Annotated in this window: 52 protein-coding genes (1 of these 52 cut by a window edge); 24 read left to right on the top strand and 28 right to left on the bottom strand. The window is 65.8% G+C overall.

Going from position 1 to position 56,911, the window contains the following annotated elements; translation table 11 throughout:
* From RPC_RS07000 to mutL, 4 genes are all read left to right on the top strand, one after another.
* Positions 1-775: the 3' portion of a M16 family metallopeptidase gene (locus RPC_RS07000; protein WP_415914835.1), read on the top strand. The gene continues 590 nt to the left of window position 1, outside the view; only the last 775 of its 1,365 coding nucleotides appear in the window; its start codon lies off the left edge, out of view; its stop codon occupies positions 773-775.
* A gap of 2 nt (positions 776-777) precedes the next feature.
* Complete coding sequence (locus RPC_RS06995; RefSeq protein ID WP_041801481.1) at positions 778-2,142, top strand: M16 family metallopeptidase; 1,365 nt, start codon at positions 778-780, stop codon at positions 2,140-2,142.
* 321 nt (positions 2,143-2,463) lie between these two features.
* Positions 2,464-2,886, top strand: coding sequence for an alternative ribosome rescue aminoacyl-tRNA hydrolase ArfB (gene arfB, locus RPC_RS06990; RefSeq protein WP_011471857.1), 423 nt, complete (start codon positions 2,464-2,466; stop codon positions 2,884-2,886).
* Positions 2,887-3,273: 387 nt separating this feature from the next.
* Positions 3,274-5,073, top strand: coding sequence for a DNA mismatch repair endonuclease MutL (gene mutL, locus RPC_RS06980; RefSeq protein WP_011471856.1), 1,800 nt, complete (start codon positions 3,274-3,276; stop codon positions 5,071-5,073).
* 384 nt (positions 5,074-5,457) lie between these two features.
* Here the strand turns inward: mutL and RPC_RS06975 are convergent, their stop codons facing one another.
* Positions 5,458-6,570 (bottom strand): branched-chain amino acid aminotransferase, encoded by a 1,113-nt coding sequence (locus tag RPC_RS06975; protein WP_011471855.1) that lies wholly within the window; start codon positions 6,568-6,570, stop codon positions 5,458-5,460.
* 289 nt (positions 6,571-6,859) lie between these two features.
* Between RPC_RS06975 and RPC_RS06970 the strand changes: the two genes are divergently transcribed.
* The 3 genes from RPC_RS06970 to RPC_RS06960 are packed head-to-tail and all read left to right on the top strand — an operon-like array spanning position 6,860 to position 9,531.
* A complete protein-coding gene (locus RPC_RS06970) occupies positions 6,860-7,417 on the top strand; it encodes a MarR family winged helix-turn-helix transcriptional regulator (RefSeq protein ID WP_011471854.1) in 558 nt (185 codons plus the stop codon).
* Positions 7,414-8,139: a response regulator gene (locus RPC_RS06965; RefSeq protein ID WP_011471853.1), complete on the top strand. Its 726-nt coding sequence runs from the start codon at positions 7,414-7,416 to the stop codon at positions 8,137-8,139. The genes RPC_RS06970 and RPC_RS06965 overlap by 4 nt, the downstream gene beginning before the upstream one ends.
* Before the next feature lie 3 nt (positions 8,140-8,142).
* Complete coding sequence (locus RPC_RS06960; RefSeq protein WP_011471852.1) at positions 8,143-9,531, top strand: ATP-binding protein; 1,389 nt, start codon at positions 8,143-8,145, stop codon at positions 9,529-9,531.
* Positions 9,532-9,774: 243 nt separating this feature from the next.
* Here RPC_RS06960 and RPC_RS06955 read toward each other — a convergent pair whose 3' ends face one another.
* Both RPC_RS06955 and RPC_RS06950 read right to left on the bottom strand, forming a co-directional pair.
* Positions 9,775-10,293 carry a GNAT family N-acetyltransferase gene (locus tag RPC_RS06955; protein ID WP_041802540.1) on the bottom strand — a complete coding sequence of 173 codons (519 nt, stop codon included), beginning with the start codon at positions 10,291-10,293 and terminating at the stop codon, positions 9,775-9,777.
* Between the two features lie 98 nt (positions 10,294-10,391).
* A complete protein-coding gene (locus tag RPC_RS06950) occupies positions 10,392-10,886 on the bottom strand; it encodes an NUDIX domain-containing protein (RefSeq protein ID WP_208855635.1) in 495 nt (164 codons plus the stop codon).
* 101 nt (positions 10,887-10,987) lie between these two features.
* Between RPC_RS06950 and RPC_RS06945 the strand changes: the two genes are divergently transcribed.
* Positions 10,988-11,884 carry a metallophosphoesterase family protein gene (locus tag RPC_RS06945; protein ID WP_011471849.1) on the top strand — a complete coding sequence of 299 codons (897 nt, stop codon included), beginning with the start codon at positions 10,988-10,990 and terminating at the stop codon, positions 11,882-11,884.
* A gap of 227 nt (positions 11,885-12,111) precedes the next feature.
* On the opposite strand, the gene RPC_RS06940 is transcribed toward RPC_RS06945, so the two are convergent.
* From RPC_RS06940 to RPC_RS06930, 3 genes are all read right to left on the bottom strand, one after another.
* Positions 12,112-12,696 (bottom strand): hypothetical protein, encoded by a 585-nt coding sequence (locus RPC_RS06940; RefSeq protein ID WP_011471848.1) that lies wholly within the window; start codon positions 12,694-12,696, stop codon positions 12,112-12,114.
* Between the two features lie 403 nt (positions 12,697-13,099).
* Positions 13,100-13,309, bottom strand: a complete 210-nt coding sequence (locus RPC_RS06935) for a DUF4170 domain-containing protein (protein WP_011471847.1) — start codon at positions 13,307-13,309, stop codon at positions 13,100-13,102.
* Positions 13,310-13,327: 18 nt separating this feature from the next.
* Positions 13,328-14,965, bottom strand: coding sequence for an isocitrate lyase (locus tag RPC_RS06930; RefSeq protein ID WP_011471846.1), 1,638 nt, complete (start codon positions 14,963-14,965; stop codon positions 13,328-13,330).
* 202 nt (positions 14,966-15,167) lie between these two features.
* Between RPC_RS06930 and RPC_RS06925 the strand changes: the two genes are divergently transcribed.
* The 11 genes from RPC_RS06925 to RPC_RS06880 all read left to right on the top strand — a co-directional run bounded on the left by RPC_RS06925 (position 15,168) and on the right by RPC_RS06880 (position 25,967).
* A complete protein-coding gene (locus tag RPC_RS06925) occupies positions 15,168-16,610 on the top strand; it encodes a helix-turn-helix domain-containing protein (RefSeq protein WP_011471845.1) in 1,443 nt (480 codons plus the stop codon).
* 269 nt (positions 16,611-16,879) lie between these two features.
* Complete coding sequence (locus tag RPC_RS06920; RefSeq protein WP_080507320.1) at positions 16,880-17,269, top strand: type II toxin-antitoxin system RelB/DinJ family antitoxin; 390 nt, start codon at positions 16,880-16,882, stop codon at positions 17,267-17,269.
* Positions 17,270-17,278: 9 nt separating this feature from the next.
* Entirely contained in the window at positions 17,279-17,551 is a 273-nt protein-coding gene (locus tag RPC_RS25410) for a type II toxin-antitoxin system YafQ family toxin (RefSeq protein ID WP_011471843.1), read from the top strand.
* A gap of 24 nt (positions 17,552-17,575) precedes the next feature.
* A complete protein-coding gene (locus tag RPC_RS06915; RefSeq protein ID WP_011471842.1) occupies positions 17,576-18,814 on the top strand; it encodes a lytic murein transglycosylase in 1,239 nt (412 codons plus the stop codon).
* 116 nt (positions 18,815-18,930) lie between these two features.
* Positions 18,931-20,112: a substrate-binding domain-containing protein gene (locus RPC_RS06910; RefSeq protein WP_011471841.1), complete on the top strand. Its 1,182-nt coding sequence runs from the start codon at positions 18,931-18,933 to the stop codon at positions 20,110-20,112.
* Between the two features lie 184 nt (positions 20,113-20,296).
* A complete protein-coding gene (locus RPC_RS06905) occupies positions 20,297-21,061 on the top strand; it encodes an ABC transporter ATP-binding protein (RefSeq protein ID WP_011471840.1) in 765 nt (254 codons plus the stop codon).
* 175 nt (positions 21,062-21,236) lie between these two features.
* Positions 21,237-21,959, top strand: coding sequence for an ABC transporter ATP-binding protein (locus RPC_RS06900; protein ID WP_011471839.1), 723 nt, complete (start codon positions 21,237-21,239; stop codon positions 21,957-21,959).
* Complete coding sequence (locus tag RPC_RS06895) at positions 21,956-22,966, top strand: branched-chain amino acid ABC transporter permease (protein ID WP_011471838.1); 1,011 nt, start codon at positions 21,956-21,958, stop codon at positions 22,964-22,966. The genes RPC_RS06900 and RPC_RS06895 overlap by 4 nt, the downstream gene beginning before the upstream one ends.
* Before the next feature lie 10 nt (positions 22,967-22,976).
* A complete protein-coding gene (locus tag RPC_RS06890; RefSeq protein ID WP_011471837.1) occupies positions 22,977-24,053 on the top strand; it encodes a branched-chain amino acid ABC transporter permease in 1,077 nt (358 codons plus the stop codon).
* A gap of 110 nt (positions 24,054-24,163) precedes the next feature.
* Complete coding sequence (locus RPC_RS06885) at positions 24,164-24,667, top strand: DUF1993 domain-containing protein (RefSeq protein ID WP_011471836.1); 504 nt, start codon at positions 24,164-24,166, stop codon at positions 24,665-24,667.
* A 196-nt stretch (positions 24,668-24,863) separates the two neighbouring features.
* Positions 24,864-25,967 (top strand): alkene reductase, encoded by a 1,104-nt coding sequence (locus tag RPC_RS06880; protein ID WP_011471835.1) that lies wholly within the window; start codon positions 24,864-24,866, stop codon positions 25,965-25,967.
* 279 nt (positions 25,968-26,246) lie between these two features.
* Here the strand turns inward: RPC_RS06880 and RPC_RS06875 are convergent, their stop codons facing one another.
* The 14 genes from RPC_RS06875 to RPC_RS06810 all read right to left on the bottom strand — a co-directional run bounded on the left by RPC_RS06875 (position 26,247) and on the right by RPC_RS06810 (position 44,681).
* Positions 26,247-28,034 (bottom strand): ABC transporter substrate-binding protein, encoded by a 1,788-nt coding sequence (locus RPC_RS06875; protein ID WP_011471834.1) that lies wholly within the window; start codon positions 28,032-28,034, stop codon positions 26,247-26,249.
* A 63-nt stretch (positions 28,035-28,097) separates the two neighbouring features.
* Positions 28,098-28,427: a DUF2160 domain-containing protein gene (locus RPC_RS06870; protein ID WP_011471833.1), complete on the bottom strand. Its 330-nt coding sequence runs from the start codon at positions 28,425-28,427 to the stop codon at positions 28,098-28,100.
* A gap of 260 nt (positions 28,428-28,687) precedes the next feature.
* A complete protein-coding gene (locus RPC_RS06865; RefSeq protein WP_041802537.1) occupies positions 28,688-29,494 on the bottom strand; it encodes a carbohydrate ABC transporter permease in 807 nt (268 codons plus the stop codon).
* Positions 29,495-29,511: 17 nt separating this feature from the next.
* Positions 29,512-30,414: a carbohydrate ABC transporter permease gene (locus RPC_RS06860; protein ID WP_011471831.1), complete on the bottom strand. Its 903-nt coding sequence runs from the start codon at positions 30,412-30,414 to the stop codon at positions 29,512-29,514.
* Positions 30,414-31,517, bottom strand: coding sequence for an ABC transporter ATP-binding protein (locus tag RPC_RS06855; protein ID WP_011471830.1), 1,104 nt, complete (start codon positions 31,515-31,517; stop codon positions 30,414-30,416). Before RPC_RS06855 ends, RPC_RS06860 begins: the two co-directional genes overlap by 1 nt.
* A 9-nt stretch (positions 31,518-31,526) precedes the next feature.
* Positions 31,527-32,606: an ABC transporter ATP-binding protein gene (locus RPC_RS06850; RefSeq protein ID WP_011471829.1), complete on the bottom strand. Its 1,080-nt coding sequence runs from the start codon at positions 32,604-32,606 to the stop codon at positions 31,527-31,529.
* Positions 32,603-34,153 carry a glycerol-3-phosphate dehydrogenase gene (glpD, locus tag RPC_RS06845; protein ID WP_011471828.1) on the bottom strand — a complete coding sequence of 517 codons (1,551 nt, stop codon included), beginning with the start codon at positions 34,151-34,153 and terminating at the stop codon, positions 32,603-32,605. The genes RPC_RS06850 and glpD overlap by 4 nt, the downstream gene beginning before the upstream one ends.
* A gap of 141 nt (positions 34,154-34,294) precedes the next feature.
* The gene (locus RPC_RS06840) at positions 34,295-35,119 is read right to left on the bottom strand and encodes a DeoR/GlpR family DNA-binding transcription regulator (protein ID WP_011471827.1); all 825 of its coding nucleotides are present in this window, start codon (positions 35,117-35,119) and stop codon (positions 34,295-34,297) included.
* Positions 35,120-35,455: 336 nt separating this feature from the next.
* A complete protein-coding gene (locus tag RPC_RS06835) occupies positions 35,456-36,082 on the bottom strand; it encodes a flavin reductase family protein (RefSeq protein ID WP_011471826.1) in 627 nt (208 codons plus the stop codon).
* A 4-nt stretch (positions 36,083-36,086) separates the two neighbouring features.
* Positions 36,087-36,722 (bottom strand): TetR/AcrR family transcriptional regulator, encoded by a 636-nt coding sequence (locus tag RPC_RS06830; protein WP_011471825.1) that lies wholly within the window; start codon positions 36,720-36,722, stop codon positions 36,087-36,089.
* 18 nt (positions 36,723-36,740) lie between these two features.
* A complete protein-coding gene (locus tag RPC_RS06825) occupies positions 36,741-39,881 on the bottom strand; it encodes an efflux RND transporter permease subunit (RefSeq protein WP_011471824.1) in 3,141 nt (1,046 codons plus the stop codon).
* A 14-nt stretch (positions 39,882-39,895) separates the two neighbouring features.
* The gene (locus RPC_RS06820; protein ID WP_011471823.1) at positions 39,896-40,993 is read right to left on the bottom strand and encodes an efflux RND transporter periplasmic adaptor subunit; all 1,098 of its coding nucleotides are present in this window, start codon (positions 40,991-40,993) and stop codon (positions 39,896-39,898) included.
* A gap of 163 nt (positions 40,994-41,156) precedes the next feature.
* The gene (locus RPC_RS06815) at positions 41,157-43,844 is read right to left on the bottom strand and encodes a hybrid sensor histidine kinase/response regulator (protein WP_011471822.1); all 2,688 of its coding nucleotides are present in this window, start codon (positions 43,842-43,844) and stop codon (positions 41,157-41,159) included.
* A 327-nt stretch (positions 43,845-44,171) separates the two neighbouring features.
* The gene (locus RPC_RS06810) at positions 44,172-44,681 is read right to left on the bottom strand and encodes a cupin domain-containing protein (RefSeq protein WP_011471821.1); all 510 of its coding nucleotides are present in this window, start codon (positions 44,679-44,681) and stop codon (positions 44,172-44,174) included.
* A 155-nt stretch (positions 44,682-44,836) separates the two neighbouring features.
* Between RPC_RS06810 and RPC_RS06805 the strand changes: the two genes are divergently transcribed.
* Positions 44,837-45,052 carry a CsbD family protein gene (locus tag RPC_RS06805; protein ID WP_011471820.1) on the top strand — a complete coding sequence of 72 codons (216 nt, stop codon included), beginning with the start codon at positions 44,837-44,839 and terminating at the stop codon, positions 45,050-45,052.
* A 239-nt stretch (positions 45,053-45,291) separates the two neighbouring features.
* On the opposite strand, the gene ggt is transcribed toward RPC_RS06805, so the two are convergent.
* A complete protein-coding gene (gene ggt / locus RPC_RS06800) occupies positions 45,292-46,878 on the bottom strand; it encodes a gamma-glutamyltransferase (RefSeq protein WP_011471819.1) in 1,587 nt (528 codons plus the stop codon).
* A 232-nt stretch (positions 46,879-47,110) separates the two neighbouring features.
* On the opposite strand from ggt, the gene RPC_RS06795 reads away from it, so the two are divergent.
* Positions 47,111-47,338 carry a SlyX family protein gene (locus tag RPC_RS06795; protein ID WP_011471818.1) on the top strand — a complete coding sequence of 76 codons (228 nt, stop codon included), beginning with the start codon at positions 47,111-47,113 and terminating at the stop codon, positions 47,336-47,338.
* A gap of 261 nt (positions 47,339-47,599) precedes the next feature.
* Here RPC_RS06795 and RPC_RS06790 read toward each other — a convergent pair whose 3' ends face one another.
* Both RPC_RS06790 and RPC_RS06785 read right to left on the bottom strand, forming a co-directional pair.
* Positions 47,600-49,123, bottom strand: a complete 1,524-nt coding sequence (locus RPC_RS06790; RefSeq protein WP_011471817.1) for a class I adenylate-forming enzyme family protein — start codon at positions 49,121-49,123, stop codon at positions 47,600-47,602.
* Positions 49,124-49,322: 199 nt separating this feature from the next.
* Complete coding sequence (locus tag RPC_RS06785) at positions 49,323-49,736, bottom strand: DUF3775 domain-containing protein (protein ID WP_011471816.1); 414 nt, start codon at positions 49,734-49,736, stop codon at positions 49,323-49,325.
* A 275-nt stretch (positions 49,737-50,011) separates the two neighbouring features.
* Here RPC_RS06785 and RPC_RS06780 point away from each other — a divergent pair, with 275 nt between their 5' ends.
* Both RPC_RS06780 and RPC_RS06775 read left to right on the top strand, forming a co-directional pair.
* Complete coding sequence (locus RPC_RS06780; protein ID WP_011471814.1) at positions 50,012-50,854, top strand: fumarylacetoacetate hydrolase family protein; 843 nt, start codon at positions 50,012-50,014, stop codon at positions 50,852-50,854.
* 320 nt (positions 50,855-51,174) lie between these two features.
* The gene (locus tag RPC_RS06775; RefSeq protein WP_011471813.1) at positions 51,175-51,789 is read left to right on the top strand and encodes a glutathione S-transferase; all 615 of its coding nucleotides are present in this window, start codon (positions 51,175-51,177) and stop codon (positions 51,787-51,789) included.
* Between the two features lie 361 nt (positions 51,790-52,150).
* On the opposite strand, the gene RPC_RS06770 is transcribed toward RPC_RS06775, so the two are convergent.
* The 4 genes from RPC_RS06770 to RPC_RS06755 form a co-directional block, all read right to left on the bottom strand.
* Positions 52,151-52,693 (bottom strand): methylated-DNA--[protein]-cysteine S-methyltransferase, encoded by a 543-nt coding sequence (locus tag RPC_RS06770; RefSeq protein WP_011471812.1) that lies wholly within the window; start codon positions 52,691-52,693, stop codon positions 52,151-52,153.
* Between the two features lie 85 nt (positions 52,694-52,778).
* On the bottom strand, positions 52,779-53,177 hold the full coding sequence (locus RPC_RS06765) for a type II toxin-antitoxin system VapC family toxin (RefSeq protein ID WP_011471811.1): 399 nt from the start codon (positions 53,175-53,177) through the stop codon (positions 52,779-52,781).
* A complete protein-coding gene (locus RPC_RS06760) occupies positions 53,177-53,431 on the bottom strand; it encodes a type II toxin-antitoxin system VapB family antitoxin (RefSeq protein ID WP_011471810.1) in 255 nt (84 codons plus the stop codon). Before RPC_RS06760 ends, RPC_RS06765 begins: the two co-directional genes overlap by 1 nt.
* A gap of 108 nt (positions 53,432-53,539) precedes the next feature.
* A complete protein-coding gene (locus RPC_RS06755) occupies positions 53,540-54,640 on the bottom strand; it encodes a glycosyltransferase family 4 protein (protein ID WP_011471809.1) in 1,101 nt (366 codons plus the stop codon).
* A 309-nt stretch (positions 54,641-54,949) separates the two neighbouring features.
* Here RPC_RS06755 and RPC_RS06750 point away from each other — a divergent pair, with 309 nt between their 5' ends.
* On the top strand, positions 54,950-56,230 hold the full coding sequence (locus RPC_RS06750; RefSeq protein WP_157043147.1) for an O-antigen ligase family protein: 1,281 nt from the start codon (positions 54,950-54,952) through the stop codon (positions 56,228-56,230).
* On the opposite strand, the gene RPC_RS06745 is transcribed toward RPC_RS06750, so the two are convergent.
* The gene (locus RPC_RS06745) at positions 56,227-56,838 is read right to left on the bottom strand and encodes a hypothetical protein (protein WP_011471807.1); all 612 of its coding nucleotides are present in this window, start codon (positions 56,836-56,838) and stop codon (positions 56,227-56,229) included. The genes RPC_RS06750 and RPC_RS06745 overlap by 4 nt on opposite strands.
* Positions 56,839-56,911: the final 73 nt, after the last annotated feature.

The following is a 56,911-nucleotide window of genomic DNA, read 5'->3' as shown; positions in this document are numbered from 1 at the left end:
CGCGCTGGCCTTCTACCACCGGTTCTACGCGCCGAACAACGCCACGCTGGTGATCGCCGGCGACGTCGACGCCGCCGACGTGCGTCCGATGGCGGAGAAGATCTACGGCGCGATCCCGCCGCAGCCGGCGATCGCGCCGCGCCGGATCCGCCCGCAGGAGCCGACCCCGGCGGGGCCGCGCACCGTGACGCTGGCCGATCCGCGGGTCGAGCAGAACGCCATCCGGCGCTATTATCTGGTGCCCTCCGCCGTCACCGCCGCGGCCGGCGAAAGCGCCGCGCTCGACGTGCTGGCGCAGCTGATGGGCAACGGCGCCAACTCCTATCTGTATCGCGCGCTGGTGATCGACCGCCCGCTGGCGGTCAGCGCCGGCGCCTCCTATCAAGGTACCGCGGTCGACGACAGCTATTTCATGGTGGCGGCGACGCCGAAGCCCGGCGTCGAGTTCGCGCAGATCGAACAGGTGATCGACGGCGTGATCGCCGATATCGAGGCCAATGCGGTGCGCGCCGAGGATCTCGAGCGGGTCAAGACGCAGCTGATCGCCGAGGCGATCTACGCGCAGGACAGTCAGGCGACGCTGGCGCGCTGGTACGGCGCCGCCTTGACGGTCGGGCTCAGCGTCCAGGACATCCGCGCCTGGCCGGACCGGATTCGCGCCGTCACCTCCGATCAAGTGCGCGCCGCCGCACAAAAATGGCTGACCAAGAACCGCTCGGTGACCGGCTATCTGATCAAGGACACGACGGTGAAACTGCAGGAGAAGCGCTCGTGATCATGTTCGGTCCCCGCGCGCTGCGCACAGCCTTGGCGGCTACGGCCTGCCTGCTCGCCACCGCGCTGTCGACCACGAGTTCGTTTGCCGCGGCAAAAATCCAGCGGCTGGTGTCGCCGGGCGGCATCGAGGCCTGGTTCGTGCCGGACGCCACCGTGCCGCTGATCGCGATGGAATACGCCTTTGGCGGCGGCGCCACGCAGGACCCCGCGGACAAATCCGGGCTCGGCCACATGGTCGCCAATCTGCTCGACGAAGGCGCCGCCGATCTCGACTCCAAGACCTACCACGAGCGGCTCGATCGCCGCGCCATCGAGCTCAGCTTCAACGCGACCCGCGATTACTTCCGCGGCTCGCTGCGGATGCTGAAAGAGCATCGCAGCGAGGCGTTCGATCTGCTGCGGATCGCGCTGACCAAGCCGCGCTTCGAGGCCCAGGATATCGAGCGGGTGCGCGCCCAGGTGCTGTCGACGCTGCGCCGGGAGTCCACCAATCCGAATTCGATCGCCAGCCGCAAGTTTCTCGAAGTGGCGTTCGGTGATCACCCCTATGGCCGCCCGTCCAACGGCACGCTCGCCAGCATCCCGACCATCCAGGCCGACGATTTGCGAAGCTATGCCGGCCATGTGCTGGGCAAGGACACGCTGAAGATCGCGGTGGTCGGCGATATCGACGCCGTCTCGTTGGGCGCGCTGCTGGATCAGACCTTCGGCGGCCTGCCGGCCAAGGCCGATCTGGTCGCGGCGCCGGAGATCGCAGCCGCCAAGCCGCCGCAGCGCGCCTTCATCGCGCTCGACGTGCCGCAGACCACGGTAACGTTCGGCGGTCCCGGGATGAAACGCGCCGATCCGGATTTCATGGCCGGCTACGTCGTCAACCATATTCTCGGCGGCGGCACGCTGTCGTCGCGGCTGTATCACGAGGTCCGCGAGAAGCGCGGGCTGGCCTATTCGGTCTATGAAACGCTGTTGTGGATGGAGCATTCCGCGCTGTTCATCGGCAACACCGGCACCCGCGCCGATCGCGCCGCCGACACCGTGGCGGCGATCGATGAGGAAATCCGCCGGATGGCCGAGCAGGGGCCGACCCAGCAGGAACTCGACGAGGCCAAGTCGTATCTGAAGGGCTCGCAGATGCTGGCGCTCGACACCTCGTCGAAGCTCGCCTCGGCGCTGCTGCAATATCAGCTCGACAAATTGCCGATCGATTACATCGAAAAGCGCAACGCCATCGTCGACGCGGTGACGCTCGACGACGCCAAGCGCGCCGCGAAGCGGCTGTGGGCCAATGGCCTCCTGACCGTGGTGGTCGGCCGCGCCGCGCAGGCCGCGGCCGAGCCGGTCGCCAAGCCGCCGAGCGCGAATTAGCGTTCTTCGTCAGGCCGGTCCACACCCACGCCGTCATCCTGAGAGTCTGACCGGAAGCTCGATCAGGCTTCCACGCCGGTGGCATTTCGAAAAGTCGCGCACCCTCTCCGCGTCATGGCCGGGCTTGTCCCGGCCATCCACGGAAACATCAGAAGCCTCGCCTGTGGGCGTGGATGGCCGCGACGAGCGCGGCCATGACGTGTTGGGCGAAGTGCCTGATCGCATTCGCGGCATTTCCGGCCAGCTTCTGCGGCGCGCCCGCTTGCCGCGCGTCGCCCAGGATGTGCTACAGAACGGCACCTCACGCCCCACCGGTGCCCCATGCTGCGGATTGCCCGCGATCTCTTCATCGACGAAGACAAGGACATCGAGGTGACGTTCGTGCGCGCCTCGGGGCCGGGCGGTCAGAACGTCAACAAGCTCTCCACCGCGGCGCAATTGCGCTTCGACACAAGGCGCATCACGTTGCCGGCCGACGCCGAACTGCGGCTTTCGCGGCTCGCCGGGCAGCGCATGACCAAGGACGGCGTGATCGTGATCCACGCCCAGCGCTTCCGCACCCAGGAGCGCAACCGCGCCGACGCCATCGACCGGCTGCTCGAATTGCTGCGCGAGGCGATGGTGCGCCCGGTGCCGCGCCGCGCCACCAAGCCGACCTTGGGCTCGAAGAAACGCCGGCTCGAAGGCAAGAAGCGCCGCAGCGACGTCAAGTCGAAGCGCGGCTCGGGCGGGTTCGAGGATTGACGCATTTCTGAGTTTGGGCGATGCGCTCGCCGAATTGCTTGATGCGCTCCCCAATATTCCGCTGTCATTCCGGGGCGCGCGCCGCGTCAGCGGCGAGCCAACCCGGAATCCAGCAACAGGTGAGCGGCGCTCCACCCACCGCGTCATCCTGAGGCGCGTAGGCGTAGCGCAAAGCGCGAAGCCGGGCCTCGAAGGATGGGCTGCAAGTACCCGCGGCCGCATCCTTCGAGGCCCTCGCGTTGCTCGGGCGCCTCAGGATGACGGCGTCGTCATCGCGGCAGATGGCGGAATCGTGCGTGGCGACCGGGCACAAGCGATGGTCGCCCCTCCCTTCGTCCGGCAAAACCGCCTAGATTGCCGGACCGATCCACTGCCTTGAGTCTGCCGATGCCCGTTCGCCAATTGCCCGAGACCGTGGTCAACCGCATCGCCGCCGGCGAGGTGGTGGAGCGGCCGGCCAGCGTGGTCAAGGAACTGGTGGAGAACGCGATCGACGCCGGCGCGAGCCGCATCGATATTTTCACCGACGGCGGCGGAAGGCGTCGGATCGGCATCACCGATGACGGTGCCGGCATGACCCACGCCGACCTGACATTGGCGGTCGATCGCCACGCCACCTCGAAGCTCGACGACGAGGATCTGCTGGCGATCCGCACGCTGGGATTTCGCGGCGAGGCGCTACCCTCGATCGGCTCGGTGGCGAAGCTGTCGATCACCACGCGGCACGCCGCCGAACCGCACGCCTGGGCGCTCGCCGTCGAGGGCGGCGCCAAGTCGCCGATCGTGCCGGCGGCGCTGAGCCACGGCACCCGCGTCGAGGTCTCCGACCTGTTCTATGCGACGCCGGCGCGGCTGAAATTTCTCAAGACCGACCGCACCGAGGCCGAAGCGATCCGCGAGGTGGTGCGACGGCTGGCGATGGCGCGGCCGGACATCGCCTTCAGCATGGCCGGCGAGGAGCGCGCGCCGGTGACCTGGGCGGCGGCGTTGCCCGGCGCGGCGGGACGGTTGACCCGGCTCGGCGACATTTTGGGCGGCGATTTTCGCAGCAACGCCATCGAGGTGCGTTCGGAACGCGACGGCGTGGTGGTCGAGGGCTTCGCCGCCGCTCCGTCGCTGACCCGCGCCAACGCGCTCGGGCAATATCTGTTCGTCAACGGCCGCCCGGTGCGCGACAAACTGATCATCGGCGCGGTGCGAGCGGCTTACTCCGACTATCTGCCGCGCGACCGCCATCCGGTGGTGGCGCTGTTCGTCTCCCTCGACAGCCGCGAGGTCGACGCCAATGTGCATCCGGCCAAGACCGAGGTGCGGTTTCGCGATGCCGGGTTGGTTCGCGCGCTGATCGTGCACGCGCTGAAAGAGGGATTGGCGCGCGAGGGCAAACGTACCGCCGCCAACGACGCCGGCGCCACGATCTCCTCGTTCCGTCCATCGTTCGCGCCGCGCGCCAATTGGGACTGGCGCAGTTCGCCGTCCTATCCGGTGGCCGGGAGTGCGGCGTTCGACGCTGCGGCCGGTTTCGCCGAGCGCGAGCAGTCGGGTTTCGACGTCGGCGCGCCGTCGGCCGATGTGCGCAGCTATCAGCCGTCCGCCGATTTCACCGATCGGCCGCTCGGCGCCGCGCGGACGCAGATTCACCAGACCTATATCGTGGCGCAGACCCGCGATGGCCTCGTCGTGGTCGATCAGCACGCCGCCCATGAGCGGCTGGTCTATGAGAAGCTGAAGGCCTCGCTCGCCACCAACGGCGTGCAGCGGCAGATCCTGCTGATCCCGGAAATCGTCGAGCTCGACGAGGCCACGGTGGAGCGCCTGGTCGCGCGCGGCGAGGAACTGGCGACGTTTGGCCTGGTGGTGGAATCCTTCGGCCCGGGTGCGGTGGCGGTGCGCGAGACGCCGTCGCTGCTCGGCAAGACCGATGCCGGCGCGCTGCTGCGCGATCTCGCCGAGCACATGGCGGAATGGGACGAGGCGCTGCCGCTGGAACGGCGCTTGCTGCACGTCGCAGCCACCATGGCCTGCCACGGCTCGGTGCGCGCCGGCCGGGTGCTGAAGCCGGAGGAAATGAACGCGCTGCTCCGCGAAATGGAAGACACCCCGAATTCCGGCCAGTGCAACCACGGCCGCCCGACCTATGTCGAACTGAAATTGTCGGACATCGAGAAGCTGTTCGGGCGCAGGTAGTCCGGCTTCGGAGCGGTGCTACACAGTCGCCGCGCTCCGCATCTGCTGCGTCATCCTGAGGCGCCGTCGCAGTCCTGCGCAGCAGGACGGCGACGGCCTCGAAGGATGGGCCGCGGGTGCCCGGAGCCGCATCCTTCGAGGCCCTCGCTGCGCTCGGGCACCTCAGGATGACGACTCATTGCTCGCCGCAAATGCAGCCCATTGCGCCGCATCCGGGGCGCGCACGCCACCAAAGGAGGTCGTCATTCCGGGGCGCGAGCCCGTTCGGGCGAGCGAACCCGGAATCTTGCGACGCGGTGAGGCATCACAAACCAGCGGCGAGATTCCGGGTTCGCTCGCAGCTTTCGCTGCTCGCGCCCCGGAATGACGCAATTATAACCCGCATCACCCGACGTTGCGGACCCAGCCGTGGGTATCCGGCGCGCGGCCGTATTGGATATCGACCAGCTGCTTGCGCAAGCCCATCGCCACTTTGCCGGCTTCGCCGCCATTGATGACGAAATCGCCGCTCGCCGAACACACTTTGCCGATCGGCGAGATCACCGCCGCGGTGCCGCAGGCGAACGCTTCTTTCAGCTTGCCGCTGGCTGCATCGGCACGCCACTGCGCCAGCGTGTAGGGCTCCTCACGCACCGTCGTGCCGGATTCCTTGGCGAGTGCGATGATCGAATCGCGGGTGATGCCGGGCAAGATGGTGCCGAGCGGCGGCGTTGCCAGCGAGCCATCGTCGAACACGAAGAACACGTTCATGCCGCCAAGCTCTTCGATGTAGCGGCGCTCCAACGCGTCGAGGAACACCACCTGGTCGCAGCCGTGATCGATCGCCTCGGCCTGCGCGCGCAACGAGGCGGCGTAGTTGCCGCCGCATTTCACCGCACCGGTGCCGCCGACCGCGGCGCGGGTGTAGTTTTCCGACACCCAGATCGAGACCGGGGCCGGGCCGCGCTTGAAATACGAGCCGACCGGCGAGGCGATCACCGCGAAGATGTATTCCGCCGACGGCTTGACGCCGAGGAAGATCTCGCTGGCGATCATGAAGGGGCGCAAATAAAGGCTGCCTTCGCCGCCGGGGATCCAGTCGCGGTCGATCCGCACCAGTTGCTCGACCGCTTCGATGAACACCGCCTCCGGCAGCGGCGCCATCGCCATGCGGTCGGCGGAATTCTTGAAGCGCCGCGCATTGGCGTCGGGGCGGAACAGGTTGATGCCGCCGTCGTCGCGCTTGTAGGCCTTCAGCCCTTCGAAAATCTCCTGCGCGTAGTGCAGCACCGCGGTCGCCGGATCGAGCGGGAAGTTGGCGCGGGACTCGACGCGCGCGCCGTGCCAACCCTTGGCCTGATCGTAGTGCACCAGCGCCATATGATCGGTGAACACCCGGCCGAAGCCCGGGTTCTCCAGTTTCGCCGCGCGATCCTTCGGCGCAACGGGATGTGCCGCAGGCTGGATGTCGAATGTCAGCCAGATCGAGCCGTCGACCTTGTCGAACGAAACTCCCATGGACTTATCTCCTGATCGGCGCGCGCCGCGTGCCGCGCGGTGGCCGTTGGTTACATTCAAGGCCGCGCCGTTGCCAGCCGGTCTTCAGTTCAATTCCCGATCGGGTCGGGAGGCGGGCTTTTGCGCAATGCAGGAAGTCCGGTATGTTCGCCTGGTCGCCCGAGACCATCGCACGCGAACCGCCGGATGGAATTCTTTATCGGGCGGGTCAGGCCTGGGTCGCAAGCGGAATGATGTTATATTTCGTCTGGACCGGCTGTTTTGTAACATAAAGACCAGATATGTCAACATGGCTGACATAAATTTCGCGAACCCGTCGTCACGCTCTGGCCACCCGGAGGCAGGGCCATCGCCGCTGTCCGATGGCGCCTCCCCGCGATGGGACGTCATCGAGCTGCTGTTCTTCGCCTATCGCGACTTTGTCGGCGATGCCGATCACGCGCTGGAGGGCTTGGGATTCGGCCGCGCCCACCACCGCGTCGTGCACTTCGTCCACCGCTATCCCGGGCTGAAAGTCGCCGACCTGCTGGAGGTGCTGCGCATCACCAAGCAGTCGCTCGGCCGGGTGCTCAAACAACTGCTCGACGAGGGCTACATCGTGCAGAAAGCTGGCGACAGCGACCGCCGGCAGCGGCTGTTGTTTTCCACCGCCAAGGGCGAGGCGCTGGTGGTGAAACTGGCGCGGCTGCAAACCGATCGCATCAACCATGCGCTGGCCGATCTCGGCCCCGGCGAGACGGATGCGGTGCTGCGCTTTCTTCGTGCCATGATCGACCGCGATGATCCGGACAAAGTGCTCGAGGGACTGCTCGGCACCAATGGCGCAACCGCAAAGGACCGACGGTGACGCAATTTGCAACCTTGGCGAAGCGGCCGCCGTGCCCCGCCGACGACGCGCCGCATCTGTTGTTGGTCGACGACGATCGCCGGATCCGCGATCTGTTGTCGCGATTTCTGGCCAGCGAAGGCTATCGGGTCACCACCGCGAAGAGTGCGGCGGATGCCCGCAGCAAGCTCAACGGGCTGTATTTCGATCTCTTGATCCTCGACGTGATGATGCCGGGCGAGACCGGCTTCGATCTCGCCCGCTTCATCCGCACCACCTCGTCGGTGCCGATCGTGATGCTGACGGCGCGGCACGAGGCCGAGAGCCGGATCGAGGGCCTGCAACTCGGCGCCGACGACTACGTCGCCAAGCCGTTCGAGCCGCGCGAATTGCTGCTGCGGATCGGCAACATCTTGAAGCGGGCGATGCCGGTGGCGGCCGTCAAGCAGGAGTCGATCAGCTTCGGGCCTTACGTCTATCACCTGGAGCGCGGCGAATTGCGCCAGGGCGAGGAGATCATCCACCTCACCGACCGCGAGCGCGACATGCTGCGCGTCTTGGCGGCATCGCCCGGCGAAACCGTGCCGCGCGGCGAACTCACCGGCGGCGGCGGCACCGTCAACGAGCGTGCGGTCGACGTGCAGATCAATCGGTTGCGCCGCAAGATCGAACAGGACCCCGCCAATCCGTTGTTCCTGCAGGCGGTGCGCGGCATCGGCTATCGCCTTGTCGCGGCGCCTTAGCCGATGACCACGCTCGACAGCGGCTTTACACTGATCCGCACCGCGACGCGGCGGGTGGCGGCGTTCCACGACTACGTCTGGCGCCGGTTCAACGACTTCATGCCGAAGGGGCTATACGCCCGCGCGCTGTTGATCATGATCGTGCCGATGGTGGTGCTGCAATCGGTGGTCGCCTTCGTGTTCATGGAGCGGCACTGGAACACGGTGACGCAGCGGCTGTCGGCGGCGGTGGTGCAGGACATCGCCGCGCTGATCGACGTCTACAAAGGCTATCCGCAGGACAAGGACCGCGCGCAATTGCGCCGCATCGCTCAGCAGCGCATGGGACTAGTGGTGGATTTCCTAGGCCCCGGCGACATGCCGCCGCCCGGGCCAAAACCGTTCTTCTCGCTGCTCGATCAGTCGATCTCAAAGCAGATCAGCCGGCAGATCGCGCGGCCGTTCTGGATCGACACCGTCGGGCGCTCCAATCTGGTTGAAATCCGCATCCAGCTCGACGATGCGGTGATGCGGGTGTTCGCGCAGCGCAGCGCCGCCTATGCGTCGAATTCGGAGATCTTCCTGTTCTGGATGGTCGGCACCTCGTCGATCCTGCTGATCGTGGCGGTGCTGTTCCTGCGCAACCAGATCCGCCCTATCCTGCGGCTGGCGGATGCCGCGGAGAGTTTCGGCAAGGGCCGCGAGGTGCCGAATTTCCGGCCGCGCGGTGCCCGCGAGGTGCGCCGCGCCGCGCACGCCTTCATCGAAATGAAGAGCCGCGTCGAGCGCTCGATCGAGCAGCGCACCGCGATGCTGGCCGGGGTGTCGCACGATCTGCGCACCATCCTGACGCGCTTCAAGTTGGAATTGGCGCTGATCGGCGACGGTCCGGACGCCGACGGCATGCGCAAGGACGTCGACGAGATGGCCGGGATGCTGGAGGCCTATCTGGCGTTCGCGCGCGGCGACAGTGGCGAGCAGGCGCAGCCGGTCGACATGGCGGCGGCGCTGGAGGAATTGCGCGGCGACGCCGAGCGCAACGGCCATTCCGCCACCGTGGTGTTTCACGGCCAGCCGGTGGTGACGGTGAAGCCGGCGGCGTTCAAGCGTTGCCTTGGCAATCTGGTGTCGAACGCCGCGCGTCACGCCGACGGCATCGCCATCACCGGGCATCGCGACCACCGCTATCTCAGCGTGACGGTCGACGACGACGGCCCCGGCATTCCGCAGGACATGCGCGAGGAAGTGTTCAAGCCGTTCCTGCGGCTCGACGACGCCCGCAACCAGGACGAGGGCGGCACCGGCTTGGGGCTTGCGATCGCCCGCGACATCGCCCGCTCGCACGGCGGCGACATCACGCTGGGCGACAGCCCAATGGGCGGGCTGCGTGCGATCGTCCGCATCCCGGTGTAGTCCGAGGGCTATTGTTCTTGGTGCACAACAGACGAAACATCGGCAGCGCGCTCCCTCTCCCGCTTGCGGGAGAGGGGTCGGGGGTGGGGGTCTCCGAGCACGGCGTCAGCGTGCGTGTCGAATCTTTATTTGATCGGCAGACAGACTAACTGTGCGCAGTCGTGATCAAGCGCACGCGGTGAGCTTGCAGGGCCCCCCACCCCCTCCCCGCGAGGGGGGAGCGCGCTGCCGTTGCATCAACGCTCACACCTGGCGCGCGAAACGCCAGTCCGGACGGATCGCGCCTTCGACGCCGGCGAAGGCACCGTCCGCCAGTTCGGCGACCAGCAGTCGCTTCGGATCGACCGGCCCCGGCATGGTGACGCGGCCCCGGGCGATCGGCTTGAAGCCGACGCGGGCGTAATAATCGGCGTCGCCGACCAGCAACACCAGGCGATGGCCCTTGGCCTTGGCGTCGCCGAGCGCGCGATCGAGCAGCGCGCGGCCGACGCCGCGGTCGCGGAACGGCGGCTCCACGGTCAAAGGTCCGAGCAGCAGCGCCGGGGTCTCGCCGACCAGGATCGGCAATTGCCGCACCGAGCCGACCAGCAGGGTGCCGATTCGCGCGGTGAACGACAATTCGCCCAGATGGTCGACGTGTTCACGCAGCCGATAGGCGCTGAGTGCGAATCGCCCGGGGCCGAAGGTGCGTTCGTGCAGCCGCTCGATCGCCTGGGCGTCGTTGACGGTTTCGCAGTGGATGGTCAGTGCAAGGTCGCTCATGCGGGCGCGCAATAGCATCTGAAACCGGCAGGGTCCATTGCGCCGATCGCAGCACGGTCCCGCGATCAGACGGCCTCGAGATAGGTCGGAGAACCGACCTAAGGCTCGGCTGCGGGACGCCAGGTCAAGGGCGGCCGGGCGCCGTCCAGCACTTCGGCGATCCGCAACCGCGTTCCCAGCGTGGTCCCGGCCGGCAGCGCATCGACGGCGAAGAAGCCGCTCTCGGCGATCTCGCGATTGGGCGCGGGCACACGATCCTGGCGAAACTGCCGGATCACATAGACCGCGACGTGATCGCGCGGCGAGACGTGGCTGTTGAGAAACACGCCGTGCAAATCCGGCTCGCCGACGATCTCGATGCGGCCCTCCTCCATCACCTCGCGGCAAAGCGCCTCGCGAAAGGTCTCGCCGACCTCGACACCGCCGCCCGGCAAATGCCAGCCGCTGACGTAAGTGTGCCGGATCAGGAAAACCCGGCCGGCGTCGTCGAGCACCAGGCCGCGCACCCCGAGCGTCATGCCGCGCGCCAGCCGCCAATACAGGTGAAACACCCGGCGCAGCGCCGGCTCCAGCGCGCGTCGCAGCTTCTGCATGTTCGACACCACCGAATCCTCACGCGGGCCCGAGCCGTGACGCTTGCGCCCCGCCGGCCAGCTTGCCAATACATCCGCGGCCTTCACAAGGACAGCTCGCGATGACCGTTTTCACCCTGGCGCATCTGTCGGACCCGCATCTGCCGCCGATGCCGGTGGCGACGTTGCGCGAACTCGCCGGCAAGCGGATCCTGGGCTATCTGAACTGGACCAAGAACCGCCATGCCATCCATCGCCGCGACGTGCTCGACGCGCTGATGGCCGACCTGCGCGCGCATCGGCCGGATCACATCGCGGTCACCGGCGATCTGGTCAATCTGGCGCTGGAGCAGGAATTCGCCCCGGCGCGGCGCTGGATCGAGCAGGTCGGCCCGCCGGATCGGGTCAGCGTCATTCCGGGCAATCACGACCGTTACGTCCGCGGCACCGCGGAGCGCTTCGCCGAGACCTTTCCGGATTACATGAGCGGCGACGACCGCAGCAATGCGGTGGTGTTTCCGTTCCTGCGCCGGCGCGGTCCGCTGGTGATCATCGGGGTATCGACCGCGGTGCCGACCGCGCCGCTGAGGGCCACCGGCTGGCTCGGCGAGGCGCAGCGCGCGGCGCTCGAGGCACAGCTTGCGAGCCTCGACGGCGATCCGGCGTTCCGGGTGCTGCTGATCCATCACCCGCTGCGCTCCAAGGCCCGCCACAAGCGGCTGACCGATTCGGCGGAGCTGCAAGCGCTGCTCGGCCGCCACGGCGTCGACCTGGTGCTGCACGGCCACGACCACGTGCATTCGACGATCTGGGTCGACGGGCCGCGGGCGCCGATTCCGGTGGTCGGCGTGCCGTCGGCCTCGGCCGGCCCCGACGGGCATCGGCCGCCGGCGGCGTACAATCTGTTTTCGATCGCGCGCGACGGCGAGCGCTGGCGCTGCGACCACACCACCCGCGGCTTCGGCGACGCGCCGGGGATCACGCAGCTGAGTGCGGTGCGATTGGCGCCGGAGGGCTGAGACGCGACCTCCTCTGAGTCGTCATCCTGAGAGCCTGCCCCGGACTTGATCCGGGGTGCCCGAGCAAAGCGAGGGCCTCGAAGGATGCGGCCGCGAAGCGTGCGGCTGCCCAGTGCCTGCGGCCCATCCTTCGAGACGCCCTGCTTCGCGCTGCGCGCTACGCCGGGCTCCTCAGGATGACGGCGGAAGAGGTGGAGCCTCCGACCCCGCAAGGGGAAACCAGGCGTTCAAAAATTCCGCAGGCTGGCGAACAGCGCGACGCCGAACAGCGCCAGCGCGCCGACCAGCACGCCGAGCACGAAGCTCCAGGCTGCGCTGCGGCGCGGCGCGGGCGTGGCGGCGGCCGGGGTCGCGGGCTCGGAAGCCGCCACCGCCTGCTCGAACGGCGCCACCGCCAAGGCGCGGTCGCGCTCGATCAGCCGGCGCGCCACGTAGTCGGTCACCGCGTCGACGATGCGCGCCGCCTCGTGGGATTCCGCCAGCACGATGCGGCCGAACCGGGTGTCCTGGACGAAGCGGTAGATCCGCTTGTCGCGGCCCATCACCACATGGGCGACCACGTCGATCCACAGCCGCGGATTGTCGCCCTGGCTGATGCCGCGGTCGAACAGATCGACCTCGGCCGGGACCTGGGCGAACAGCTCGTCCAGCGCTTCGTTGAGAATTTCCAGCCGGGCGATTTCGGCGTCGCGCAAATCGACCACCACGCCGGTGCGATCGGCGGCCTCGATCCGCGCCTGACGCAGCGCGTCGCGCAGCCGGGTCGGCCTGGCGGCGCTCGACTGGCTTCCGGTGGTGTACGCGTCCGACATAAGCGGCTGCCTTTCAGACAGAGGACTCCGGCCGCGTTAACCTAGCAGTAACCCTGGGCAGCGCAAAGGCCGTTTATTCTCAGATGCTTGCGGTTATCGAGCGACGGCTTTCGGCAATCCACCGCCGTCATCCTGAGGCGCTCGCTGGTCGCGCGCTTGCGCCGACCGGCGAGCCTCGAAGGATGGGCCGCGGGCTCGTGGGAGCCGCGACGCTTCGCAGCCGCATCCTTCGAGGCCCTCGCTGCGCTCGGGCGCCCCGGATCAAGTCCGGGGCAGGCTCTCAGGATGACGATTCAGCGGCTGATGCCTCAGCTGATGCCGTCAGGCGCCGGTGGCGGCAAACGCCGTCGGCCCCACCCGATCGCTCGGATGGGGCCGCAGCCCTTGGACGTCTTCTTAGCTGTTAGGCGGCGGGCACGCGGCTCGGCTCTTCCACGATGGAAAACCGCACCCCGGCCTTATGCCGATTCTCTTCCGAGACTTCGCGCCAGGCGTCTTCGGCTTCCTTGCGGGTTTTGAACGGCCCCTTCACCTGGGCCGAGCCTTCCACCAGCTTGTGGAAGTTCATCGAACCGAATTCGCCGCCGATCACCCAAAAGTTGCTGCCTGACATGATGGTCTCCTATTACCGTTATCCGAACTGGTTCATCGTGTTGTGCGCGCCGCCGGCCTTCAGAGCGGCCTCGCCGGCGAAGTATTCCTTGTGGTCGTCGCCGATGTTCGAGCCGGCCATGTCCTGATGCTTGACGCAGGCGATGCCCTGACGGATTTCCTGGCGCTGCACATTCTTAACATAACCCAGCATGCCCTGCTCGCCGAAATACTCGCGGGCGAGATTGTCGGTCGACAGCGCCGCCGTGTGATAGGTCGGCAACGTGATCAGATGATGGAAGATCCCGGCGCGCTTGGCCGATTCCGCCTGGAAGGTGCGGATCAGCTCGTCGGCCTCGAGACCCAGCGGGGTGTTGTCGTACTCCGCCTTCATCAGCTCGGCACGGTTGTACGCACTGACGTCCTTCCCCGCCTTCTGCATCTCGTCGTAGACCTGCCAGCGGAAGTTCAGCGTCCAGTTGAACGATGGCGAGTTGTTGTAGGCGAGCTTGGCGTTCGGGATCACTTCGCGGATCCGATCGACCATCGAGGCGATCTGCGCGATGTTCGGCTTCTCGGTCTCGATCCACAACAGGTCGGCGCCGTTCTGCAGCGAGGTGATGCAATCGAGCACGCAGCGATCCGCACCGGTGCCTTCGCGGAACTGGTATAGGTTGCTCGGCAGCCGCTTCGGACGCAGCAGCTTGCCGCCGCGGCTGATGATGACGTCGCCATTGCCGACCGAGGTCGCGTCGACCTCGTCACAATCGAGGTAGCTGTTGTACTGGTCGCCGAGGTCGCCCGGCTGATGGCTGACCGCGATCTGCTGGGTGAGACCTGCGCCGAGCGAGTCGGTGCGGGTGACGATGACGCCGTCTTCAACGCCGAGCTCGAGGAAGGCGTGGCGGCAGGCGCGGATCTTCGCCAGGAAGACCTCGTGCGGCACCGTGACCTTGCCGTCCTGGTGACCGCACTGCTTTTCGTCCGACACCTGGTTCTCGATCTGCAGCGCGCAGGCGCCGGCTTCGATCATCTTCTTGGCCAGCAGATAGGTCGCCTCGGCATTGCCGAAGCCGGCGTCGATGTCGGCGATCACCGGCACGACGTGGGTCTGGAAATTGTCGATCTTCTCGATCAGCGCGGTTTCCTTGGCGGTGTCGCCGGCCTTGCGGGCGGCGTCGAGCTCACGGAAAATCGCGTTGAGTTCGCGGGAATCCGCCTGCCGCAGAAAGGTGTAGAGCTCTTCGATCAGCGCCGGCACCGAGGTCTTCTCGTGCATCGACTGATCGGGCAGCGGTCCAAATTCGGAGCGCAGCGCCGCGATCATCCAGCCGGACAGATACAGATAGGTGCGGTCGGTGGTGCCGAAATGCTTCTTCACCGAGATTAGCTTCTGCTGCGCGATGAAGCCGTGCCAGCAGCCCAGCGACTGGGTGTATTTGGTGCTGTCGGCGTCATAGGCCGCCATGTCGGCGCGCATCAGCGCGGCGGTGTAGCGCGCGACGTCGAGCCCGGTCTTGAAACGGTTCTGCAGGCGCATCCGCGCCACGGCCTCGGCCTTCACGCCATTCCAGGTGTCCTTGTCCTTCAGGAGCGCTGCGGCGGCTTCGATTTGGCTCTGATAGGAGGCGGGCTTCTGGATGGCCGAATCGCTGATCCCACGTGGCTGGAAGTTCATGTTTCTGATCCCTTCGAGTGACTAACGCGCCGCGCTTTAATTCTTGCTGTCGACGTTGCGCTGCGAAAACGTGGCGGTAGCTAAACGCGAAGGGGACGCGATCGTACAGGCCTCTTGCGAGCGAATGGTGATGTCATGTAACTTCAATACATGTAATGAATGTAATTCTGTAAATTTTGTCATGAAACGGGGGGCGGCGCGGATGGCGGGAGACTCTGGAAAAAAGCTGTTCGTCGGCCCCAGGTTCCGGCGGATCCGTCAGCAACTCGGCCTGTCGCAGACCCAGATGGCCGAGGGCCTCGGCATTTCTCCAAGTTATATCAACCTGATAGAGCGTAACCAGCGGCCCGTGACGGCGCAGATCCTGCTCCGGCTGGCGGAGACCTATGACCTCGACCTGAGGGATCTGGCTACCGCCGACGAGGACAGGTTCTTCGCCGAGCTGAACGAGATTTTCTCCGACCCGCTGTTCCGGCAGATCGACCTGCCGAAGCAGGAACTGCGGGATTTGGCCGAACTCTGCCCCGGGGTGACACATTCGTTACAACGGCTGTACGCCGCCTATACCGAAGCGCGGCGCGGCGAAACGCTGGCGGCGCAGATGGCCGACCGCGAGGAAGGCACAAGGTTCGAGGCCAACCCGATCGAGCGGGTCCGCGACCTGATCGAGGCCAACCGCAACTACTTCCCGGAAATCGAGCAGGCCGCGGAAAACCTGCGCGACGAACTCAACGTCCCGGCGCAGGACCTGTTCGTGTCGTTGAGCGAGCGGCTGCGCGAACAGCATTCCATCGTCACCCGGATCATGCCGGTCGAGGTGATGCGCGAGACGCTGCGCCGCTTCGACCGCCACCGCCGGCAATTGCTGATCTCCGAACTGATCGACGGCCCCGGCCGCGCCTTCCAGATCGCGTTCCAGATCGGCATCACCGAATTCGGCAAGACCTTCGACGCCATCGTCAATCGCGCCGGAGCAGTCGACGACACCGCGCGGCGGCTGTACCGCATCACCCTCGCCAACTACTTCGCAGCCTCCGTGATGATGCCCTACGGCGCGTTCCACGCCGCCGCCGAGACCTTGAACTACGACGTCCACGTGCTGGCGCAGCGCTTCAACGCCGGCTTCGAACAGGTCTGCCACCGGCTGACCACGCTGCAGCGGCCGAACGCCCGCGGCGTGCCGTTCTTCCTGCTGCGGGTCGACAACGCCGGCAACGTCTCCAAGCGGTTTTCCTCCGGCACCTTCCCGTTCTCGAAATTCGGCGGCACCTGCCCGCTATGGACCGTGCACTCCACCTTTGACACCCCGGACCGGCTGTTGAAGCAGGTGATCGAACTGCCCGACGGCAGCCGCTACTTCTCGATCGCCCAAATGGTGCGCCGCCCGGTGATGCCGCATCCGCAGCCGCAGCCGCGCTTCGCCATCGGGCTCGGCTGCGAAATCCGCCATGCCGCGAAGCTGGTCTATGCCGCGGGGATGGATCTCGACAAGGAGGAAGCCACCCCGATCGGGGTGAACTGCCGGCTGTGCGAGCGCGAGCATTGCAGCCAGCGCGCCGAGCCGCCGATCACCCGGAGCCTGATCCTGGATGAGAATACCCGGCGGGCGTCGAGCTTTGCGTTCAGCAATGCGCGGGAGTTGTGATGCAGTGGTCGCGCCCCACTCCGATACAGCCGAGCCACAGCGCGCCGTCATCCTGAGGAGCCGGCGTAGCGCGGAGCGCGAAGCCGGGCGTCTCGAAGGATGGCAACGGGCTCGCGGCAGCCGCCACGCGTCCGAGCCGCATCCTTCGAGGCCTCGCTTTCGCTCGGGCGCCTCAGGATGACGACTCAGCGAATGCGTCGCGCTTTGCGTTCAGCAATGCGCGGGAGTTGGGAGCTGGCAAGCGTAACGCAAATGTGTTACAAGCGTGCATGGCCAATAAACCACAACAGAAACCAACCAGCAAGCCGCCCGCCAAGCCAGCGAGCAAGACCGCGGTGAAACCGCCGGCCAAGCCGCGCGCGGCCAGCAAGGCCGTGGCGCGCAGGCCGGCCAAGACCGGCTATATCAACGCCCGGGTCGAACCCAAGCTGAAAAAGCAGGCCGAAGCGGTGCTGGACAAGATCGGGCTGTCGACCACCGACGCGGTGACGATCTTCCTAAAACAGCTGGTTGCCCAGAGGGGATTGCCGTTTTCGGTGAACGTCCCCAACCGGGAAACCATCAAAGCGATGCGGGACATCGAACAGGGAAGGACCGAGAGTTTTTCCGGCACGCCAGAGCAGCTCTTTGCTCACATTCTTGGCAACAAGAGTCGGTGACTCCTGGCGATGAAGACCCTGGACCACACTGGTTCATTCAATCGTGATCTGAAGCGAGTTACCAAGCGCGGCTACGACCTAACTAAGCTGGCGATTATCTTGAGGCTTCTGCAAACTGATACCCCACTTCCAGCATCCAATCGGCCCCATGCTCTCAAAGGCAGATGGAGCGGCTTTCTCGAATGTCACATCGCCCCGGACTGGCTGCTGATCTATCAGACCGAGCCGACCCGTGTCATTCTCGCCAGAACCGGAACGCATTCGGACCTCTTCGGTAAATGAACCTCTTGCATTGAGACATTCAATATGACGATTGCGCGTACTCTGACGTTGCTCACCGCTTTGTCCCTCGGCTCCCCCGCTTTCGCCGCGTCGGGTGCCGCCTGCCATGGCGGGCAAAGTTTCGAGCAATTCCTCGCCTCCCTGAAACAGCAGGCCGCCGCCGATGGCGTCTCGCCGCGGGCGATCGCCGCCGCCTCGCCCGGCCTGGTCTATGACCAGGGCATCGTCAATCGCGACCGCGGGCAAAGGGTGTTCGGCCAGGTGTTCACCGAATTCGCCGGCCGGATGGCGGCGAATTACCGGATGCAGCAGGGCCAGGCGATGATCAAGACCCATGCCCGCGCCTTCGCGCGCGCCGAGCAGGACTACGGCGTGCCGCCGGCGGTGATCGCGGCGTTCTGGGGACTGGAGAGCGACTTCGGCGCCAACATGGGCAAGCTGCCGACGCTGCGCTCGCTGGTGTCGCTGGCCTATGACTGCCGCCGCGCCAAGATGTTCGAGGCCGAGACCATCGCCGCTTTGAAGATCATCGACCGCGGCGATCTTGCGCCCTCCGAGATGATCGGCTCCTGGGCCGGCGAACTCGGCCAGACCCAGTTTCTGCCGACGCATTATTTCAACTACGCGGTGGATTACGACGGCGACGGCCGCCGCGACATGCTGCGCAGCCCGGCCGACGTGATCGGCTCCACCGCCAACTACATCGCCAACGGTTTGAAGTGGCGGCGCGGCGAGCCGTGGCTGCAGGAGGTGCGGGTCTCCGGCAATGTTCCTTGGGATCAGGCCGATCTGACCATCCGGCATCCGCGCGCGCAATGGGCGCAATGGGGCGTCGCTTATGCCGACGGAAGGCCGCTGCCGAACGACAATATGCCGGCGTCGCTGCTGCTGCCGATGGGCCGCAATGGCCCGGCGTTTCTCGCCTACGCCAATTTCGCCGCCTACACCGAATGGAACAACTCGCTGATCTATTCCACCACGGCGGGCTACCTCGCCACGCGCATTGCCGGTGCGGCGCCGATGCGGCGCCCCGCGGCGCCGGTCGCGCAATTGTCGTTCAACGAGCTGCGCGAGCTGCAGCAATTGCTGGTGCGCGCCGGCTTCAACGTCGGCAAGGTCGACGGCGTGATGGGGCAGCTTAGCCGCAGCGCGGTGAAGGCGATGCAGGTCAAATACGGCCTGCCGGCGGATTCCTGGCCGACCGCCGAGCTGTTGGCGCGGCTGCGCGGCGGCCCGCGGCCGAATTTCACCCAGCAGAATTAACGCGAGGCCGCCCCCGCCAACGCGGGTCGCCCGCGACTTTCGCTGGTCGGCCTCTTCCCAGCTCCCCAAAAAATGCTCTAGGCTCCGGCCCAACAAAGAACACCGGAGGGAAACACGTGCGCCCGATTTCGCTTGTCGCTGCCGCTGCGGTGGCGCTGACCGCCGCCGCGGCCCATGCCGACGATCTCAAGATCGCGCTGATCTACGGCAAGACCGGACCGCTGGAAGCCTACGCCAAGCAGACCGAGACCGGGCTGCGGCTCGGCTTCGAATACGCCACCAAAGGCAGCATGACGGTCGACGGCCGCAAAATCGTGATCATCACCAAGGACGACCAGAGTAAGCCGGATCTCTCCAAGGCGGCGCTCGCCGAAGCCTATCAGGACGACGGCGCCGACATCGCGATCGGCTCGACCTCCTCGGCGGCGGCGCTGGCCGACCTGCCGGTCGCGGAAGAGAACAAGAAGATTTTGATCGTCGAGCCGGCGGTCGCCGATCAGATCACCGGCGAAAAGTGGAACCGCTACATCTTCCGCACCGGCCGCAATTCCTCGCAGGACGCGATCGCCAACGCGGTGGCGATCGGCAAGCCCGGCGTCACCATCGCCACGCTCGGCCAGGACTACGCGTTCGGCCGCGACGGCGTCGCCGCCTTCAAGGCGGCACTCGCCAAGACCGGCGCGACGCTGGCGGCGGAAGAATACGTGCCCACCACCACCACCGATTTCACCGCCGCCGGGCAGCGGCTGTTCGACGCGCTGAAGGACAAGCCCGGCAAGAAGATCATCTGGGTGATCTGGGCCGGCGGCGGCGATCCCTTGACCAAGCTGCAGGACATGGACCCGAAGCGCTACGGCATCGAGCTGTCCACCGGCGGCAACATTCTTCCCGCGCTCGCCGCCTATAAGCGGCTGCCCGGCATGGAGGGCGCCACTTATTATTACTACGACATCCCGAAGAACCCGGTGAACGACTGGCTGGTCGCCGAGCACCAGAAGCGCTTCAAAGCGCCGCCGGATTTCTTCACCGCCGGCGGCTTCGCCGCGGCGATGGCGACGGTGGCGGCCGTCACCAAGGCGAAGTCCACCGACACCGAGAAGCTGATCGCCGCGATGGAGGGGCTCGAATTCGACACCCCAAAAGGAAGAATGATCTTCCGCAAGGAGGATCATCAGGCGCTGCAGAGCATGTATCACTTCAAGGTCAAGGTCGATCCGGAGCTGGCCTGGGCGGTCAACGAGCCGGTGCGCGAGATCAAGATCGAGGACATGGACATCCCGATCCGCAACAAGCGGTGAGAGATGCTTGGCTGCCACACTGAGTTGGTCATTCCGGGGCGCGAGCCGCGATAGCGGCTTGCGAACCCGGAATCCATAACCACCGCAGGGAGTATGGATTCCGGGCCTGCGCGCCAAGTGGCGCGCATCCCGGAATGACACCCGTTGTGATTACTCCCACATTGCTTCCGAGAGTCGCTCGCCCATGACCAACCTGGAAACCCAAGCCCTCACCATCCGCTTCGGCGGCCATGTCGCCGTCAACGCGGTGAGCTGCACGTTTCGGCCGGGCGAACTCACCGCCATCGTCGGCCCCAACGGCGCCGGCAAGACCACTTACTTCAATCTGATCTCCGGGCAGTTGCGCCCAAGCAGCGGCAGCATCCTGTTCGAGGGACGCGACATCACCAGGCTCAGCGCGCCGCTGCGCACCCGCGCCGGGCTCGGCCGCGCCTTCCAGCTCACCAACCTGTTTCCGACGCTCAGCGTCGAGGAGAACGTCCGGCTCGCGGTGCAGGCGCATAGCGGCACGCATTACGACATGCTGCGGCCATGGCGCACCCGGCGCGACCTGATCGAGCGCGCCGACGCCATCCTCGATAGCGTGGCGCTCGGCCCGCGCCGCAACGTGGCGGCCACCGTGCTGTCGCACGGCGATCAGCGCAAGCTCGAAGTGGCGCTGATGATGGCGCTGCAGCCGAAAGTGTTCATGTTCGACGAACCGACCGCCGGCATGAGCGTCGACGAGGTGCCGGTGGTGCTCGACCTGATCGCGCGGCTGAAGGCGGATCCGAGCAAGATCATCCTGTTGGTCGAACACAAGATGGACGTGGTGCGCTCGCTCGCCGACCGCATCATCGTCTTGCACAACGGGCAACTGGTCGCCGACGGCAAGCCGGCCGAAGTGATCGCCTCGCCGATCGTGCAGGAGGCCTATCTCGGCATCGCACCGCCGCGGAGCGCGGCATGAGCATGATGTTGATGGCGTCCTCGCGACGCCCACGGCCGAACTCCCTCCCCCTTGCGGGGAGGGCTGGGGTGGGGGTCGACAACGGAAACGTTTATTGCGGGGACCCCCACCCCCGACCCCTCCCCGCAAGGGGGAGGGGAGAAGGCAGCGCCCTTCGCGTGAAAGCGAGCGCCGCATGACCGATCTGCTCACGCTCAGCGGCGTGCACACCCATATCGGCCGCTATCACATCCTGCACGGCGTCGACTTCGCGGTCCCCGAAGGCAAGACCACCATGCTGCTCGGCCGCAACGGCGCCGGCAAGACCACCACGCTGCGCACCATCATGGGGCTGTGGCCGGCCTCGGCCGGCAGCATTACGCTCGCCGGCCGGCGCATCGACACCATCGCCACGCCTGACATCGCCAGGCTCGGCGTCGGCTACGTGCCGGAAAGCATGGCGGTGTTTTCAGATCTCACGGTGAAGGAAAACCTGATCCTGGCCGCGCGCGAAGGCGCCCCGGACACAGCAAGGCTGGAATGGATTTTCGGCTTCTTCCCGGCGCTGAAGAAATTCTGGCTGTCGCGGGCGGGCGCGCTGTCCGGCGGACAGAAGCAGATGCTGTCGATCGCGCGCGCCATCGTCGAGCCGCGGCAACTCTTGCTGATCGACGAGCCGACCAAGGGGCTGGCGCCGGCGATCATCGGCTCGTTGATCGACTGCTTTTCCGAGATCAAGCGGCGCGGCGCCACCATCCTGCTGGTCGAGCAGAATTTCCACGCTGCCCGCGAGATCGGCGACGCGGTGCTGGTGATGGACAACGGCGCCATCGTGCATCGCGGCGGCATGGCGGATCTGGCCGATGACATTCCGCTGCAGGAACGCCTGCTCGGCCTCAGCCTGGAGGCGCATCAATGACCGAGCTTGCCGCCACCGACGCGCTGCCGAAACAGCCGCGCGACCTGTTGCCGCTGCTGCTGCCGGTGCTGCTGGCGCTCCTGATGCTGCCGCTGATCGGCTCCGGCTCGACCTGGATCACGCTGACGGTGGCGAGTCTGGCCATGGGCATGATGATCTTCATCATGGCGTCGGGGCTGACGCTGGTGTTCGGGCTGATGGACGTGCTGAATTTCGGCCACGGCGCCTTCATCGCGGTCGGCGCCTATGTCGCAACCTTGGTGCTGTTGCCGCTGGCGGCCTGGGTGCAGGCCGACTCGCTCTGGCTCAACCTCGCGGTGCTGGCGCCCGCGGCGCTTGCCGCGATGGCGATGTCCGGCGCGCTCGGCCTTGTCGTCGAGCGGGTGCTGATCCTGCCGGTCTATGGCCAGCATCTGAAACAGATCCTGATGACCACCGGAGGGTTGATCGTCGCCGAGCAGGCGCTGTACGCGCTGTGGGGGCCGCAGATCATTCCGCTGCCGCTGCCGACGTCGCTGCGCGGCTCGTTCATCCTCGGCGACGTCGCGATCGCCAAATACCGCCTGCTGGCGATGGGCGTCGGGCTCGCGGTGTTCGTCGGCATTCAACTGGTGCTGACCCGCAGCAAGATCGGGCTGTTGATCCGCGCCGGGGTGGAGAACCGCGAGATGGTGGAGGCGCTCGGCTATCACATCAAGCGGCTGTTCCTCGGCGTGTTCATGGTCGGCTCGGCGCTGGCCGGGCTCGGCGGCATCATGTGGGCGCTGTATCGCGAGCAGGTGCACGCCTCGATGGGCAACGATCTCACCGTTCTGGTGTTCATCGTGGTGATCATCGGCGGGCTCGGCTCGATCGGCGGCTGCTTCATCGGCGCACTTCTGGTTGCGATGGTGGCGAATTACGGCGGCTTCCTGCTGCCGAAGCTGGCGCTGGTGTCGAATATCCTGCTGATGGTCGCGATCCTGATGTGGCGGCCGCGCGGGCTCTATGCGGTGACGAGTCGATGAGGATTTGCCGATGATGCTTCTGTCCGGCGATCCGCCGCGCAGCCGGCTGCTCAGCGTGCTGTTGATCGCCATCGTCGCCGGCTTGGCGCTGGCGCCTTTGCTGTTTCCCGGCGCCAAGCCGCTGAACGTCGCCACCAAGATCTGCATCTTCGCAGCCTTGGTGGCGTCCTACGACCTGTTGCTCGGCTACACCGGCACGGTGTCGTTCGCGCATACGATGTTCTACGGCATCGGCTCTTACGCGATCGCGATTGCGCTCTACACACTGGGACCAAGCTGGAGCGCGATCGCGCTGGGGCTTGCGGTCGGCCTGCCGCTGGCCGCCTTGCTGGCGCTCGCCATCGGGTTGTTTTCGCTGCGGGTCGAGGCGATCTTCTTCGCGATGATCACGCTGGCGGTGGCCTCGGCTTTCATGGTGCTGGCGTCACAACTGTCGTGGTTGACCGGCGGCGAGGACGGCCGCAGCTTCCAATTGCCGGAATTGCTGCGGCCCGGCACCGTGTTCATCGCCAAGGACGTGCTGGGCTTTGCCGTCAACGGCCGCACCTTGACTTACTACATCATCTTCGTGGGCTGCGCGGCGATGATCCTCGGCCTGTTGCGGGTGGTGAATTCGCCGTTCGGCCGCGTCTTGCAGGCGGTGCGCGAGAATCGATTCCGCGCCGAGGCGCTCGGCTATCGCACGGTGTTTCATCTGACCTACGCCAATTGCATCGCCGCGCTGGTCGCCGCCTCCGCCGGCGCGCTGAACGCGATGTGGCTGCGCTATGCCGGCCCCGACACCTCGCTGTCGTTCGCCATCATGCTGGACATTCTGCTGATGGTGGTGATCGGCGGCATGGGCACGATCTACGGCGCGATCATCGGCGCCACCATCTTCATCCTGGCGCAGAATTATCTGCAAGCGCTGATGGGGCTCGCCTCCAATGCCGCCGCCGAAGCCGGGCTGCCGCTGCTGCCGGGATTGCTGCATCCGGACCGCTGGCTGTTGTGGCTCGGGCTGCTGTTCATCGCCAGCGTGTATTTTTTCCCGACCGGCATCGTCGGCCGGTTGCGGGAAACGTCGCGTTCCCGCCGACCGCGCTAGAAAACTTCTCGCGGGCAAGGCCCGGCGGTTGATTCCGGCGGTGCAGTTCCCAAATTCATGCAGCAGCATCTTTCACCCCCGCTGCCATCTCCCATGAAAACGAGCATCACATGTCCTTTTACGATTTCGCCGTGCCTGCCTATCTGCAAATGCTTGGCAGCCTGTCCGCCAGCCTGAAAAAGGCCGCGGACTATGCGGCCGCCAAGAAGATCGAGCCCGCCACGCTGCTCGGCACCAGGTTATTTCCGGACATGCTGCCGTTGACCCGGCAAGTCCAGCTCGCCTGCGATTATGCCACCAAGGGCGCCGCCCGCCTGAGCGGCAGCGAAGTGCCGGTGACGCCGGACACCGAGACCAATTTCGAGGAGCTGCAGCAGCGCATCGCCAAGACCATCGCCTACCTGCAGGGCTTCAAGCCGGCGCAATTCGACAGCGCCGCGACCCGCGAGATCACCTTCCCCAGCGGCCCGGCCAAGACCACGACCCTCACCGGCCAGCAATTCCTCAGCAATTTTTCGCTGCCGAACTTCTATTTCCACGTCAGCATCGCGCACGGCATCCTGCGGATGAGTGGCGTCGCGGTCGGCAAGCACGACTTCCTCGGCGCGAACTGACCGGGGATCGGCTTTCAGTCACGACTTTCGGCCACCGCGACGGCGGCCGAAAGTCGGTTCGTGCTGAATCCTTCCTGACCGCATATCAGACATTGCAATTTATCATGCAAACGCATCTATTTTAGGCGATCGCATTGCCATTCCCGCGCGCCATACACAGTTCAAGGCCATTGCAATCGTCCAGGACCCCTCCCCCATGAGCACTCCGACCAAACTGTTCGAGTCCTACAAGCTCGGCCCGATCACGCTGTCCAACCGCACCGTGATGGCGCCGTTGACCCGCAACCGCGCCGTCGCCGGCTTCGTGCCCAATCCTCTGGCGATCGAATATTACGGCCAGCGCGCCAGCGCCGGGCTGCTGATTACCGAGGCCAGCCAGATTTCGCAGCAGGGTCAGGGCTATCAGGACACCCCGGGCATCTACTCCAAGGAGCAGGTCGCCGGCTGGCGCAAGGTCACCGACGAGGTGCACAAGAAGGGCGGCAAGATCTTCATCCAGCTCTGGCACGTCGGCCGGATTTCGCATGTCGACCTGCAGCCGAACCACGGCGCGCCGGTGGCGCCGTCCGCGATCCGCGCCAAGACCAAGACCTATGTGGGCGGTCAGTTCGCCGACGTCTCCGAGCCGCGCGCGCTCGAACTCAACGAAATTCCCGGCATCATCGCGGATTACCGCAAGGCCGCCGCCAACGCCATCGAAGCCGGCTTCGACGGCGTCGAGATCCACGGCGCCAACGGTTATCTGCTCGATCAATTCGCGCGCGAGAGCAGCAACAAGCGTACCGATGCTTATGGCGGAGGAATCGAGAACCGCGCCAAGCTGATGCTCGAAGTTTCCAAGGCCGTGGTCGAGGAGATCGGCGCCGAGCGAACCGGCATTCGCATCTCCCCGGTGACTCCGGCCAACGACGTCTCGGATTCAAATCCGCAGGCCTTGTTCGACTATATCGTCGACGAGCTGAACAAGCTGAAGCTGGTCTATATCCACGTCATCGAGGGCTCGACCGGCGGCCCGCGGGACAATCTGCCGTTCGACTATGCGAGCCTGCGCAAGCGCTTCCACGGTACCTACATCGCCAACAACGCCTACGATCTGGCGCTCGCCAACAAGGTGCTGGATGCCGACGAGGCCGATCTGATCGCGTTCGGCAAATTGTTTATCGCCAATCCCGACCTGGTCGAGCGGCTGCGTCGCGGCGGCCCGTTCAACGAGCCCGACAAGGCGACGTTCTACGGCGGCGGCGCCAAGGGCTACACCGACTACCCGACGCTGGATGAGAAGCTGCAGGCGGCGCAGTAACGCCTCGGCCTTAACGCGCTGCGGATCAGGCCGGCGAGATCCGGCTCTGGCCCAACCGCGTCATGCCCGGCCTTGTGCCGGGCATCCACGCCCACAAGCGAGGCCGTCGATGTGTCCGTGGATGGCCGGGACAAGCCCGGCCATGACGTGGAGAGGTCAAGGTCTTTCGAGACACTTCCGGCGCAGAAACGGCTGCCGCTTTGAGTTCGCCGCTGATCGCTTCATGGAAAAGGCCGGGATGCTCCCGGCCTTTGTGCTTTGGCGATGCGAGCCTGCCGCTCAGTTCAGCGAGGCGCGCTTCGGCGGCGACGCCGGCCACGACTTGATCAGCGTGTCGTAGTCGATGGTTTCGCCCTTCGGCTTCTCGTTGGCGAGCTTGCGTTGCGGCGCGATGTTGCCGTCCTTTTCCGACTTCTTGTACCAGAACTCGGCGGTCTCCTTCTTGTTCAGCTTCGGGCCGCAGTCACCCTGCACCTTGGAGCGCTCGAGCCGCTCCAGCACCGAATCCTGCGCCGCCGCCAGCGAGTCCATCGCCGCCTGCGCGGTCTTGGCGCCCGAGGCCGCGTCGCCGATGTTCTGCCACCACAATTGCGCCAGCTTCGGATAGTCCGGGATGTTGTTGCCGGTCGGCGACCATTGCGTACGGGCCGGCGAGCGATAGAACTCGATCAGGCCGCCGAGTTTTGGCGCCCGTTCCGTAAAGGACTTATCCCAGATATCCGACTCGCGGATGAAGGTGAGACCGACGTGGCTCTTCTTCAAGCTGACAGTCTTCGAGGTGATGAACTGCAGATACAGCCACGCCGCCTTGCGGCGATCCGGCGGCGTCGACTTCAACAGCGTGCCGGAGCCGACGTCCTGATAGCCGAGCTTCATGCCGTCTTTCCAATACGCGCCATGCGGCGACGGCGCCATCCGCCACTTCGGCGTGCCGTCGGCGTTCATCACCGCAAGACCCGGCTTCACCATGTCGGCGGTGAAGGCGGTGTACCAGAACATCTGCTGGGCGACGTTGCCCTGCGCCGGCACCGGACCCGATTCCGAGAAGGTCATGCCCTGGGCCTGCGGCGGCGCGTATTTCTTCATCCAGTCGAGATATTTGACGATCGAATACACCGCCGCAGGGCCGTTGGTGTCGCCGCCGCGCTCGATCGAGGAGCCGACCGGACGGCAGCCTTCCATGCGGACGCCCCATTCGTCGACCGGCAGGCCGTTGGGAATGCCGCGATCGCCGTTGCCGGCCATCGACAGCCAGGCGTCGGTGAAGCGCCAGCCGAGCGACGGATCCTTCTTGCCATAATCCATGTGGCCATAGACCTTGACGCCGTTGATCTCCTTGACGTCGTTGGTGAAGAACTCGGCGATGTCCTCATAGGCCGACCAATTCACCGGCACGCCGAGGTCGTAGCCGTATTTCGCCTTGAACTTCGATTTGTAGTCCGGATTGGTGAACCAGTCGTACCTGAACCAATACAGGTTGGCGAACTGCTGGTCCGGCAGCTGATACATTTTCTTGTCGGGCGCGGTGGTGAACGAACGGCCGATAAAGTCGTCGATGTCCAGCATCGGGTCGGTGACGTCCTTGCCCTCGCCGGTCATGTAGTCGGACAGCGCGATGGTCTGGCCGTAGCGGAAATGCGTGCCGATCAGATCGCTGTCGTTGATCCAGCCGTCATAGACGTTCTTGCCGGACTGCATCTGGGTCTGCAGCTTCTCGACCACGTCGCCTTCCTGGATCAAATCGTGCTTGAGCTTGATGCCGGTGATTTCCGAAAACGCCTTGGCCAGCGTTTTGGCTTCGTATTCGTGGGTGGTGATGGTTTCGGAGACGACGTTGATGTCCATGCCCTTGAACGGCTCGGCCGCCTTGGCGAACCATTGCAGCTCCTTGAGCTGATCTTCCTTCGACAGCGTCGAGGGCTGGAATTCCTCGTCGATCCATTTCTGCGCGGTGGCGTCGTCGGCAAGCGCCGGCGCCGTCGAGACCGCGATCAGCGCCGCGGCGCTCGCCATGCCGAGAAAAATCGCGCGCGTCGATCGACGGCGCTGTCCGATTGCGTGTTGCATCCTGTTCCTCCGTTGGTCGTTTATTCAGCTCCGGGTTGATCCCGGATCTGTCGTGTTCGACGCTCAGACGTTGCGAAAGATCGCAACGGCAAAGAGCAGCGAAAGGACGGTCGCGAGCCACAGGCTCGAGATTTCAATTCCATCGGTGCCGATCGGCAGCGTCGCCAAGGGATCACTGCCGACGAACCCGATCCACGCCAGATGGATCACCGCGGCGGAAATCAGCGACAGAAACAGCCGGTCGCCGCGGGTGGTGGGAATCCTTAAAATTCCGACGCGCTCGGCCTCCGGATAGGCCACCGCGAGCCAGGTCATCACCGCGAGCGTGCCGGCCAACAGCACGAAGAAAATCGCGGTCGGCGCGGTCCAGGCCATCCATGCGATGTTGTCCATGGGTTAGCGTCTCCCGCGTTGGTCGTTGCGCGCAAAGGGGTCCGCGACGATTGCAACAGCGTGCCCCGGACGCAGCGCAACGCGCCCCTCTTGGGGCGTGGTGCGCTGCTGATCCGGGGCCGTTACGGAACGCCGCATCCGTAAAGGTCCCGGTTCTGCGGAGCAGCACTTCGTGCTGCACCGCGCCCGGGACACGATCCGTGAGCGCTCCTCGCAATGACGGCGGCGCTGTTCCTCTTCAATTTCGAACATCTTCGACCTCACACCCGACCCAGCGCGAAGCCGCGCGCGATGTAGTTGCGGACGAACCAGATCACCAGCGCGCCGGGGATGATGGTGAGCACGCCGGCCGCCGCCAACAGCCCCCAGTCCATCCCGGCGGCCGACACCGTCCGGGTCATCACCGCGGAGATCGGCTTGGCGTTGACTGAGGTCAGCGTGCGCGCCAGCAACAGTTCGACCCAGGAAAACATGAAACAGAAGAACGCCGCCACCCCGATCCCCGAGGCGATCAGCGGCATCATGATCTTGACGAAGAATTTTGGAAACGAATAGCCGTCCAGGAATGCGGTCTCGTCGATCTCCTTCGGCACGCCGGAGACGAAGCCTTCGAGAATCCACACCGCCAACGGCACGTTGAACAGGCAATGCGCCAGCGCCACCGCCCAGGGCGTATCGAACAGATTGATCGCCGAATACAGGTTGAAGAACGGCAGCGCATAGACCGCGGCCGGCGCCATCCGGTTCGACAGCAGCCAGAAGAACAGATGCTTGTCGCCGAGGAAGCGATAGCGCGAGAACGCATAGGCCGCCGGCAGCGCGAACGAGATCGACAGCACCGTGTTGATCACGACGTATTTCAGCGAGTTGATGTAGCCGGAATACCAGCTCTCGTCGGTGAAGATGGTCCGGTAATTCTCCAGCGTCGGCTGGTGCGGCCACAGCGTCATGGTCGAGACGATCTCGGCGTTGGTCTTGAAGCTCATATTGACCAGCCAATAGATCGGCAGCAGCAGGAAGATCAGATACAGCGCCAGGATCAGCCGGCGGCCGGGGATCGAATGCATCGCGCGCTCGCTATGCATCATGCGCCCTCCGGGTTGGTGTCGCGGCCGGAGCCCACATTGGTCATCACCGTGTAGAACACCCAGCAGACGATGATGATGATCAGGTTGTAGACGATCGACAGCGCCGCGGCCTTGCCGAGGTCGAACTGGCCGAGCGCGATCTTGACCAGCTCGATCGACACGAAGGTGGTCGAGTTGCCCGGCCCGCCGCCGGTCACCACGAAGGGTTCGGTGTAGATCATGAAACTGTCCATGAAGCGCAGCAGCACCGCGATCAACAGCACGCGGTGCATCTTCGGCAGCTGGATCGCGGTGAACACCGCCCAGCGCGAGGCGCCGTCGATCTGCGCCGCCTGATAATAGGCGTCGGGGATCGATTTCAGCCCGGCGTAGCACAACAGCGCCACCAGGCTGGTCCAGTGCCAGACGTCCATCACCACCACGGTGGCCCAGGCGTCGAACGCGTTGGAGACGTAGTTGTAATCGATGCCGAGCCCGTTCAGCGAATAGCCCAACAGGCCGATGTCGGGCCGGCCGAAGATCTGCCAGATGGTGCCGACCACATTCCACGGGATCAACAGCGGCAGCGCCATGATCACCAGGCACAGCGCCACCGTCCAGCCATGGCGCGGCATCGCCAGCGCCACCACGATGCCGAGCGGCACTTCGATGGCGAGGATGATCGCCGAGAACGCCAGGTTGCGCGCCAGCGAGGCGAAGAACCGCTCGCCGAGGTCGCTGTTAGGGTCGAGCAATTCCTTGAACCAGCCGACCCCGTTCCAGAAGAACTGGTTGTTGCCGAAAGTGTCCTGCACCGAATAGTTCACCACCGTCATCAGCGGCAGGATCGCCGAGAACGCCACGATGGCGAACACCGGCAGCACCAGGAACCAGGCTTTCTGGTTGACGGTCTTGTCCATCAGGCCACCTTCTCCAACGCCTGGCCTTCGACCAGGCGGCTATCGGCATAGACCAGGATCCGCGCCGGCTCGAACACCAGCCCGACTTCCGAGCCTGGCTCCGAAAGTCCGGGCGGCAGCCGCGCCGCGAACTTCACGTCGCCGACCCGCACCCTTGCAAACCGCACCCTTCCGAGATCGTCGATCCGCTCGATCGTGGCTGCAAGCAAGCCCGGCGCCAGCGGCGCGACATGGACGAATTCCGGCCGCACGCCGATCTCGATCTTGGCGCCTTGCGGCAGATGATCGTAAGCGCGGCCGAGCGGGATGACGTGGCCGCCGATCTTGGCCTCGCGGCCGCGCACTTGCGCCGGCACCACGTTCATGCCGGGCGAGCCGATGAAATAGCCGACGAAGGTGTGCGCCGGCTTTTCGAACAATTCCTCCGGCGTGCCGCTCTGCACCACGCGTCCGTCATGCATCACCACCACGGTGTCGGCAAAGGTCAAAGCTTCGGTCTGGTCGTGGGTGACGTAGATCATGGTGAGATCCAGCGCGCGGTGCAGCGCCTTCAACTTGGAGCGCAGCTCCCATTTCAGATGCGGATCGATCACGGTGAGCGGCTCGTCGAACAGGATCGCCGAGACGTCTGAGCGCACCAGGCCGCGGCCCAGCGAAATCTTCTGCTTGGCGTCGGCGGTGAGTCGCGTCGCCTTGCGCTTGAGATGCGGGGTAAGATCGAGCAGTTCGGCGATCTCGGCGACGCGCTTGTCGATGTCGGCTTTCGCCACGCCGCGGTTCTTCAGCGGAAACGCCAGATTCTGCCCCACCGTCATGGTGTCGTAGATCACCGGAAACTGGAACACCTGGGCGATGTTGCGCTCGCGGGTCGAGAGCCGGGTGACGTCGGTGCCGTCGAACAGGATCTGGCCGTGCGACGGCGTGACGATGCCGGAGATCAGATTGAGCAGCGTGGTCTTGCCGCAGCCCGATGGCCCGAGCAGCGCGTAGGCGCCGCCCTGCCGCCAGGTCATCGACACCGGCTTCAGCGCGTAAGCCTCCGGCGGCAGGTCCGGGCCGACGAGATAAGTGTGCGCGAGATCGACGAGGTCAATGCGAGCCATCGTTGCGCCTCACATCGTCGAAGGTGCCGCGACCAGGCGGTCGGCGGCGTCGAACACGAACAGATTGGCGGGATCGAGCACCGCTTCCAGCGGCTGCCCGGGCAGGAATTCGTGCACGCCCTGCAGCACCGCGACCCAGTTGGTGTCGCCGCGCTTCAGATGCACGAAGCTCTCCGAGCCGGTGATCTCGGTCACCGACACCGTGGTGGCGAAGGCGTGGCGGTCGGCGTGGCCGCTGGCGACCTCGAGCTGATGGGCGCGGAAACCGACCCGGTAGGCGCCATCTCCGAGGGAAGCGAACACTCCGGTCGCGGGGCCAGAGCCGCCGCCGGCATAGTCGACCGCGCCGTTCTTCTTCTCGACGTTCACCAGATTGAGCGGCGGATCGGAGAACACCTGCGCGACGCGCAAGCTCTCGGGGCGGCGATAGACCTGCGCGGTGACGCCGTTCTGCAGCGCCAGGCCCTCCCACATGCAGATGGTGTTGCCGCCGAGCAGCAGCGCCTCCGACGGCTCGGTGGTGGCGTAGACGAAGATCGCGCCCGACGCCTCAAAAATGCGCGGCAGGTCGACGCGCAGTTCCTCGCGCAGCTTGTAGTCGAGATTAGCCAGCGGCTCGTCGAGCAGCACCAGGTCGGCGCCCTTGACCAGCGCGCGCGCGATCGCGGTGCGCTGCTGCTGTCCGCCGGACAGTTGCATCGGCGTGCGCTTCAGATACGGCTCGAGCTTCAACAACTTCGCCGCCTCCTGCACCTTGCGCTCGATCTCGGCGCGCGGCTGGCGCTGCACCCGCAAGGGCGAAGCGATGTTCTCGTAAACGCTGAGCGAGGGGTAGTTGATGAACTGCTGATACACCATCGCCACCGAGCGCTTGCGGACGTCGACGCCGGTGACGTCTTTTCCGTCGACCAGAACCTTGCCGTGGCTCGGCTTGTCGAGCCCCGCGAGCAGCCGCATGATCGAGGTCTTGCCGGACAGCGTCGGCCCGAGCAGCACGGTGAGCGTGCCGCGCTGCAGCGTCAGCGAGACGTCGCGGATCGCCGGCACGCCGTCGATGCTGCGGCTGACGTTTTGCAGCGACACGCTCACGGCAGCCCTCCCGCCTTACGCAACGCGCCATCGGTCGGCGCCGCGCGCTGCGCGATCATCCAGCCGTCGATCGCGGCGATCTCGGCCACCGACAGCCGCAGGCCGAGCTTGGAGCGGCGCCAGACGACGTCCTCGGCGGTCACCGCCCATTCGTTGGCCATCAGATAGCGCACCTCGCGCTCGGTCAGCGTAGCGCCGAACGATTGGCCGAGATCGGCCATCGAGGTCGCGGTACCGAGCAACAGCGGCGCGCGGGTGCCGTAGGCGCCGGCCAGCCGTGCGGCGTGCGCCTCGGACAGAAACGGATAGCTGCGGCGCAGTTCGCCGATCAGTTGGCCAAGGCCGAACACGTCGAAATCGCCGCCCGGCAATGGCGCTTTGGCGGTCCAGCCCTCGCGCGCCTTGTCGCCGTGCAGATACGGCGCCAGCTTCTCCAATGCCTCTTCGGCGAGCCTGCGATAGGTGGTGATCTTGCCGCCGAAGATCGTCAACAGCGGCGCGCCGCCTTTCGGCACGTCGAGCTCGAAGACGTATTCGCGGGTCGCGGCCTTGGCGTCGCTGGCGCCGTCGTCATAGAGCGGCCGCACCCCGGAGAACGTCCACATCACGTCCGACGGGCTCACCGGCTTTTTCAGATAGGCGCCGACGGAGTCGCACAGATAGCCGATCTCCTCGGCCGAGGCTTTCACCTTGGCGGGATCGCCCTCGTAGTCGCGGTCGGTGGTGCCGATCAGCGTGAAGTCGTCCTGATAGGGGATCGCGAACACGATGCGGCCGTCGGCGTTCTGGAAGATGTAGGCGCGGTCGTGGTCGTACAGTTTCGGCACCACGATGTGCGAGCCCTGCACCAGCCGCACCTTGCTGTTGGGCGCGACGCCGGAGCCCTCGGCCAGCACGCTCTCGACCCAGGGGCCGGCGGCGTTGACCAGCGCGCGCGCGCTGATGCTGCGGCGCGCACCGCTCAGCGTGTCCTCCACCGTGACCTGCCAGAGGCCGTCGGCCTGGCGGATCGACACCGCGCGGCTGCGGGTGCGGATCTCGGCGCCGCGATCGGCGGCATCGCGCGCGGTCAGCAGCACCAGCCGGGCATCATCGACGAAGCAGTCGGAATATTCAAAACCGCGCTTGAAGCGGCCGGGGATCAGCGGCTCACCGACCTTTTCGCGCGACAGATCGAGCGAAGAGGTCGGCGGCAACAGCTTGCGGCCGCCGATATAGTCGTACAGCAACAGCCCGAGCCGCAGCCGCCACGCCGGGCGCAAGCCGGCGTGATGCGGCAACACGAAGCGCAGCGGGCGGATGATGTGCGGCGCGATCTGCCACAGCACCTCGCGCTCGATCAGCGCCTCGCGCACCAGGCGGAATTCAAAATACTCCAGATAGCGCAGCCCGCCGTGGATCAGCTTGGTCGACCACGACGAGGTGCCGCTGGCCAGATCGTTCATCTCGCACAGAAACACCGAGTTGCCGCGTCCGGCCGCATCGCGCGCGATGCCGCAGCCGTTGATGCCGCCGCCAATGATCGCGAGGTCGAAAACCTGACCCACCGACGCTTCCCCCGACCAATTCTTGTTGTAGGCGATTCCTCGCAAGCCTTCGCTTATATGCGAATGGCTTTCGAATCCGATTAAAACACAACGTAAAACGAAAGCAAGCCCCTCATGGTGGCTTGCAGCCCGGGCAGATGCCTAATCCTGCCGCAGCATCGGCAGCTCCGGCACCGCCTCCTCGCTCTCGACGGGGCGCTTCGGCAGCGCGGTGATGACGTGAATTCCCTTGGCGTCGCAGATGCTTTGCAACGAATCCGGCAGCGCCAGGTCGGTGACGAAGGTTTGAATCTGGCTGAGATGGGCGATCCGCACCGGGGCGCTGCGCCGCAATTTGGTGGAGTCGGCGACCAGCATGACGCTGCGGGCGTTGGCGACGATCGCCTGCGCCGCCTGCACCTCGCGGTAGTCGAAGTCGAGCAGCGCGCCCTCCTCGTCGATCGCCGAGGCGCCGATGATCGCGTAGTCGACCTTGAACTGGCCGATCAGGCTGATCGCCGCCGATCCGATCACCGCGCCGTCGGCGCGCCGCACCGTGCCGCCGGCGACGATCACCTCGATCCGCGGATGGCGATACAGCTGCATCGCGACGTTGAGGTTGTTGGTGATCACCAGCAGGTCTTCATGCGAGGTGAGCGCGCTGGCGACCTCCTCGGTGGTGGTGCCGATATTGATGAACAGCGAACAGCCGTTGGGGATCTGCGCTGCTGCGGCGGCGCCGATCGCCTTCTTCTCCTCGGCGGCGACGAAGCGCCGCGCCTCATAGGCCAGGTTCTCGACCCCGGAGGCGATGATCGCGCCGCCGTGGATGCGGGTCAGCGAGCGGCGGTCGCAGAGGTCGTTGAGGTCCTTGCGGATGGTCTGCGCCGACACCTCGAACCGCCGGGTCAGGTCGTCGACCATCACCCGCCCGAACGAGCGCGCGATATTGAGAATTTCGGATTGCCGATGGGTCAGTCCCGCCACGTATCACCTCGCCGAAAACAACCCATGGTGCTGGTGTTCGCCGAACGGGTCAACGCACGAGATCGCGGCGTTGTCGCAACGCAGCGATGAAAAATCCGGACTGCTGCGCCGGCTATGCCGCCGCGGCGCGCGACAGTCTAACGAGAGACGCCCAGCAACTGTGTCCCGGGCAAGGAGCAGCGCATTTCGCGCTGTTCCGCAGAACCGGGACCGTTCCAGATGCCGCGTTCCGTAACGGCCCCGGCTCTGCAGCGCACCACGCCGCTTTCGCGGCGCGTTGCGCTGCGTCCGGGGCACAAGTCTGAGAGTTGGCTGAGCGTCTAACGAATCAGCCGCTCATGCAGGGCGCGGCATCTCGAACATTGCCTCCGGCGTCACCTCGAGATAGTCGCCCATGCGGCCGGCGCGCAGGATCGGATGCGCCTCTGCGGTCTGGTAGACGCCGTCCTTGATCAGCCGCCTGTCGATGTGCACGGCGACGACTTCGCCGATCGTCAGCCAGGCCTCGGCCTTGTGGCCATCGGCGCCCTGCAGCTGGATCAGTTGCGACAGCTTGCATTCGAACGACACCGGGCTTTCGCCGACCCGCGGCGGCTTGACCAGTCTGCTGGGCAGCTCGGTCAGCCCGGCGACGGTGAACTCGTTGACTTCGTGCGGCAGCGTCGCCGAGGTCTGGTTCATCGCCTGCGCCAGATCCTTGGTGGCGAGATTCCAGACGAATTCGCCGGTGGCCTGGATGTTGGCGACGGTGTCCTTCCAGGTGGTGCTGGAAAAGCCGATCAGCGGCGGGCGATAATTGAAGGCGTTGAAGAAGCTGTAGGGCGCGAGATTGACGTGGCCGTCGGCGTCGCGCGACGAGATCCAGCCGATCGGCCGCGGGCCGACGATGGCGTTGAACGGATCATGCTTGAGGCCATGGCCGTTCACCGGCTCGTAATAGTGCACGTCGATTACATCGGTCACGCGATCATCTCTGGTTGGCGGGGGAGGAAGCCGGGGTGGAAGCGCGGTGCGGCGCGAGCGCGGCGAGCACGAAATCGATCATCTGATCGATGGTCGGACCCGGCTTGTCGTCGACATGGGCGATCAGCTGCGGGTGAAAGAAATGGATCATGGCGGTACAGGTACATGTCGCCGCCAGCGGCACATCCGGCGCATTGAATTCGCCGGCGGCCTTCCCCTCGGCGATCACCTCCGCGATCATGCCGGTGATCCGCTCGAAATGCGCCACGCAGACATCCCAGCTCTGTTCCATGGCGATCGCGACCATCTCGTGCAGCTTGGCGTCGCCGACATAGCGTTCGGCGTTCATGCGGTGGATCGTCGTCAGTAGGTCGCGCAACCGCTGCGCCGCGGGCGCGGCGCGTCGCACGATGGCGTCCGCCGCCGCCTCGACCTCGCCCATCAGCCGCCGCGCCACGCCTTCGTGAATCGCCTTCTTGGAATCGAAGAAGCGATAGACGTTGGCCGGCGACATCCGCATCACCTTGGCGATGTCGGCGACGGTGGTCTTCTGATAGCCGATCTCGCGAAACAGCCGTTCTGCGACCACGAGGACGCGTTCGCGCATGTCGACTTCAAGGTGCTCGGCGGCCAGGGTCATATGTCACCCAATGTTCTATTATTCCGCGGCGGCGGCAAGGGGGATCGGCGAACGCTTTTCAGTCTCATGCTGCGGCGCGAGATCGGCCTGATCGCCAGGACCGGCTTCGTCCAGGCTGTTGCGGAACCAGAGCGCGTAGAGTCCCGGCAGATACAGCAGCGTCAGGAAGGTGGCGACGAACAGCCCGCCCATGATGGTGACCGCCATCGGCCCCCAGAATGCCGAGCGGGTCAGCGGGACCATCGCCAGGATCGCCGCCAGCGCGGTCAACACCACTGGCCGCGCGCGCCGAATGGTGGCCTCGACGATCGCGGCGCGCCTCGTCAGGCCATGGCTGACATCGGTCTCGATCTGGTCGACCAGGATCACCGCGTTGCGCATGATCATGCCGGCGAGCGCGATCAGCCCGAGCAGAGCGACGAAGCCGAACGGCTGGCGGGCGACGTTGAGCCCCAATGATGCGCCGATGATGCCGAGCGGGGCGGTGAGAAACACCAGCAGCAGCCGCGAGAAGCTCTGCAGCTGGATCATCAGCAGCGCCAGCATGATGATCACCATCAGCGGAAACAGCATGAAGATCGAAGAATTGCCCTTGGCGGATTCCTCGATCGCGCCGCCGATCTCGATCCGGTAGGCCGGCTGCAGGCTGTCGCGGATGCCCTGCAGCTTCGGCCAGATCGCGTTGGTGACGTCGGGCGCCTGCTTGCCGGGCGCGACGTCGCCGCGCACCGTGATCGCCATGTCGCGATTGCGCCGCCACAGGATCGGCTCCTCATGGGCGTATTCGATCTTGGCGATCTGCGACAGCGGCACCGCGACGCCGCCCCGCGAGGTCACGGTGAGATCGCTGACGCGGCCGAGATCGAGCCGCTCGGAGGCCACCGCACGCGCCACCACGCCGACCTTCTCGACGCCGTCGCGCACCGTGGTGACGTTGGCGCCGGAGATCAGCATGGCGAGCGCCTGCGAGACGTCCTGCGGCGTCAGCCCGAGCGCGCGGGCGCGGTCCTGGTCGACCGCGAGCTTCAGATACGGCGTCTGCTCGTTCCAATCGAGATGCGGATCGAGCACGTCGGCATTGCCGCGCACCACGTCGCGGACCTGATAGGCGATCTCGCGCACCTTCCTGGTATCAGGTCCGATCACCCGGAACTGCACCGGGAAGCCGACCGGCGGGCCGAAATTGAACTGATCGACCCGCACCCGGGCTTCGGACAACTGCCCGGCCAGGGCGGCGGCTTCGAGCCGCGCCTTGACCCGCTCGCGCGCCGCCACGTCCTTGGTGACGATGACGATCTCGGCGTAGGATTCGTTCGGCAGCTCCGGGCTGAGACCCATCCAGAACCGCGGCGGCCCCTTGCCCACATAGGCGGTGTAGGTGGCGATGTCGGAATCGTCTTTCAGCAAAGTCTCGGCTTGCTTGACGCTGTCCATGGTGACGGCGAAGGCGGTGCCTTGCGGCAGCCGCAGCTGCAGAAACAGTTCCGGCCGCTCCGAGGTCGGAAAGAACTGCTGCTGGATCAGGCCGAAGCCTGCGATCGACAGCGCGAAGGCCCCGACCGTCGCCAGCACCACGGTGGCGCGCCAGCGGATGCACCACTGGATGACGCGACGAAACAGCCGGTAGAACCGGGTCTCGTACACCGCCTCCGGATCGTGATGCGGCCGCTTGGAAAAATCCGGCAACAGCCGGACGCCGATATACGGCGTGAAGATCACGGCCACGAACCACGACGCCACCAGCGCGATCGCCACCACCCAGAAGATGCCGCCGGTATATTCGCCCACGGAGGAATTGGCGAAGCCGATCGGCAGGAAGCCCGCCGCGGTGACCAGCGTGCCGGTCAGCATCGGAAACGCCGTGGACTCCCAGGCGAACGATGCCGCCTTGGCGCGCTCCCAGCCCTGCTCCATCTTCACCACCATCATCTCCACCGCGATGATGGCGTCGTCGACCAATAGCCCGAGCGCGATGATCAGCGCGCCGAGCGTGACGCGGTGCAGGTCGATCGACATCGCGTTCATCACGATGAAGACGATGGTCAAGACCAGCGGCACCGAGAGCGCCACCACGATGCCGGTGCGCCAGCCGAGCGCCAGGAAGCTGACGAACAACACGATCACCAGCGCCTCGATGAAGGAGCGCACGAATTCGCCGACCGCGTGGTCGACGACTTGCGGCTGGTCGGCGATCTGTTCGATGTCGATGCCCTGCGGCACCGCGGTCATGAATTCGGCGGTGGCCTTGGCGACGTCGGCGCCGAGGTCGATGATGTTGACGCCCTTCGCCATCACCACGCCGATGCCGAGCGCCGGCTTGCCCTTCTGCCGCACCATGTAGTCGGTGGGATCGACATAGCCGTGGCTGACGCTGGCGATGTCGCCGAGACGAAACACCCGGCCGTTGCTTTCCACCGGGGTTTCGGCCACCGCCTTGGCGCCGTCGAGCGCGCCGCTGACGCGCAGCGGCACCCGCTGCGCCGAGGTTTCCACGGTGCCAGCCGGCACCACCGCGTTCTGCTTGGCCAGCGAATCGAACAGCGCCTGCGGCGTCACCCCCAGCGTCGCCAGCTTGGCATGGGAGAATTCGACGTAGATCCGCTCGTCCTGGGTGCCGTAGATGTTGACCTTGGTGACGCCCGGCACTTTCAACAGATGCTGCCGCATGCCTTCGGCGACCTTCTTCAGCTGCGCGTAGTCGGCGCCGTCGCCGGTCATCATGTAAAGGACGGAGTCGACGTCGCCATATTCGTCGTTGACGCTCGGACCGATCAGGCCGGACGGCAGGTCGCCGCGGATGTCGTCGATCTTCTTGCGCACCTGATAGAACAGCTCGGGCACGTCCTTCGGCGGGGTGTTGTCGCGGAACGAGATGTTCATCGCGGTGAAGCCGGGCTTCGAATAGGTCTGCACCTTGTCGAAATACGGCAATTCCTGCAGCTTCTTCTCGATCGGATCGGCGACCTGATCCTGCATTTCCTTGGCGGTCGCGCCGGGCCAGATCGCCGAGACGATCACCACCTTGATGGTGAAGGACGGGTCTTCGGCGCGGCCCAGCCGCTGATAGGAGAACAGGCCGCCGACGCCGAGCGCGACGATCATGAACAGGATCAGCGCCGGATGGCCGACCGCCCAGGCCGACAGGTTGAAACGATGCATCGCGCCGTCCCCGCTCAAAACGTCAGCGCCGAAACGACCCGGACCTTCTCGGCCGGATCGAGTTTCTGCACCCCAAGCACCACCACCTTGGCGCCCTCGGCGACGCCGCCGCTGATCAGCACGTCGGTGGTCTCGTAGGCCTTGACCGCCACCGGCTGCAACGTGACTTGGCCCGCATCATCGACCACGTAGAACGACGGCTGGGTGCCCTGGTTGAACAGCGCCGACAGCGGCAGCCGCGCCACCCGTTGCGTGTTCGGATCGGCCAGCGTCAGCGTCGCGGTCATCCCGAGCGCGACCTCGTCGCCGGCTTCGGGCAGCGAGAATTTCGCCAGGTAAGTACGGGTCGCCGCATCGGCGTTGGGCGCGATCTCGCGCAATTTCGCGGCGTATTTCCGGTTCGGGTCCGACCACAGCGTCACCGTGGCGGTGCCGTCCTTGGCCCGACCGATCAGCGTCTCCGGAATCGCCACCACGGCTTCCTTCTCGGCGAAACGCGCCACTCGGATCGCGGTCTGGCCGGCCGCCACCACCTGGCCGGCATCGATCAGCGTCGCGGTGACCACGCCGCGGGTGTCGGCAACGAGCGTAGCGTAGGACAGGCTGTTGTTGGTGAGTTCGACCGAGCGCTCGGCGCGATTGAGCCGGGCGCGGGCCTCGTCGGCGCTGGCCTTGGCCTGATCGAGCTGGGCGTCGGTGGCCCAGCCCTTGGCGCGCAGCTCCTTGGCGCGGTTCTCGGCGGCGGCGGCCTGCGCCAGCACGCCGGTGGCGGCGCGGCGCTCGGCTTCGGCCTGCTCGGCCTGCAGCTTGAGATCCACCTCGTCGAGCTGCGCCAAGGGTTGGCCGACCTCGACGCTCTGACCGACCTCGACCAGCCGTTTGGCGATCTTGCCGGCGACCCGGAAGCCGATATCGGCCTCGATCCGCGGCCGGATGGTGCCGACGAAGCTGCGCTCCGGCGCCTCCGCGGCGTAGTGCACACTGGCCACCAGCACCGGGCGGGGCGGCGGCGCCTTCGCAGCCTCTTTCTGGCCGCAGCCGCTGAGAGCCAGCGCCAGACCGACCGCGGCCAGCGGCGGCAGCAGACCACGGGTGGGCACATTCCAAGACATCACAATTCCTCAAGCCAACAGCGATGGAAACCTGATGTGAATTGTGACGAATGTCAATATTCGTCAGTAGTCATTTTATCGCGCCGCGGAATGCTCCCGGCGCAGATCTCTGGGCGGCAATTTGCCCGAAGCGCTCCGGATCGTCTGTCTCAGCTCGCCCGGCTCAGGCGGCCGGAGAGATCGGCGGGGGCTGCTGCGTGCTGGACGGCGCCCGTCGCAGCGCGCCGCCGTCCTGCAACTCACGCTTGGCCTCCTGCAGCGCCACGTCGAGTTGCCGCCCGAGTTCGTGCAGCGCCCTGGCGGACATCTGCTCGGCGCGCCGCTCGATGGTGCGCGCGATGTTGGCAATGTCCTCGAAGCCGAGAAACTTGGCGCCGCTCTTCAGCGAATGCGCTTCGAGGCCGATTTCCCCGCGATCGCCGCCCTCGACGAACCGCCGGATCAGCTCTAGCCGCCGCTCGGTCTCGCTGATGAACATCTCGGTCATGGTCAGCACCTGGTCGTGGCCGAGTTCAACGATCAATTGCGCCAACGCGGCTTCCGGCGGCATCGGCGGATCGAGCCCGGCCGCCGCAGGGTCGGCCTGCAGCGCGCTCATCGGCTTGGCGCCGCCGCGGATCGCCCGCAGCACCGCGGCGACCAGCACCGACTTGCGCAACGGCTTGGCGATGAAGTCGGTCATGCCGGCCTCGCGACAATGCTCGACATCCTCGGCGAAGGCGTTGGCGGTCAGCGCGATGATCGGCAGCGCGGCAGCGGCGCCGCCCTGGGCGCGAATCGCGCGGGTCGCGGCGAGGCCGTCCATCCGCGGCATCCGCACGTCCATCAGCACCAGATCGTAATCGGCTTCCGCCACCGCCTGCACCGCATCGACGCCATCGGGCACGATCCTGATATCGGCGGCAAATTCCTGCAGCATCTTGCTGACCACCAGCTGGTTGGTCTTGTCGTCCTCGGCGATCAGGATGCGCAACGGTCGTCCGAGCATCGCAATGCGCAGCCGCAGGTCGTCGGCGCCGACGCGGTCGAGCCGCGGGTCCGCCACCACGACATCGCTGATCGGCAGGTTCAGGCTGAAGCGAAACGTGCTGCCGCTGCCCTGCTCCGAACTGACGTCGATCGCGCCGCCCATCTGCTCGACGATGCGCCGGCTGATCGCGAGCCCTAGCCCGGTGCCGCCGAAGCGGCGGTTGATCGAGACGTCGGCCTGGGCGAAATCGCTGAACAGTTGCCCGACGCGGTCGGTCGCGATGCCGATCCCGGTATCGGCGACCCGCCATTCCACCACCGCGCGGCCATCGGCCTGCGAGACGCAATTGGCCATGATGGTGACCCGACCGCGGTCGGTGAATTTGACGGCGTTGGAGGCGAGATTCAGCAGCACCTGGCGGATCCGCGCCATGTCGCCGTTGAGCCCCTTGGGCAGCCCTGGATCGATCGCCCGTTCGATCTCCAGGCCCTTGGCCTTGGCGCTGGAGCGGACCACCGAGCACACCGCCTCGACCAACGCCGCGGGCGAGAAATCCACCGTCTCGAACTGAAAGCGGCCGGCCTCGAGCTTGGACAGATCGAGGATGTCGTTGAGGATGCGCTGCAGATTGTCGCCGGACTCCCGGATCGTCTCCACCGCATGATGCTGTTCGGGGTCGAGGTCGGTCTCCAGCAGCATATTGGCGAGCCCGAGCACGCCGTTCATCGGGGTGCGGATCTCATGGCTCATGATCGCCAGGAATTCCGACTTGGCGCGGTTCTCCGCCTCGGCGCGCTCCGCCCGCCAGCGTTCGGTGACGTCGCGGCCGACGCCGCGGTAGCCGGCGAATTTTCCGTTGTGGTCGAAGGTCGGCTTGGCGCTCACCGACCACATCCGCGGTTGTCCGCCCGCCATGATGTGCACCACCGCGTCGTTGACCGCCTCGCGTTGCTGCATCAGCGCGATGATGCCGTCGACGGTGGCCCGCTCGCAAGGACACAGCAATTCCAACACGTCGGCCAGCGTCGCTCCGCGCAGCTGCGACAACGGCAACTGCGCGGCTTCGACGAAGCGCTCCGGGATGTCCACCAGCCGGCCGTCGGCGGCGGTCTGCCACAGCCAATCGCTGGCGTTGTCCTGATAATCCTTCAACAGCAGCGAGATGATTTCGGTCTGGTGCTCGAGCTGCAGCTTGGCGCGCAGGTTCTCCATGAACAGATGGCCGTGCGCCACCAGGTTGCGCGACAGGACGATGCCGTAGAGCAGCAGGAACACCGCGGTGATGGTGTAGCCTTCACCCTCGCAGCGAAACAGCGCCACCGCCGACGCCAGCACCATGATCCAGGTATAGGCCAGGCCGGCCCGCGGCACGGTCGACAGGCAGAACGCGCCAGCGGAGGTCATGCCGGCAACCAGGCAGGCGATGATCAGTTGATATTCCGGCCGCACGATCGGAAACAGCGCCAGCGGGACGGCACCCCACGCCGACCCCAGCAGGAACGCGTGCAACACCAGGCGCGAGATTCCGCGCGGCGACGCTTCGGTGCGCGGTCGGCTCCGCACGCGAAGCCACGAGGCCATCGCCCACGCCGCGAGGATCGCGATCAGCATCATCCAGCCGGCGAGAAAGAGGTTGGAGGCGGCATTCCAGAACACCAGCACGACCAGCGCCGCATTGGCGACGTTGATGGTCATGGTGAGCGGTGTGAGCCGCGTGACGCCGTCGATCTGCGCCGCGCGGATCCGGCGCATTTCATGCTCGCTGGGCTCATCGAGCACCGTGGCTTCGTCGCCGGCGCTGATCAGCGAACGGCCGATCGACGCAAGCCAGCGGTTGCGGCGCGACCAGTCCACCGTCAGTGTCTTGCCGAATCCGGCCATCACGCCTGTGCTCTCTCGACCGCCGGCAACCTGATCGTTGCGCTACCTGCTCCGTGCCGCGGCGGCTTGCGAGCACGGATCGAGCGACGGCCGCGCGGGGAGATCGACGTCACGCGGGCGTCACCAAACATCGCAACGGACCTTCGGTCTGCGCCCCCGATGTTGTGGCCGGGCGCCACTGCCGTTTCGTTAATTTGGCGGCCAGCAGAGTCCCTAAGGCCCCGGCATAACACCTTCATCGCCGGACCCCGAGCTAAGCAAGCCGGCGGACCGTTAACAAGCCAAAAACGCTTTGGCTAAAATGCCACGAAACGCCTGCCGGCGCCGCTACGCGGCGGGATCGGAGGGATCGCGGTGGATCGGATCCACCCACAACACCGTCTCGGGTCGCTCCACCGGTTCGATGTCGAGGTTGATCGCGATGGCTTCGCCGTCGCTGCGCACCCGCACGCATTCCAACACCTGGTCGGAGAGCGCGTTGATTTCCTGGTGCGGCACGTAAGGCGGAATGAAGATGAAGTCGCCGGGATCGGCTTCGGCGGTGAATTGCAGCCGCTCGCCCCAGCGCATCCGCGCCTTGCCCCGCACCACATAGATCACGCTTTCGAGATGGCCGTGATGATGCGCGCCGGTCTTGGCGTCGGGCTTGATCGTCACCGTGCCGGCCCAGAGCTTCTGCGCGCCGACCCGGGCGAAATCGATCGCGGCCTTGCGATCCATCCCTGCGGTCGACGGAACGTTGGGATCAAGTTGGTTGCCGGGCACCACACGGACACCATCGCGTTTCCATTTCTCGGCGTCGTGCGCGTGATCGGGGAACTCATCGGGCGCGGCCATTTTATCTCCTCTGTGATTATTTGTGACCGACCAGACGATCGTCGATGCCGCCGATGTGACGATCTGCGCCCCGCACGCTGCGAAAGCCCGCGGGAACCAATCTTTGCGCCAACCATTGTCCCCGCGAAGATCAACCAACGCAAAGGAGATTTCTCATGGGTAGCACCACCGACAAGATCAAGGGCACCGCCAACGAAGCCATCGGCAAGGCCAAGCAGGGCGTCGGCGAGGCCGTCGGCAACGACCGTCTGCAGGGCGAAGGCGCGCTGCAGGAAGCCAAGGGCCATGGCCAGAAGGCCGTCGGCGACGCCAAGGAAGCCGTCAAGGACGCCGCCGACAAGGGCGCCGACTTCGTCAACAAGAAGCTCTGATAGACTGTCAGATCGCCTATTAGTGCGATGCAGGACCGGCCGAAAGGCCGGTCTTTGCATGTCTGGAGTTGTTACTGATCGTTACAGCCTCGTGTCCCGGACGCGGAGCAGCGCCTTGCGCTGCGACGCGAGCCGGGACCGTTACGAGCGCCGTGTTACGTAACGGCCCCGGATCTGCAGTGCGCCTCGCCGCAAGTGCGACGCGACGCACCGCGTCCGGGGCACAGCTTCATCGACGATCAATAGCCCAGCGCGCAGCCGTCCTTGCGCGGATCGGAGCCGCCGGTGAGCGTGCCTTTCTCCCAATCGATCCAGACGCCCTGGCCGCCGCCGTGCGGCACCGACAGCCCGGCGATGTCGTGGCCGATCTTGCGCAGGCCATCGACGACATCGGCCGGCACGCCGTCTTCCAACTGATAGACGCCCTCGTAATGCAGCCCGCGCGGCAGGTCGATCGCCTGCTGCATGTCGAGCCCGAAGTCGAGCATGTTGGTCAGCACGTGGACCTGGCCGACCGGCTGATACTGTCCGCCCATCACGCCGAACGACAATTTGGCGCGGCCGTTTTCGGTGGCCAGACTCGGAATGATGGTGTGCAGCGGCCGCTTGCCGGGCGCGATGCAGTTCGGATGGCCGGGCTGCACGCGGAAGCCGGCGCCGCGGTTCTGCAGCAGCACGCCGGTCTTTTCCGAGATGATCGCCGAGCCGAACGAATGCGCGATCGAATTGATGAACGAGCAGACGTTGCGATCCTGATCGACCACGGTGATGTACACCGTCGACGGATTCATCGGCGGCGAGACCTTCGGCAGATCGAGCAGCCGGTCCATCTTAATCTGGCTGCCATATTCGGCGGCGAATTCGCGCGACAGAATCCGGATCACGTCGACGTCGACATGGCCGGGATCGCCGATGTGCTGTTCGCGCATCAGATAGGCGATCCGCGCCGCTTCAGCTTCGAGATGAAAACGCTCGACGCTGAGCGGGGCGTATTTGCTGAGATCGAACAGGCTGAGCACGTTGAGCATCACCAGCATGGTGATGCCGGGGCCGTTCGGCGGGCACTGCCAGACGTCGTGGCCCTTGTAGCTGGTGCTGATCGGCGTGGTGGTCTCGGTCGCGTGGGTCGCGAAATCTTCCAGCGTATGCAGCCCGCCGAGCCCGCGCAGCGTCGCCACCATGTCTTCGGCGACCGCGCCCTTGTAAAAACCGTCTGGGCCGAGCTTGGCGATCAGCCGCAGCGTCTCGGCCAATTCCGGCTGCCGGATCACGTCGCCGGTCACCGCGGCCTCACCGCGCGGCAGCAGATAGCGCGCGGTGTTGACGCCCTTCTTCAGCTTGGCAAAGCCGTTGGCCCAGTCGAAGGCGATGCGCGGCGCCACCACATAGCCGTCGTCGGCGGCCTTGATCGCCGGCTGCAACAGGGTGTCGAGCCCGAACCGGCCGTGATCGCGCAAGATCGTCGCCCAGGCGTCGATCGCGCCGGGAATCGTCACCGCGTGCGGGCTGGTCAGCGGAATGGCGTTGATGCCTTGCTCGACGAACCATTCGGCGTGCGCGGCCTGCGGCGCCCGGCCGGAGCCGTTATAGGAGACGATCGAGCCTTGCCCACCGGGCTGATACAGCGCGAAACAGTCGCCGCCGATGCCGGTGGATTGCGGCTCGATCACCGCGAGCAGCGCGCTGGCCGCGATCGCGGCATCCGCGGCATTGCCTCCGGCGCGCAGCGTCTCGATCGCCGCCAGCGAGGCCTGCGGATGCGAGGTCGCCACCATGGCGTTGCGGGCATGGACCGTGGAGCGGCCGGCGAACTGGAAATTCCTCATTCCTTGAATCTCTCTTCTCGTTGGCGGCGCGCACGGCCGACGGCGGTCTTCATGACATATCCTGCAGCATCAGGGCAAATGCGCGCACCGCGTGCAGGAGCGCATGATCCGGACAAGGCAGTCCGGTGTTCGGCAAACATCATGCGCCCGCAAAAGCGAGCGCCCGCGCGGGTTTCGCGGGCCGTGCCGCGCTGCTACAGCATCTGCACGTCACCGACGACAGAGAGCTCCGATGCCTGACCACAGCCCTGCCACCACGTCACTCAGCGAACGGATCGACGCGCTGGAAATCCGCATCGCCTATCAGGACGAGACCATCGAGACGCTGAACGCCACGATCACCGCGCAGTGGCAGCAGCTCGACGCGCTGACCCGGCAGGTGAAATCGCTCGGCGACCGGCTGCAGGAGGCCGAGGCCAACGCGCCGGCGCCGAGCAACGAGCCGCCGCCGCATTATTGAGGGCATGGCTAGAGCTCCGTCACCGTTCTGAGTCTGACAGGAATCGACCCGGGCCTTCAGCCCCCACGGCCTATCGAAAACCAGCGACCTCTCCGCGTCATGGCCGGGCTTGTCCCGGCCATCTACGGACACAGGCCAGGCGTCGCTCGTGGGCGTGGATGGCCGGGACAAGCCCGGCCATGACGTGTTGAGCGAGGTGCCTGATCGGATTTGCAGCATTTCCAGCCGGACGCTGCTGCCTCAGCGCATGCGGAGCTCCCCTCACTGCGCCGCTTGCCGCAGGTCGCGCAATTCGCGCTTCAACACCTTGCCGATCGCGCTGCGCGGCAAGCTTTCCACCACGACGAGATCGTTGAGCCGCTGGGTCTTGCCGACCCGAGCGTTGGTCCAGGCCTTCAACGCAGCGACATCGAGCGACGCGTCGGCCCGCAGCACCACGAACGCCACCGGGGTCTCGCCCCATTCCTCCGACGGCATGCCGACCACCGCCACCTCGACGACGTCGGGATGCGCGGCGAGCACGCCCTCGATGTCGCTGGGATAGATGTTGAAGCCGCCGGAAATGATCATGTCCTTCTTGCGGTCCATCAGGGTGAGGAAGCCGTCGTCGTCGAACCGGCCGATGTCGCCGGTGCGCACGAAGCGGTTGCCCTCGGCGTCGTGCCAGAAGGTCTCGGCGGTCTTGCCCGGCTGGTTGAGATAACCCTGCATCATCACCGGCGAGCGGCCGACGATCTCGCCGATCTGCCCGACCGCGACCTGCCGCCCTTCCTCGTCGATCAGCCGCACTTCGTGGCCGGGCATCGGCCGGCCAACGGTGGCGAGCTTGTCGGGATGCTCGTGCGCGAGCAGCGCGCAGGAGCCGCCGCCTTCGGTCATGCCGTAATATTCGACCAGCCCGCCGGGCCAGCGCTTCAGGATGTCGGCCTTGAGCTCGGCCGCGAACGGCGCCGAGGTGCAGAACTTCATCTTGTAGGACGACAGATCGAAGCGGTCGAAATCCGGCAGCGCCATGATGCGGCGATACTGCACCGGCACCAGCATGGTGAAGGAGACGCGATGCGTCTCGCTCAATTCCAAGAAGCCGCGGGCGTCGAATTTCTTCATCAGGACGAGGCCGCCGCCGCCGGCCAGGGTCGGGTTGAAGCACACCAGCGTGGTGTTGGAATAAAGCGGCGTCGACAACAGCGTCACGGCGTCGGGGCCGAAGCCGAGCGGATCGATCTGGCCGTATTGCCGCCAGCGCAGCTCGTGGGTGTGCACGATGCCTTTGGGTGTTCCTGTGGTGCCGGAGGAATAGATGATGTTGAAGATCCACTCCGGATCGATGGTGATGGGCTTGGGCTTGCTGCCGGGCGCGGCGCACCAGGCGCTGAACGGCCGGCCCCAGCCGGCGTCATCGAACGACACTTGCAGCGCCGCCTGCGCGGCGTCGCCCATCGCAGCTATGGTGGTCGCATCCATGAACAGGATCTTGGCGCCGGAATCCTCGAGCATCGCCGCGAAATCCCGCGGCAAGGACGACGGCGCCAACGGTGCCACCGCGACGCCGGCGCGCAGCGCACCGAGGAACGTCACGACATATTCGATCGAACTCAGCGCGCAGATCGCGATCACGTCGCGCGGCTGCAAGCCGTCGGCCTGCAAGGACGCTGCGACGCGGTCGATCAGGTCGTCGAATTCGGCGTAGTTGATCGTGCGGTCGCCATCGATCACCGCGCTGCGCTGCGGCGCCTCGGCGGCGGTTTGGCGGACCAGCGCGTCGAGGCTGATGAACTCCGGCATAATGTCTCGCTCCCGTTTCTTGTTGGGTGATGCCGCGCTCTTCGGCGCGTGCGGGCATTATACGCAAAGCGCCCCCGAGGGCGAGGCCCACGAAGGCGCAATCGGGATTTGCTGATGGGATCGCACCGCCTGCCGCCGCGGATTTCCTCGGCGCGGAATAGCCCGGCCGCGGCGCGCGGCGCGCGGCGCGTGGCGCGGCTCAACGCACCGGGGTGGTGCGCTCGTCGTTCCAGGTCAGGCCGAAGGCATCGAGTCCCTCGGCGAGAAAGTCGCTGAGCAGCGGCTCGCCGAGCAGATAGCTCGCGGTGCGGTTGTTGCGGCCGTCGGCGGCCTCGCGGCGCAGATCGTCCCATTCCTCGATGGTGCCGTCGCCGCGGCCGAGCCGCATCAACGCCACCAGATCGATCTGCTCGTCCTCGCTCATCGCATTGATGAAGGAGGTGATCTCACGCACCACCGGATCGCCGCCGTCGTCTTCCAGCACGTCGACCATGTTGTCGTCGGCGCCGTTGGAGCCGGAATCCGGATCGGAATTGTCTTCCTTGACATCGAACTCGCGCGCCTTTTCGATCAGAAAGCCGACCTGTTCGGTCGAAATCGATAGTTCTGGCATCGGGCCCTCCTCGCCTGTCGTTGCGGATCTTGAGCTCGGCTAACGCGCGCCGTCGCGAGTTGATCCCTGGCGCAGCGCCGGCCGACCGCCGGTTTCGCTGCATCGCGGTGCAGTGAACATGGGATCGGGGCAACGCCCGGCAAGGTGGCGGCCGGCACAAACATCGCGGCGATGGGCGCGGCGGCGCCTGGCGTGACGGCATTTAGTCCGCGGTTGAATTTCCCGCGGCCCTGCGTCATGAAGTTGATAAGCGGTATCTGGAGAGGAAACGGATCATGAAACTTGTGCGATTTGGCACGCTCGGCCAGGAGAAGCCCGGACTGATCGACGGCTCCGGCCAATTGCGGGATCTGTCGGCGCATCTGCCCGACCTCGCCGGCGACGCCTTTGCGCCGTCATCGCTGGCCAAGCTCGCGAAGCTCGACGTCGAAAGCCTGCCGATGGTCTCCGGCCAGCCGCGGATCGGCGCGCCGGTCGGCGGATCGCCGAAATTCATCGCCATCGGCCTGAACTATGCCGACCACGCAGCTGAAGCCGGGATGGCGATCCCGTCGGAGCCGGTGGTGTTCACCAAGGCCAACAGCTCGCTGTGCGGCCCCAACGACGCGGTGGAAAAGCCGCGCGGCTCGACCAAGCTCGATTGGGAGGTCGAACTCGCCGTGGTGATCGGCACGCGCGCCAAATATGTCAGCGAGGCCGAGGCGCTTGATTATGTCGCCGGCTACGCGGTGTGCAACGACGTCTCCGAGCGCGCCTTCCAGCTGGAGCGGCTCGGGCAATGGACCAAGGGCAAATCGCACGACACCTTCGGCCCGCTGGGGCCATGGCTGGTGACCAAGGACGAGATCGCCGACGTGCACAGCCTGCCAATGTGGCTCGACGTCAATGGTGAGCGCTGCCAGACCGGCTCGACGGCGACCATGATTTTCAACGTGCCGAAGATCGTCTCCTATCTGTCGGAAATCATGACGCTCAACCCCGGCGACATCATCACCACCGGCACCCCGCCCGGCGTCGGCATGGGCATGAAGCCGCCGAAATTCCTGCAGGTCGGCGACGTGGTGACGCTCGGTATCGAAGGCCTCGGCGAACAGCGCCAGGAGATCGTCGCGGCGTGATCCACAGGGCGGCTAACGTGGTCGTTTGCTGCTGATTGCCCGCTAGCGTGATCAACCAAACACCGCCGTCATCCTGAGGAGCCCGGCTGAGCGCAGCGAAGCCGGGCGTCTCGAAGGATGGCCGCGGGCAGTGAGGCGACCGCAACGCCTCGCAGCCGCATCCTTCGAGGCTCGCCGCTATCGCGGCTTCGCACCTCAGGATGACGACTCAGAGGATGGACACGCGGCGAAAGCTTCGGCATCTTTCACAGCGCGCGTTAAGCCGCGCGCCATCGCCGTAGCGCCGTTCGGCAGATCTCTCTTCGCCAAGGACCTTTTCGATGAAACTCGTGTTCTCACCCACCTCGCCGTTCGCGCGCAAGGTTCGCATCGTCGCGATCGAGCTCGGCCTGATCGACGGCATCGCATTCGTTCCGGCCAAGGTGGTGCCGGGCGAGCCGAACGACGACTATGTGCACACCGTCAACCCGCTGAAGAAGCTGCCGGCGCTGATCCTCGAGACTGGCGAGGTGCTGGTCGACTCCTATGTGATCGCCGAATATCTCGACGAACTTGCCGGCGGAAAGCTCGTCCCGGCGTCCGGCCCGGAACGCTGGCGGGTGAAGAGCGATCACTCGCTCATTCAAGGCATGCTGGATTCGATGCTGCTGTGCCGCTACGAGAAATTCGTGCGGCCGCAGCCGCTGCAATGGCAGGCCTGGTACGATGATCAATGGACTCGGGTGTGGAACGGCTTGGCGCGCTTCGAGCAGCACGACGAAACATTGTCGGCGCCGCTCGACCTCGCGCAGATCGCGCTCGTCTGCGTGCTCGGCTATGCCGACCTGCGGTTTGCGGATTGCAATTGGCGCCAGGCGTTTCCCAAGCTCGACGCGTTTCACGAACGGATGCTGACGCGTCCCTCGGTGCAGATTTCGCAGCCGCCCAAGGCTTGATTGCCCCGTCATCCTGAGGCGTGATTGCCCCGTCATCCTGAGGCGCTCGCCCTCTTGGGCGAGCCTCGAAGGATGCCGCGCCACGCAACAGCAGCCATCCTGCGAGATGCCCGGCTTCGTCCTTCGGACTTCGCCGGACTGCTCAGGAGCTGACCAAAGAAGAGCGTTCAATGAAATCAGGCATTAAACACGGCATTGCGAGGAGCTCCTGCGACGAAACAATCCAGGGCCACGCATGAGGCCCCTGGATTGCTTCGCTTTCGGCCGGCGCTAAGCGCCGGCCTCGGCTCGCAATAACGAAATCCCTGATTTTGCTCGCTGCTTTTTCGGTCGGACATCAGGATGACGCAACGCGCATTCGTCAATCGAACAGCGACGGCGTGTAGTTGACGCGGGCGCCTTCGATCGACAGCAGCTTCAGCTTGGTGGCGACGCCGCCGTTGGCCGAGAAGCCGCCCGGCTTGTCGCCGGCCGCCAGCACGCGATGGCACGGCACGATGATCGGACAGGGATTGCGGCCGAGCGCCTGGCCGACCTCGCGCGACAGTGCGACGTCGCCGAGACGTTTGGCGATATCGCCATAGCTCAAGGTGTTGCCGGGCGGGATCGCGCGCGCGATCGCATAGACGCGGCGCTGGAATTCCGACACTTCGGCCTGGTCCAGCGCGATATCGGACAGATCGACTGACCGGCCTGCGAGCAGCGCGACGATGCGGTCGATCGCGCGGCCCACCTGAGTCGGCGGCGCGGCCTCGTTCAACCCGGGATAGCGTTGATCGATCCGCGCCCTTGTCTGCTCCTCGGTGTGCTGCGGCAACTGCACCGCGACGATGCCCTGCGCGCTCCAGACGACGCCGCAGCGGCCGATCGCAGTGTCGAACAGCGTGAAACCTGACGGGGTCATGATCCCAGGCTAAGCCGCGGCCTCGGTTTGCGCCAGCGCCATCGTCGGCGTACGGACCCAACCAGGCATATCCAACTACGTCCCACTATTGCTCCGCACTGCGTCGATTGATGTCGGTCTGTGCAAAGTCCTCGCCCTTGAACAACAGCGGCTCGCCGCGCGTCACCGCCAGCGCGTAGGAAAAGCAGTCGCCGTAGTTCAGCGCGGCGGCGTGATGCCCCTTGCCGTAGCGCCGCCAGGCGCGCCGCGCCGCATCGGCCTGTTCGGCGTCGCCAGCGACGATCTCCGCGCCGATCTTGAGCAGCCGAAGGTCGAACTCGCGCCCGCCCGTCTCACCCAGCCGCGTCTCCAGCACCATCGTCGCTTCGACGACGGTTGCCGCGGAGATCAGCCGAACCGGGTCATCGGCAATCCGTATCTCGATGTCCGAGGCATCGGCCTCATTGAGCGCAATCGCCACGATCGCGGACGTGTCGATCACCATCAGCGTGGCAATCCATGCGCGTCATATCCGAGAATCTCTTCCGGCGTACGATCGTCCACGACCGGCAATTCGCTCCAGCGCCGTCGGATGTCGGCCATCTCCTGCAACAGCGCGGATTTGCGCGACGGGCCGGCAAGCCGGCTCAGCCGCTGCTCGATGGCGCGTTTGGTTGCCGTGGTGATGTTCTCGCCGGTGAGCCGCGCCAGAGTCCTGGCCAACCGCTCGGTTTCCGGGTCTTTGATGCTGAGAGCCATCGCGGGTTCCTCGGTTCCTGTTGAGGTTACTTCTACCTATCCAGGATGCAAGCCCGTTGGCCCAAGGTTTCGCGCTGGGCCGTGTTGGCCGACGGCAAGCCCGGACGCCTAGCCGGCGCGCGGGGCCTGAGCTTCGACCTTGTCGGCAATGGTGGTCAGCCAATCGCCGCGGACCTGCTGCAGCCGCGCCGATTCGGCTTCCGCGGCCTGCCGGAACGCCGGCAGCTGCCCGAGGACCTCGCCGATCGCGCGCACCAAAGCCGCCGTCTCAAACGGTTCGGGCAGCACGATTCCGGCGCGGCAGCGCGCGATCTCCGGCGCGTAGCCGCAGACCCCCGACACGATGACCGGCGTGCCGGCGAGCAAAGCCTCGCCGAGTACGACGCCGGCGGCTTCCTCGCGCGCCGGATGCAGGAACACGTCGGCAGCCGACAGCAGATCCACCACGTCGGCGCCATAAGGCAGCACCCGCACCCGGTCTTGCAACCCGAGTTGCGCAACCCGCGGTTCGATCCAGCGATCGGAAGACCCCGCCAAGATCAATTGCAGCTTGGGATGCGCCGCCAGCGCTTCGAGCGCGCGGTCGAACCCCTTGCGTTTGGCCGGAATCCCGATGCACAGCGCGACCACGGCGTCGCCCGCCAAGCCGAGCCGCGCGCGAATCTCCGCTTTGTCGTCGCGTGCTGCGACGGCGACGTAGCGCTCCTCGTGCAGGATCAGCGGCAGGATGGTCGCGCGGGCGGGATCCAAGCGGTACGCCGCGCGATACTCGTCGCGCTGCCGGGCGGTGAGAAAGAAGATGTGTGACTTCGCGGTGACGTCGAACAGGCCGCGCTCCAACGCCAGCATGGCACGTCGGCGCGGCAACAACCACGAGGTCAGGCCGGAATAGCGCAGCGTGTAGCTCGGATCCGCGGCGAAGAAGACATCCGCGCCGGGCACCCGATCGAACGCCAACAGCGCATCGCCAGCCGCGGCGGCGTGATGGGCGCGGACCGCGGCGGCGAACGACGTGGTGCGCGCATGATTGCTGGCGCCCTTGATCGGCAGTACCAGAACTTGGACCTGCTGCTCCGGCGCGGCGGGCGCCGAGCTCGTCAGCACGGTCACCGCATGGCCACGCGCTGCCAAAAAGCGCGCCACGGCGAGACTGTCGCGTTCCTTGCCGCCGAGCTTATCGAGCTGGAAAACAGCTAGCGTAACCCGCATCGGACCTCTCGGGGCAGCAAAATCGTGGGTTGCACTAGCATCGGATCCTCGCGGAGTCCACGCGACCGAGCGCCATCTCGCCGCCCGACTTGGCGCGTAGGCGAGCGACTTGACGGGTTTTTAACGACCGATTTACTAAAATGTCGTCTCCAGCGGGCATTGCTTGCGAGCTGCAGAAGAGGGGCTTTGGTGTTCAGCGTTGCGACGAAGCTATGGAATCGCGCCGGGCAATTACAGCTGGTTTCCGATCAAGCGGCTTGGCTGGTCATCGCCTGCGTTCCGCTGATCGGGGTATTTTCGTTCCGGTGGATGAATATCGCCGACGTCGCGGTCGGGATCTTGGTGGTGACCGGCAGCATCCTGGCGCTGCGCAATCCTCGGCTGTTGCTGCAGCCGCCGCTGCTGCTGGGCTTGGCCTGGATGCTGTTCGTGGCATTGTCAGCCGGCTATGCGACGTGGTCCGGCAGTCCGGGAAATCAGTTCCGAGCCTGGTCGAAGCATATCCCGATCGCGTTGGGACCGCTGGTCGCCGTCGGGCTGATCGCGGCCTGTCGCCAGCTGCGCGTGCCGAGCGATCGGCTGGTGGCGCTGCTGCTCGCCGGCGTGCTGTTCGGCGCGCTGGTTCTGTTGGTGCGCAACGACGCGCTCGGCGCCATCCTCGAAGCGCGCGCGATCGAGGCCACGCTTGGCGAACTCAACCGCAATCTGGCAACGTTGTGCTGCGGGCTGTGCATCATCGCCACCATCACTCTGGTGCACTACTTCTTGTTCGATCGACGGGTTCGAACCCGGATCACCGCGGTGGCGGCGGTCGCGCTGATTCCGCTGCTGATCGCATTGTTCGATCTGTTGGTGCTGCTGCGCGGCCGCGGCGGCTACGTCGCGACCGCGATGGCCTTGACGGCCTGGCTGTTCGCCCTCGCCGGTCCAACCTGGTACCGGCGGAAGCGCGATTGGTCGACGCAGCTGTGGCTCGCAGGCGCGGTGATCGGCGCGGCGGCGGTGCTGTTCGGCGCCTACCAGGCCATGATCATCAGCGGCCGAGCCGTGGTGAGAGGATCGCTCGGCGAGACGTTGCGGATTATGGGTCAGCTTGTCGTCGGCACGGTGAATTCCAGCTATCCGCCGCTGCAGACGGCGGAGGAACGCCTGCAACTCGCCGCGGTCGGCATCGATCTTTTCCGACAGCGTCCGTTGCTCGGTTGGGGACCCGACGTCTGGCTGTTGCCGAGCCTGTATTCGCCGTTTCCCGGCGTACAGGGCGTCAACCAGTTTCACGACGGCTATCTGCAGTTTCTGGTCAATTTCGGCCTCTCGGGTGCGCTGCTGATGCTGGCGCTGCTGGTCGTGCTGGTTCGCTCGGCGCTGCGAAAGACGCCGCCGGGGGCCGAGCCGATGTCGCCCGCGCTGTTTGCCGGCAGCGTCGCGCTGTTGGTCTATCTGCTCGTCGTCAACGTCACCGAAAGCGTATTGCACGTCAAATGCGCGGCGATGATCGCCATGATGCTCGCCGCGCTGCCGTGCGTCCAACCATCGGCGGCGCTCTCGAGCCCGGCGACCGCCGCGCCGGAGCCGAAGCGCAAGCTCTAATCGCTCTGCTGCAGCACCGCGGTGAGCTTGTCGTAAGACCTGGCGACCACGTCGATATTGGCCTTGTTCTCGATCGTCGGCGCCGGCGTCTTCAACGCCGCGTTAAGTTCGCCGAGCACTTCCTTTTTCTCCTTGGCGGGGATCTTCTTGTCGGCCCGCACCGCGGCGATCTGCGATTTCAGCACCGCTTCAGCCCCGACATAGCTCTTGCTCTGCGGATCGAAGCCGGCCAGCACCAGGCCAATATTGTCGACGACGTCGTTATACTCGGCGTAGCCGGCAAAGCCGTGCTTCTTGGCGACCTCCTCGAATTGCGCGTCGATGTTCGCCTCCGGCTTGGCGGCGGGCTTGTCCGGCAGCTTGGCGGCGATCGCATCCATCTCGGGTTGCGCCGCCAACAGCTGCTCGATCTGTTTGTCGGTGAGCGCGATCTGCTTGATCTGCGGTGACTCGGCTGGTTGTGCGGCGGGCGCGCCCTGCTTGGCGGCGGCCTTCGGCTGCTGCGCGAGCGCGCTACCTGCCGGCCCCATGGTGAGCGCCAGGGCAAAGCACAGCGATAGGCAACCGGCGGAAATGATCGCGACCATCGGGCGACTCGATGCGGGCATGAGGATCTCCTTGGCTTGGTTTGGCGGAATCCGCTGGGCTTGGGTCTGACAAGGGCAAGGCTCGGTTCAGCCC

It is taken from the genome of Rhodopseudomonas palustris BisB18, assembly GCF_000013745.1.
GTDB lineage: Bacteria > Pseudomonadota > Alphaproteobacteria > Rhizobiales > Xanthobacteraceae > Rhodopseudomonas_A > Rhodopseudomonas_A palustris_F.
The sequence above is the reverse complement of the archived record's forward strand: the minus strand, read 5'-3'. Positions and strand labels throughout refer to the sequence as shown.

Excerpts from the sequence above, each read along its gene's own strand:
- RPC_RS06995 (WP_041801481.1), top strand. The coding sequence starts at position 778 with ATGTTCGGTCCCCGCGCGCTGCGCACAGCCTTGGCGGCTACGGCCTGC.
- arfB (WP_011471857.1), top strand. The coding sequence starts at position 2,464 with ATGCTGCGGATTGCCCGCGATCTCTTCATCGACGAAGACAAGGACATC.
- mutL (WP_011471856.1), top strand. The coding sequence starts at position 3,274 with ATGCCCGTTCGCCAATTGCCCGAGACCGTGGTCAACCGCATCGCCGCC.
- RPC_RS06975 (WP_011471855.1), bottom strand. The coding sequence starts at position 6,570 with ATGGGAGTTTCGTTCGACAAGGTCGACGGCTCGATCTGGCTGACATTC.
- RPC_RS06970 (WP_011471854.1), top strand. The coding sequence starts at position 6,860 with ATGGCTGACATAAATTTCGCGAACCCGTCGTCACGCTCTGGCCACCCG.
- RPC_RS06960 (WP_011471852.1), top strand. The coding sequence starts at position 8,143 with ATGACCACGCTCGACAGCGGCTTTACACTGATCCGCACCGCGACGCGG.
- RPC_RS06955 (WP_041802540.1), bottom strand. The coding sequence starts at position 10,293 with ATGAGCGACCTTGCACTGACCATCCACTGCGAAACCGTCAACGACGCC.
- RPC_RS06950 (WP_208855635.1), bottom strand. The coding sequence starts at position 10,886 with ATGCAGAAGCTGCGACGCGCGCTGGAGCCGGCGCTGCGCCGGGTGTTT.
- RPC_RS06945 (WP_011471849.1), top strand. The coding sequence starts at position 10,988 with ATGACCGTTTTCACCCTGGCGCATCTGTCGGACCCGCATCTGCCGCCG.
- RPC_RS06940 (WP_011471848.1), bottom strand. The coding sequence starts at position 12,696 with ATGTCGGACGCGTACACCACCGGAAGCCAGTCGAGCGCCGCCAGGCCG.
- RPC_RS06935 (WP_011471847.1), bottom strand. The coding sequence starts at position 13,309 with ATGTCAGGCAGCAACTTTTGGGTGATCGGCGGCGAATTCGGTTCGATG.
- RPC_RS06930 (WP_011471846.1), bottom strand. The coding sequence starts at position 14,965 with ATGAACTTCCAGCCACGTGGGATCAGCGATTCGGCCATCCAGAAGCCC.
- RPC_RS06925 (WP_011471845.1), top strand. The coding sequence starts at position 15,168 with ATGGCGGGAGACTCTGGAAAAAAGCTGTTCGTCGGCCCCAGGTTCCGG.
- RPC_RS06920 (WP_080507320.1), top strand. The coding sequence starts at position 16,880 with ATGGCCAATAAACCACAACAGAAACCAACCAGCAAGCCGCCCGCCAAG.
- RPC_RS25410 (WP_011471843.1), top strand. The coding sequence starts at position 17,279 with ATGAAGACCCTGGACCACACTGGTTCATTCAATCGTGATCTGAAGCGA.
- RPC_RS06915 (WP_011471842.1), top strand. The coding sequence starts at position 17,576 with ATGACGATTGCGCGTACTCTGACGTTGCTCACCGCTTTGTCCCTCGGC.
- RPC_RS06905 (WP_011471840.1), top strand. The coding sequence starts at position 20,297 with ATGACCAACCTGGAAACCCAAGCCCTCACCATCCGCTTCGGCGGCCAT.
- RPC_RS06900 (WP_011471839.1), top strand. The coding sequence starts at position 21,237 with ATGACCGATCTGCTCACGCTCAGCGGCGTGCACACCCATATCGGCCGC.
- RPC_RS06895 (WP_011471838.1), top strand. The coding sequence starts at position 21,956 with ATGACCGAGCTTGCCGCCACCGACGCGCTGCCGAAACAGCCGCGCGAC.
- RPC_RS06890 (WP_011471837.1), top strand. The coding sequence starts at position 22,977 with ATGATGCTTCTGTCCGGCGATCCGCCGCGCAGCCGGCTGCTCAGCGTG.
- RPC_RS06885 (WP_011471836.1), top strand. The coding sequence starts at position 24,164 with ATGTCCTTTTACGATTTCGCCGTGCCTGCCTATCTGCAAATGCTTGGC.
- RPC_RS06880 (WP_011471835.1), top strand. The coding sequence starts at position 24,864 with ATGAGCACTCCGACCAAACTGTTCGAGTCCTACAAGCTCGGCCCGATC.
- RPC_RS06875 (WP_011471834.1), bottom strand. The coding sequence starts at position 28,034 with ATGCAACACGCAATCGGACAGCGCCGTCGATCGACGCGCGCGATTTTT.
- RPC_RS06870 (WP_011471833.1), bottom strand. The coding sequence starts at position 28,427 with ATGGACAACATCGCATGGATGGCCTGGACCGCGCCGACCGCGATTTTC.
- RPC_RS06865 (WP_041802537.1), bottom strand. The coding sequence starts at position 29,494 with ATGCATTCGATCCCCGGCCGCCGGCTGATCCTGGCGCTGTATCTGATC.
- RPC_RS06860 (WP_011471831.1), bottom strand. The coding sequence starts at position 30,414 with ATGGACAAGACCGTCAACCAGAAAGCCTGGTTCCTGGTGCTGCCGGTG.
- RPC_RS06855 (WP_011471830.1), bottom strand. The coding sequence starts at position 31,517 with ATGGCTCGCATTGACCTCGTCGATCTCGCGCACACTTATCTCGTCGGC.
- RPC_RS06830 (WP_011471825.1), bottom strand. The coding sequence starts at position 36,722 with ATGACCCTGGCCGCCGAGCACCTTGAAGTCGACATGCGCGAACGCGTC.
- RPC_RS06825 (WP_011471824.1), bottom strand. The coding sequence starts at position 39,881 with ATGCATCGTTTCAACCTGTCGGCCTGGGCGGTCGGCCATCCGGCGCTG.
- RPC_RS06820 (WP_011471823.1), bottom strand. The coding sequence starts at position 40,993 with ATGTCTTGGAATGTGCCCACCCGTGGTCTGCTGCCGCCGCTGGCCGCG.
- RPC_RS06815 (WP_011471822.1), bottom strand. The coding sequence starts at position 43,844 with ATGGCCGGATTCGGCAAGACACTGACGGTGGACTGGTCGCGCCGCAAC.
- RPC_RS06810 (WP_011471821.1), bottom strand. The coding sequence starts at position 44,681 with ATGGCCGCGCCCGATGAGTTCCCCGATCACGCGCACGACGCCGAGAAA.
- RPC_RS06805 (WP_011471820.1), top strand. The coding sequence starts at position 44,837 with ATGGGTAGCACCACCGACAAGATCAAGGGCACCGCCAACGAAGCCATC.
- ggt (WP_011471819.1), bottom strand. The coding sequence starts at position 46,878 with ATGAGGAATTTCCAGTTCGCCGGCCGCTCCACGGTCCATGCCCGCAAC.
- RPC_RS06795 (WP_011471818.1), top strand. The coding sequence starts at position 47,111 with ATGCCTGACCACAGCCCTGCCACCACGTCACTCAGCGAACGGATCGAC.
- RPC_RS06790 (WP_011471817.1), bottom strand. The coding sequence starts at position 49,123 with ATGCCGGAGTTCATCAGCCTCGACGCGCTGGTCCGCCAAACCGCCGCC.
- RPC_RS06785 (WP_011471816.1), bottom strand. The coding sequence starts at position 49,736 with ATGCCAGAACTATCGATTTCGACCGAACAGGTCGGCTTTCTGATCGAA.
- RPC_RS06780 (WP_011471814.1), top strand. The coding sequence starts at position 50,012 with ATGAAACTTGTGCGATTTGGCACGCTCGGCCAGGAGAAGCCCGGACTG.
- RPC_RS06775 (WP_011471813.1), top strand. The coding sequence starts at position 51,175 with ATGAAACTCGTGTTCTCACCCACCTCGCCGTTCGCGCGCAAGGTTCGC.
- RPC_RS06770 (WP_011471812.1), bottom strand. The coding sequence starts at position 52,693 with ATGACCCCGTCAGGTTTCACGCTGTTCGACACTGCGATCGGCCGCTGC.
- RPC_RS06765 (WP_011471811.1), bottom strand. The coding sequence starts at position 53,177 with ATGGTGATCGACACGTCCGCGATCGTGGCGATTGCGCTCAATGAGGCC.
- RPC_RS06760 (WP_011471810.1), bottom strand. The coding sequence starts at position 53,431 with ATGGCTCTCAGCATCAAAGACCCGGAAACCGAGCGGTTGGCCAGGACT.
- RPC_RS06755 (WP_011471809.1), bottom strand. The coding sequence starts at position 54,640 with ATGCGGGTTACGCTAGCTGTTTTCCAGCTCGATAAGCTCGGCGGCAAG.
- RPC_RS06750 (WP_157043147.1), top strand. The coding sequence starts at position 54,950 with ATGAATATCGCCGACGTCGCGGTCGGGATCTTGGTGGTGACCGGCAGC.
- RPC_RS06745 (WP_011471807.1), bottom strand. The coding sequence starts at position 56,838 with ATGCCCGCATCGAGTCGCCCGATGGTCGCGATCATTTCCGCCGGTTGC.